55 protein-coding genes and 1 pseudogene (1 of these 56 running past the window's edge) are annotated in these 56,813 nt (G+C 63.7%); 23 read left to right on the top strand and 33 right to left on the bottom strand.

Annotation, left to right across the window (positions count from 1 at the left end; genetic code table 11):
• The 6 genes from NMG80_RS31250 to NMG80_RS31225 form a co-directional block, all read left to right on the top strand.
• A protein-coding gene (locus tag NMG80_RS31250; RefSeq protein ID WP_254021690.1) for an alpha-2-macroglobulin family protein crosses the window boundary here: on the top strand, positions 1-3,891 show its 3' portion. Its footprint begins 1,590 nt before the window's first position; only the last 3,891 of its 5,481 coding nucleotides appear in the window; its start codon lies off the left edge, out of view; the stop codon is at positions 3,889-3,891.
• Between the two features lie 241 nt (positions 3,892-4,132).
• Positions 4,133-6,238 (top strand): penicillin-binding protein 1C, encoded by a 2,106-nt coding sequence (pbpC, locus tag NMG80_RS31245; RefSeq protein WP_254021689.1) that lies wholly within the window; start codon positions 4,133-4,135, stop codon positions 6,236-6,238.
• A gap of 351 nt (positions 6,239-6,589) precedes the next feature.
• Positions 6,590-7,618 carry a sulfate ABC transporter substrate-binding protein gene (locus NMG80_RS31240; protein WP_254021688.1) on the top strand — a complete coding sequence of 343 codons (1,029 nt, stop codon included), beginning with the start codon at positions 6,590-6,592 and terminating at the stop codon, positions 7,616-7,618.
• A gap of 32 nt (positions 7,619-7,650) precedes the next feature.
• Positions 7,651-8,502 (top strand): sulfate ABC transporter permease subunit CysT, encoded by an 852-nt coding sequence (cysT, locus tag NMG80_RS31235; RefSeq protein ID WP_254021687.1) that lies wholly within the window; start codon positions 7,651-7,653, stop codon positions 8,500-8,502.
• On the top strand, positions 8,495-9,379 hold the full coding sequence (cysW, locus tag NMG80_RS31230; protein ID WP_254021686.1) for a sulfate ABC transporter permease subunit CysW: 885 nt from the start codon (positions 8,495-8,497) through the stop codon (positions 9,377-9,379). The genes cysT and cysW overlap by 8 nt, the downstream gene beginning before the upstream one ends.
• 68 nt (positions 9,380-9,447) lie before the next feature.
• A complete protein-coding gene (locus NMG80_RS31225; protein WP_254021685.1) occupies positions 9,448-10,488 on the top strand; it encodes a sulfate/molybdate ABC transporter ATP-binding protein in 1,041 nt (346 codons plus the stop codon).
• Positions 10,489-10,502: 14 nt separating this feature from the next.
• Here NMG80_RS31225 and NMG80_RS31220 read toward each other — a convergent pair.
• Positions 10,503-10,613 (bottom strand): annotated as a pseudogene (locus tag NMG80_RS31220) (type II toxin-antitoxin system VapC family toxin); the annotation flags it as partial.
• Positions 10,614-10,676: 63 nt separating this feature from the next.
• Positions 10,677-10,949, bottom strand: coding sequence for an antitoxin (locus NMG80_RS31215; RefSeq protein WP_254021966.1), 273 nt, complete (start codon positions 10,947-10,949; stop codon positions 10,677-10,679).
• Positions 10,950-11,192: 243 nt separating this feature from the next.
• On the opposite strand from NMG80_RS31215, the gene NMG80_RS31210 reads away from it, so the two are divergent.
• Both NMG80_RS31210 and NMG80_RS31205 read left to right on the top strand, forming a co-directional pair.
• Positions 11,193-12,179 carry a sulfate ABC transporter substrate-binding protein gene (locus tag NMG80_RS31210; protein WP_254021684.1) on the top strand — a complete coding sequence of 329 codons (987 nt, stop codon included), beginning with the start codon at positions 11,193-11,195 and terminating at the stop codon, positions 12,177-12,179.
• A gap of 252 nt (positions 12,180-12,431) precedes the next feature.
• Entirely contained in the window at positions 12,432-12,881 is a 450-nt protein-coding gene (locus NMG80_RS31205; RefSeq protein ID WP_029351604.1) for an RrF2 family transcriptional regulator, read from the top strand.
• Positions 12,882-12,919: 38 nt separating this feature from the next.
• On the opposite strand, the gene NMG80_RS31200 is transcribed toward NMG80_RS31205, so the two are convergent.
• The 10 genes from NMG80_RS31200 to NMG80_RS31155 form a co-directional block, all read right to left on the bottom strand.
• Positions 12,920-13,447, bottom strand: coding sequence for a gluconokinase (locus NMG80_RS31200; protein ID WP_254021683.1), 528 nt, complete (start codon positions 13,445-13,447; stop codon positions 12,920-12,922).
• Between the two features lie 29 nt (positions 13,448-13,476).
• Positions 13,477-14,463, bottom strand: a complete 987-nt coding sequence (locus tag NMG80_RS31195; protein WP_254021682.1) for an ABC transporter permease — start codon at positions 14,461-14,463, stop codon at positions 13,477-13,479.
• The gene (locus NMG80_RS31190) at positions 14,460-15,440 is read right to left on the bottom strand and encodes an ABC transporter permease (RefSeq protein WP_192363664.1); all 981 of its coding nucleotides are present in this window, start codon (positions 15,438-15,440) and stop codon (positions 14,460-14,462) included. The genes NMG80_RS31195 and NMG80_RS31190 overlap by 4 nt, the downstream gene beginning before the upstream one ends.
• On the bottom strand, positions 15,437-17,005 hold the full coding sequence (locus NMG80_RS31185) for a sugar ABC transporter ATP-binding protein (RefSeq protein ID WP_254021681.1): 1,569 nt from the start codon (positions 17,003-17,005) through the stop codon (positions 15,437-15,439). The genes NMG80_RS31190 and NMG80_RS31185 overlap by 4 nt, the downstream gene beginning before the upstream one ends.
• A 69-nt stretch (positions 17,006-17,074) precedes the next feature.
• Positions 17,075-18,199, bottom strand: a complete 1,125-nt coding sequence (locus tag NMG80_RS31180; RefSeq protein WP_254021680.1) for a sugar ABC transporter substrate-binding protein — start codon at positions 18,197-18,199, stop codon at positions 17,075-17,077.
• Between the two features lie 295 nt (positions 18,200-18,494).
• Positions 18,495-19,523: an HTH-type transcriptional regulator GntR gene (gntR, locus tag NMG80_RS31175; protein ID WP_254021679.1), complete on the bottom strand. Its 1,029-nt coding sequence runs from the start codon at positions 19,521-19,523 to the stop codon at positions 18,495-18,497.
• Between the two features lie 243 nt (positions 19,524-19,766).
• Positions 19,767-19,988 carry a hypothetical protein gene (locus tag NMG80_RS31170; RefSeq protein ID WP_254021678.1) on the bottom strand — a complete coding sequence of 74 codons (222 nt, stop codon included), beginning with the start codon at positions 19,986-19,988 and terminating at the stop codon, positions 19,767-19,769.
• 125 nt (positions 19,989-20,113) lie between these two features.
• Positions 20,114-20,524, bottom strand: a complete 411-nt coding sequence (locus NMG80_RS31165) for an SRPBCC family protein (protein ID WP_254021677.1) — start codon at positions 20,522-20,524, stop codon at positions 20,114-20,116.
• Positions 20,521-20,844, bottom strand: a complete 324-nt coding sequence (locus NMG80_RS31160; protein ID WP_254021676.1) for an ArsR/SmtB family transcription factor — start codon at positions 20,842-20,844, stop codon at positions 20,521-20,523. The genes NMG80_RS31165 and NMG80_RS31160 overlap by 4 nt, the downstream gene beginning before the upstream one ends.
• Before the next feature lie 149 nt (positions 20,845-20,993).
• On the bottom strand, positions 20,994-22,166 hold the full coding sequence (locus NMG80_RS31155; RefSeq protein ID WP_254021965.1) for an MFS transporter: 1,173 nt from the start codon (positions 22,164-22,166) through the stop codon (positions 20,994-20,996).
• Positions 22,167-22,405: 239 nt separating this feature from the next.
• Between NMG80_RS31155 and NMG80_RS31150 the strand changes: the two genes are divergently transcribed.
• A complete protein-coding gene (locus tag NMG80_RS31150) occupies positions 22,406-22,693 on the top strand; it encodes a DUF3175 domain-containing protein (protein ID WP_254021675.1) in 288 nt (95 codons plus the stop codon).
• Between the two features lie 456 nt (positions 22,694-23,149).
• Here NMG80_RS31150 and NMG80_RS31145 read toward each other — a convergent pair whose 3' ends face one another.
• The 3 genes from NMG80_RS31145 to NMG80_RS31135 form a co-directional block, all read right to left on the bottom strand.
• Positions 23,150-23,401: a hypothetical protein gene (locus NMG80_RS31145; RefSeq protein WP_254021674.1), complete on the bottom strand. Its 252-nt coding sequence runs from the start codon at positions 23,399-23,401 to the stop codon at positions 23,150-23,152.
• Positions 23,402-23,459: 58 nt separating this feature from the next.
• A complete protein-coding gene (locus NMG80_RS31140) occupies positions 23,460-24,236 on the bottom strand; it encodes a FadR/GntR family transcriptional regulator (RefSeq protein WP_254021673.1) in 777 nt (258 codons plus the stop codon).
• A 102-nt stretch (positions 24,237-24,338) separates the two neighbouring features.
• Positions 24,339-25,235, bottom strand: a complete 897-nt coding sequence (locus NMG80_RS31135; RefSeq protein WP_254021672.1) for an NAD-dependent epimerase/dehydratase family protein — start codon at positions 25,233-25,235, stop codon at positions 24,339-24,341.
• Positions 25,236-25,390: 155 nt separating this feature from the next.
• Between NMG80_RS31135 and NMG80_RS31130 the strand changes: the two genes are divergently transcribed.
• Positions 25,391-26,329 carry an NAD(P)-dependent oxidoreductase gene (locus NMG80_RS31130; RefSeq protein ID WP_254021671.1) on the top strand — a complete coding sequence of 313 codons (939 nt, stop codon included), beginning with the start codon at positions 25,391-25,393 and terminating at the stop codon, positions 26,327-26,329.
• Positions 26,330-26,590: 261 nt separating this feature from the next.
• On the opposite strand, the gene NMG80_RS31125 is transcribed toward NMG80_RS31130, so the two are convergent.
• Together NMG80_RS31125 and NMG80_RS31120 are read right to left on the bottom strand one after the other, a co-directional pair.
• On the bottom strand, positions 26,591-27,406 hold the full coding sequence (locus NMG80_RS31125; RefSeq protein ID WP_254021670.1) for a FadR/GntR family transcriptional regulator: 816 nt from the start codon (positions 27,404-27,406) through the stop codon (positions 26,591-26,593).
• 135 nt (positions 27,407-27,541) lie between these two features.
• Entirely contained in the window at positions 27,542-28,531 is a 990-nt protein-coding gene (locus NMG80_RS31120) for a sugar-binding protein (protein ID WP_254021669.1), read from the bottom strand.
• 427 nt (positions 28,532-28,958) lie between these two features.
• On the opposite strand from NMG80_RS31120, the gene NMG80_RS31115 reads away from it, so the two are divergent.
• The 11 genes from NMG80_RS31115 to NMG80_RS31065 all read left to right on the top strand — a co-directional run bounded on the left by NMG80_RS31115 (position 28,959) and on the right by NMG80_RS31065 (position 39,141).
• Positions 28,959-29,699 carry an ATP-binding cassette domain-containing protein gene (locus NMG80_RS31115; protein WP_254021668.1) on the top strand — a complete coding sequence of 247 codons (741 nt, stop codon included), beginning with the start codon at positions 28,959-28,961 and terminating at the stop codon, positions 29,697-29,699.
• 40 nt (positions 29,700-29,739) lie between these two features.
• Positions 29,740-30,738: an ABC transporter permease gene (locus NMG80_RS31110; RefSeq protein WP_077382937.1), complete on the top strand. Its 999-nt coding sequence runs from the start codon at positions 29,740-29,742 to the stop codon at positions 30,736-30,738.
• Between the two features lie 175 nt (positions 30,739-30,913).
• Positions 30,914-31,741, top strand: coding sequence for an AraC family transcriptional regulator (locus NMG80_RS31105; RefSeq protein ID WP_128247717.1), 828 nt, complete (start codon positions 30,914-30,916; stop codon positions 31,739-31,741).
• 156 nt (positions 31,742-31,897) lie between these two features.
• On the top strand, positions 31,898-32,341 hold the full coding sequence (locus tag NMG80_RS31100; protein ID WP_254021667.1) for an SRPBCC family protein: 444 nt from the start codon (positions 31,898-31,900) through the stop codon (positions 32,339-32,341).
• Positions 32,342-32,372: 31 nt separating this feature from the next.
• Positions 32,373-33,164 (top strand): FAD binding domain-containing protein, encoded by a 792-nt coding sequence (locus NMG80_RS31095; protein WP_254021666.1) that lies wholly within the window; start codon positions 32,373-32,375, stop codon positions 33,162-33,164.
• 48 nt (positions 33,165-33,212) lie between these two features.
• Positions 33,213-33,695, top strand: a complete 483-nt coding sequence (locus NMG80_RS31090) for a (2Fe-2S)-binding protein (protein WP_254021665.1) — start codon at positions 33,213-33,215, stop codon at positions 33,693-33,695.
• A 14-nt stretch (positions 33,696-33,709) separates the two neighbouring features.
• Positions 33,710-35,077 carry a xanthine dehydrogenase family protein molybdopterin-binding subunit gene (locus NMG80_RS31085; protein WP_254021664.1) on the top strand — a complete coding sequence of 456 codons (1,368 nt, stop codon included), beginning with the start codon at positions 33,710-33,712 and terminating at the stop codon, positions 35,075-35,077.
• 1 nt (position 35,078) lies between these two features.
• Positions 35,079-36,083: a xanthine dehydrogenase family protein molybdopterin-binding subunit gene (locus NMG80_RS31080; RefSeq protein WP_254021663.1), complete on the top strand. Its 1,005-nt coding sequence runs from the start codon at positions 35,079-35,081 to the stop codon at positions 36,081-36,083.
• Positions 36,084-36,092: 9 nt separating this feature from the next.
• Complete coding sequence (locus NMG80_RS31075) at positions 36,093-36,989, top strand: AAA family ATPase (RefSeq protein ID WP_254021662.1); 897 nt, start codon at positions 36,093-36,095, stop codon at positions 36,987-36,989.
• Entirely contained in the window at positions 36,986-38,254 is a 1,269-nt protein-coding gene (locus NMG80_RS31070; protein ID WP_436798730.1) for a vWA domain-containing protein, read from the top strand. Before NMG80_RS31075 ends, NMG80_RS31070 begins: the two co-directional genes overlap by 4 nt.
• Positions 38,254-39,141, top strand: coding sequence for an amidohydrolase family protein (locus NMG80_RS31065; protein WP_254021964.1), 888 nt, complete (start codon positions 38,254-38,256; stop codon positions 39,139-39,141). The genes NMG80_RS31070 and NMG80_RS31065 overlap by 1 nt, the downstream gene beginning before the upstream one ends.
• Before the next feature lie 228 nt (positions 39,142-39,369).
• Here the strand turns inward: NMG80_RS31065 and NMG80_RS31060 are convergent, their stop codons facing one another.
• The 9 genes from NMG80_RS31060 to NMG80_RS31020 form a co-directional block, all read right to left on the bottom strand.
• A complete protein-coding gene (locus NMG80_RS31060) occupies positions 39,370-40,170 on the bottom strand; it encodes a 3-methyl-2-oxobutanoate hydroxymethyltransferase (RefSeq protein ID WP_254021660.1) in 801 nt (266 codons plus the stop codon).
• A gap of 118 nt (positions 40,171-40,288) precedes the next feature.
• Positions 40,289-40,600: a MocE family 2Fe-2S type ferredoxin gene (locus tag NMG80_RS31055; protein WP_254021659.1), complete on the bottom strand. Its 312-nt coding sequence runs from the start codon at positions 40,598-40,600 to the stop codon at positions 40,289-40,291.
• A 44-nt stretch (positions 40,601-40,644) separates the two neighbouring features.
• Positions 40,645-41,733, bottom strand: a complete 1,089-nt coding sequence (locus NMG80_RS31050) for a fatty acid desaturase family protein (protein WP_254021658.1) — start codon at positions 41,731-41,733, stop codon at positions 40,645-40,647.
• 88 nt (positions 41,734-41,821) lie between these two features.
• Positions 41,822-43,003, bottom strand: coding sequence for an aldose 1-epimerase family protein (locus tag NMG80_RS31045; RefSeq protein WP_254021657.1), 1,182 nt, complete (start codon positions 43,001-43,003; stop codon positions 41,822-41,824).
• A 27-nt stretch (positions 43,004-43,030) separates the two neighbouring features.
• Positions 43,031-43,813 (bottom strand): ATP-binding cassette domain-containing protein, encoded by a 783-nt coding sequence (locus NMG80_RS31040; protein ID WP_254021963.1) that lies wholly within the window; start codon positions 43,811-43,813, stop codon positions 43,031-43,033.
• Positions 43,810-44,829 (bottom strand): ABC transporter permease, encoded by a 1,020-nt coding sequence (locus tag NMG80_RS31035; protein ID WP_436798729.1) that lies wholly within the window; start codon positions 44,827-44,829, stop codon positions 43,810-43,812. The genes NMG80_RS31040 and NMG80_RS31035 overlap by 4 nt, the downstream gene beginning before the upstream one ends.
• 46 nt (positions 44,830-44,875) lie before the next feature.
• A complete protein-coding gene (locus NMG80_RS31030) occupies positions 44,876-45,817 on the bottom strand; it encodes a sugar ABC transporter substrate-binding protein (RefSeq protein ID WP_254021655.1) in 942 nt (313 codons plus the stop codon).
• Between the two features lie 36 nt (positions 45,818-45,853).
• Positions 45,854-46,768, bottom strand: a complete 915-nt coding sequence (locus NMG80_RS31025; protein WP_254021654.1) for a sugar phosphate isomerase/epimerase family protein — start codon at positions 46,766-46,768, stop codon at positions 45,854-45,856.
• A gap of 26 nt (positions 46,769-46,794) precedes the next feature.
• A complete protein-coding gene (locus NMG80_RS31020) occupies positions 46,795-47,907 on the bottom strand; it encodes a Gfo/Idh/MocA family protein (protein WP_254021653.1) in 1,113 nt (370 codons plus the stop codon).
• 450 nt (positions 47,908-48,357) lie between these two features.
• On the opposite strand from NMG80_RS31020, the gene NMG80_RS31015 reads away from it, so the two are divergent.
• Positions 48,358-49,389: a LacI family DNA-binding transcriptional regulator gene (locus NMG80_RS31015; RefSeq protein WP_254021652.1), complete on the top strand. Its 1,032-nt coding sequence runs from the start codon at positions 48,358-48,360 to the stop codon at positions 49,387-49,389.
• A gap of 41 nt (positions 49,390-49,430) precedes the next feature.
• On the opposite strand, the gene NMG80_RS31010 is transcribed toward NMG80_RS31015, so the two are convergent.
• The 7 genes from NMG80_RS31010 to NMG80_RS30980 are packed head-to-tail and all read right to left on the bottom strand — an operon-like array spanning position 49,431 to position 56,103.
• The gene (locus NMG80_RS31010) at positions 49,431-50,507 is read right to left on the bottom strand and encodes an ABC transporter ATP-binding protein (protein WP_254021651.1); all 1,077 of its coding nucleotides are present in this window, start codon (positions 50,505-50,507) and stop codon (positions 49,431-49,433) included.
• Positions 50,507-51,295: an ABC transporter permease gene (locus NMG80_RS31005; protein ID WP_254021650.1), complete on the bottom strand. Its 789-nt coding sequence runs from the start codon at positions 51,293-51,295 to the stop codon at positions 50,507-50,509. The genes NMG80_RS31010 and NMG80_RS31005 overlap by 1 nt, the downstream gene beginning before the upstream one ends.
• Complete coding sequence (locus NMG80_RS31000; RefSeq protein WP_254021649.1) at positions 51,295-52,164, bottom strand: ABC transporter permease; 870 nt, start codon at positions 52,162-52,164, stop codon at positions 51,295-51,297. Before NMG80_RS31000 ends, NMG80_RS31005 begins: the two co-directional genes overlap by 1 nt.
• 41 nt (positions 52,165-52,205) lie before the next feature.
• On the bottom strand, positions 52,206-53,267 hold the full coding sequence (locus tag NMG80_RS30995; RefSeq protein WP_254021648.1) for an ABC transporter substrate-binding protein: 1,062 nt from the start codon (positions 53,265-53,267) through the stop codon (positions 52,206-52,208).
• Between the two features lie 47 nt (positions 53,268-53,314).
• A complete protein-coding gene (locus NMG80_RS30990; RefSeq protein WP_254021962.1) occupies positions 53,315-54,292 on the bottom strand; it encodes a PfkB family carbohydrate kinase in 978 nt (325 codons plus the stop codon).
• A gap of 17 nt (positions 54,293-54,309) precedes the next feature.
• Entirely contained in the window at positions 54,310-55,374 is a 1,065-nt protein-coding gene (locus NMG80_RS30985; protein WP_254021647.1) for an ADP-ribosylglycohydrolase family protein, read from the bottom strand.
• Positions 55,375-55,377: 3 nt separating this feature from the next.
• On the bottom strand, positions 55,378-56,103 hold the full coding sequence (locus tag NMG80_RS30980) for a GntR family transcriptional regulator (protein WP_254021646.1): 726 nt from the start codon (positions 56,101-56,103) through the stop codon (positions 55,378-55,380).
• A gap of 239 nt (positions 56,104-56,342) precedes the next feature.
• Between NMG80_RS30980 and NMG80_RS30975 the strand changes: the two genes are divergently transcribed.
• A complete protein-coding gene (locus tag NMG80_RS30975) occupies positions 56,343-56,681 on the top strand; it encodes a hypothetical protein (RefSeq protein ID WP_254021645.1) in 339 nt (112 codons plus the stop codon).
• Positions 56,682-56,813: the final 132 nt, after the last annotated feature.

The following is a 56,813-nucleotide window of genomic DNA, read 5'->3' as shown; positions in this document are numbered from 1 at the left end:
AACGAGATCCTCGGCACCGCAACCACGGACGCGGAAGGCCGCGCCGTCTTCAACCCCGGACTGACGCGCGGCGACGGCGGCATGGTGCCGGCCGTACTGACAGCCAAGCAGGATGACAGCGACTTCGTCTTCCTCGACATGGGCCGCGCCGGCTTCGATCTTTCCGATCGCGGCGTCACCGGACGTCCGGCGCCAGGCGCGCTCGACGTCTATGCCTGGACCGAACGCGGCATCTACCGCGCCGGCGAGGACGTCCATGTCGCAGCACTTGCCCGCGATGGCGCCGCCAAGGCGGTCGAGAACCTGCCGCTGACCTTCATCTTCACCCGTCCCGACGGCGTCGAGAACCGCCGCATCGTCAGCGACGGCGCATCGGCCGGCGGCCATGCCGTCGACCTGCCGCTCGAACCCAACGCCATGCGCGGCACTTGGACGGTGGCGATCCACACCGACCCCAAGCAGGCGGCGGTCGCCAGCCAGATGTTCCTGGTCGAAGATTTCGTGCCGGATCGCATCGAGTTCGACCTGTCCTCCGACAAGCAGGAGATCGCGCAAGGCGAGACCGCCAACGTCACCGTCGACGGCCGCTTCCTTTATGGCGCGCCGGCCGCCGGGCTAGCGCTCGAAGGCGAGCTGACGCTGTCGACCACCCGCGACTGGGATCGCTTCAAGGGCTATTCCTTCGGCCTCGCCGACGAGCAGTCGGCGGAACCGTCGGTCACCCCGTTCACCGGCCTGCCGGTGGTCGGCGAGGACGGCAAGGCTACCTTCCCGGTTTCTGTCGACCAGTTGCCCTCGACCACCAAGCTGGTCGACGCCAAGGTTACGGTCAGGATGCGCGAGACCGGCGGCCGCGCCGTCGAGCGCTCGCTCAACATCGGCGTCCGGCCGCAGGGCCACATGATCGGCATCCGCCCGGATTTCGACGGCGACGAGGTGCCGCAAGGCGGCACGGCGAAGTTCAGCCTGATTGCCGTCGACACCGACGGCAAGCGCGAGGCGCTGCAGGGCGCTCAATGGTCGCTGGTCAAGGTCGAACGCAATTACCAATGGTACCGCTCGAGCAATTCCTGGAATTATGAGCCGGTCACTTTCACCAAGTCGGTGGCCAACGGCCAGGTCGACCTGACCGCTAACGGCGAGGCCACCGTGTCACTGCCGGTCGACTGGGGCCGCTATCGGCTCGAGATCGAGACCTCGGACCCGGAAGGCCCGGCGACCAGCTACGAATTCGACGCCGGCTGGTATGTCAGCTCCACCACCACCGAAACGCCCGATGGCCTCGAGATCGCCCTCGACAAGGACAATTACGCGGCGGGCGAAGTGGCCAAGCTCAAAGTATCGCCGCATTTTGCCGGCGAGCTGCTCGTCACCATCGGCGCCGACAAGCTCTTGAAGACCGTCACCGCCAGCGTGCCGGCCGGCGGCACCACCATCGACATCCCGGTCGGCGACGACTGGGGCGCCGGTGCCTATGTCACGGCAACGCTGTTCAGGCCGGGCGATGCGCAGGAAACCCGCATGCCGGCGCGCGCCATCGGCGTCAAATGGCTGAAGGTCGATCCGGGCTCCAAGAAGCTCGCCGTCAGCTTGACGCCGCCGGACAAGACCATGCCGCGCCAGCAGCTGTCGATCCCGGTTTCGGTGGCCGGCGTCCAGCCGGGCGCCAACGCCTATGTCATGGTAGCGGCCGTCGATGTCGGCATCCTCAACCTGACCAACTACAAGGCGCCGGATCCGGAGACCTGGTTCTTCGGCCAGCGCATGCTCGGCCTTGAAGTACGCGACCTCTACGGCCGCCTGATCGACGGCTCGCTGGGCACGACCGGCAAGCTGCGCAGCGGCGGCGACGGCGCCAACATCCAGTCGCAAGGCAGCCCGCCGACCGAAAAGCTGGTCGCCTTCTTCTCCGGTCCGGTCCAGCTCGACGCCGACGGCAAGGCGCGGATCGACTTCGACATCCCGCAGTTCAACGGCACCGTGCGCGTCATGGCCGTCGCCTGGACCAAGGACGGGGTCGGCCATGCCCAGTCCGACGTGATCGTGCGCGATCCGGTGGTGATCACCGCCGGCCTGCCGCGCTTCCTGGCGCCCGGCGATTCGGCCGTCATGCGGCTTGACGTCACCGACGCCGACGGTCCGGAGGGCGATTATGCGCTGTCGATAGATACCACCGGCGACCTTTCGACCGGCAATGCCGCCCTGCCCGAAAAGCTGACGCTGGCCAAGGGCAAGCGGCAAACGCTGACCGTGCCGCTGATCGCTGAGACGCCGGGCAACGCCTCGATCACCATCAAGCTCGCCCATGCCGACGGCACCGCCGTCGAGCAGACGCTCTATGTTCCGGTGCGCCCGGCGCAATTGCCGGTGACCACCCGCATGGTGGTCGACCTCAAGGGCAATGGCGGCTCGCTGCGCGTCGACAAGGAGCTGCTGGCGGCAAGCCTGCTCGACGGCGCTTCGGTCAGCGTCGGCGTTTCACAGGCGGCGGCCTTCGACGTGCCGTCGCTGCTGATGACGCTCGACCGCTACCCCTATGGCTGCGCCGAGCAAACCACCAGCCGCGCCATGCCGCTGCTCTATGTCAACGAGATGGCGTCGGGCATCGGCATGGCCAGCGACGCCGACCTGCACGGCCGCATCCAGGACGCCATCTACAAGGTGCTGAGCTATCAGGCCTCGGCCGGCAGCTTCGGCCTGTGGGGCCCGGGCTCAGGCGACCTGTGGCTCGACGCCTATGTCACCGACTTCCTGACCCGGGCGCGCGAGCAGAAATACGACGTGCCGGCCCTGGCGATGAACCAGGCGCTGAGCAATCTGCAAAACGCGATCGGCTATGACCAGGACGTCAAGGATCGCGGCAGCGAGATCGCCTATGCGCTCTATGTTCTGGCCCGCAACAAGAAGGCCTCGATCGGCGATCTGCGCTACTACGCCGACACCCAGCTCGAAGCCTTTACCAGCCCGATGGCCGTCGCCCAATTGGCGGCGGGCCTGGCGCTCTATGGCGACACGCAGCGCTCGGAAGCCACCTTCCAGGCCGCCCTGCAACTGGCCAATTCGACCTCCGCATACGACTACTACAGATCCGATTATGGCTCGCCGCTGCGTGACGGCGCGGCGATGCTGGCGCTTGCCGCCGAATCCAAGCCAGTGCCGGCGATCGTGCTGGCGCTGATCAAGCGGGTGACGCAGGAACGCGCCGCCGTCAGATGGACCAGCACGCAGGACGAGTCCTGGATGCTGCTGGCGACGCGTGCGCTGAAGGCCGGCAATGATGCGATCGCGCTGACCATCAATGGCGCGCCGCATGCCGGCGCCTATTCGGACCAGACCGCCGGCAGCGACATTGCCGACAGCCCGCTGACCGTCGCCAACACCGGCAGCAAGCCGCTGCAGGCGGTCGTCACCACGGTGGCCTCGCCGATCCAGCCGCTGCCGGCCGGCGGCGACGGCTTCACCATCGGTCGCACCTACTACAAGCTCGACGGCACCGAAGCCAATGTCACGCAGGCGACCCAGAACGAACGCTATGTCGTCGTGCTCAATATCTACGAGCAGAACAGATGGCCGTCGCGGCTGCTGATCACCGATCTGCTGCCTGCCGGCTTCGAGATCGACAATCCGGGCCTGGTTTCCAGCGCCCAGTTGTCGAATTTTTCCTGGCTGGCCCAGACCGACGCCGCCCATCTCGAATTCCGCGACGACCGTTTCGTCGCCGCCTTCAATCCGAACGATGGCGACGGCGACCGCAACATCACGCTCGCCTATGTCGTGCGTGCGGTGACGCCGGGCACCTATGCCCACCCGGCGGCAACCGTCGAGGACATGTACCGGCCGCAATATTCGGCCCGCACCGCCACCGGCATGATGGAGGTCAAAGCGCCGTAAGGCAAAGGATGGCGAACAGGAACATGGCGATGGCGCTGCCCCTCATTGCCCTGCCCGTCCTCCGCAGCAGCTGCGCTGCAGCTGCGGAGGGTGGACCGGACATTTCTCCCCGTATAGTGACGGGGAGAAAGAGGCCTGCGCCGAAGTTTTCGCCAATCTCGAACGCTGCAGAAACGCCGCCGTGGGCCATGACAGCCCCCTTCTCCCCGTCACCATACGGGGAGAACGTGCCGGCAGGCGGATGAGGGGCGGCACCGTGCTTTCCCGACAAATTTTGCGCCGTTCGGCCACCGCCGCCGCCTCCCTCGCCGGCTTCGCAGCAATCGCCGCTGCCACCCTCTGGCAGCTCGACCGCGCCTTTCCGCCGCCGCTGCCGGCGGCGCTGACGGTATCGACAGAAGTGCAGGACCGCGACGGCCAGCTGTTGCGGGCCTTCGCCACGCCGGACGGCTATTGGCGGCTCGTCACCCGCCTTGACCAGGTCGACAGACAGTTCGTCGACATGCTGGTGACTTACGAGGACAAGCGCTTTTGGGACCATCAAGGCGTCGATGTGCTGGCGCTGGCCCGCGCCGCCGGCCAGTTCGTGACCAATGGCCGTATCGTCTCCGGCGGCTCGACGCTGTCGATGCAGCTCGCCCGGCTGACCGAACCGCGCGACAGCCGCAGCCTCGGCTCCAAGCTCAAGCAGCTGCTGCGCTCCCTGCAGATCGAGCGGCGGCTCACCAAGCGCGAGATCCTCGAACGCTATTTGACGCTGGCGCCCTATGGCGGCAATCTCGAAGGCGTGCGCGCCGCCTCGCTGGCCTATTTCGGCAAGGAGCCGAAGCAGCTGACCGTCTCGGAGGCGGCCCTGCTCGTCGCGCTGCCGCAACTGCCGGAAAAGCGCCGGCCCGACCGCAACCTTTCAATCGCCCACGCCGCCCGCGACCGGGTGCTGACGCGCATGGTCTCGTCAGGCCTGCTCGGCGAGCGCGAGGCCGCACGTGCCGCGCTCGACGATGTTCCCGCCATCCGCCGCCCGCTGCCGGCACTTGCCGCCCACGCCGCTTATGCAGTGCTGCCAAGGGCCGTCGCGGGCCAGAAGCTGCGACTGACGATCCGCAAGAGCGTCCAGGAAGGGCTGGAACGGGTGGCCAGGGATGCCGCCGCCAGGCTCGGCCCTCGCCTGTCCGTCGCCATGGTGCTGGCCGACGCCCGCACCGGCGGCATCCTCGGCGAAGTCGGCTCTGCCGACTATTTCGACGCCAGCCGCTCGGGCTGGATCGACATGACCAGGGTTGTCCGCTCGCCCGGTTCGACGCTGAAGCCGTTTATCTACGGGCTCGCCTTCGAGCAGGGATTGGTGGCGCAGGAGACGCTGATCGACGACAGGCCAACGGATTTCTCCGGCTATCGGCCGAAGAATTTCGACATGGGCTATCAGGGCGACGTCAGCATTAGGCAAGCGCTGCAGCTGTCGCTCAACGTGCCGGCGATCAGTGTTCTCGACGCGGTCGGGCCGGCGCGGCTGCTCGCGCGCTTCCGGCAGGCCGGCGTCACGCCGATCCTGCCCGTTAACAAGGCGCCGGGTCTCGCCATCGGCCTTGGCGGCGTCGGCGTGACGCTGCGCGACCTCGTCCAGCTCTATGCCGGGCTCGCCAATGGCGGCAAGGCACACACGCTGCATGACGGCACCGAGCCGGCGAATGCCGAGCGCTCGACCGCTACCGTCCTCGACGATCAGGCGAACTGGCAGATCACCGACATATTGTCGGGCGTCAAGCCGCCCGAGGGCGCCGCCCAGCGCGGCATCGCCTACAAGACCGGCACCTCCTACGGCTACCGCGATGCCTGGTCGGTCGGCTTCGACGGGCGCTACGTACTGGGCGTCTGGGTCGGCCGTCCCGATGCCGGCGCGGTGCCCGGCCTGTCCGGCTATGTCTCGGCCGCACCGATCCTGTTCGAGGGCTTTGTCCGCTCCGGCCTGGTTGCCGTGCCGCTGCCAAGCCAGCCGGCCGGCGTCGCCAGACCCAGGCGCGACGATCTGCCGGTGACATTGGCGCGCTTCGGTTCTGGCGCCGACGGGCTGGTCCAGGCAACGCCGACCGAGCCCGCGCCGACGATCATCTTTCCGCCCGACGGCGCTCACGTCGATCTCGGCGCCACCGCCGCCGGCGCCACGCCACTGGTGCTGAAGCTGCAAGGCGGCCGCGCCCCGTTCCGCTGGCTGGCCAACGGCAAGCCGCTGGTCGGCATCGACCGGCGGCGCACCGCGACCTGGCAGCCGGACGGCGCCGGCTATTCGACCCTGACCGTGATCGACGCGGCCGGGCGTGCGGCCAGCGTGAAAGTGTTCGTTGAATAGAATGCGCCAAGCGATTCACGGAATTGGCTTCCACGAGGTCGGCGGGTAGCAGGATACTTGCCCATGCCTGTTCCGAGGCACCGAAGCGCGTCTTCCGCAAGGGCGCCGTCTCCTTGCCACTCTTTCGCCAGCCACCGCTCGCACCACATCCAGCCATTGCCGAGGAGCGACCTGCCTCTAGATAGATCGCTTCATGTGCTCGGATTCCGCATAGCGGCGTTGCGAGGAAAGAATTTTTTCGTGAGGCCGAAAGCCGGCGAAAAATTGCTTCAAAAGGGCGAAAAAAGCAACTTTGAATGCATCTAATTTCTACTAATTCGGTAGATTGAGGTGATCTCAACGGAGGCAGAAATGACCAATCCTCATTTCAGGAAACTGCTCGGCGCACTGGTCGCCACATCTGTCCAGTTCGGCACGCTCGGTTTCGCGTTTGCCGATACCACCATCCTCAACGTGTCGTATGACCCGACGCGTGAACTTTACAAGCAATTCGACGAGGCTTTTGCCGCCCACTGGAAGGCCGAGACCGGTGAGACGGTAACCGTCCAGCAGTCACATGGCGGGTCGGGCGCGCAGGCCCGCGCCGTGATCGACGGCCTCGACGCCGACGTGGTGACGCTGGCGCTCGAAGGCGACATCAACGCCATCGTCGAGAAATCGAAGAAGATCAATCCCGACTGGCGGACCAAATTCGAGAACAATTCGGCGCCCTACACCTCGACCATCGTCTTCCTCGTCCGCAAGGGCAATCCGAAAGGCATCAAGGACTGGGGCGATCTGGTCAAGGACGACGTCCAGGTGATCACGCCGAACCCCAAGACTTCGGGCGGCGCACGCTGGAACTATCTCGCCGCCTGGGCCTATGCCAACGCCAAGGATGGCGGCGACGACGCCAAGACGAAGGAATTCGTCGGCAATCTCTACGCGCATGTTCCAGTGCTCGATACCGGTGCGCGCGGTGCGACCGTGACCTTCGCGCAAAAAGGCTTGGGCGATGTGCTGCTGGCCTGGGAGAACGAGGCCTATCTGGCGCTCGACGAATTCGGCGCCGACAATTTCGATATCGTCTACCCGCCGACCTCGATCCTGGCTGAGCCGCCGGTCGCCGTGGTCGATGCCAATGTCGATGCCAAGGGCACGCGAAAAGTCGCCGAAGCCTATCTGAGCTACCTCTACTCCAAGGAAGGCCAGACGCTGATCGCCAAGAACCACTATCGCCCGTCGAAGCCGGATTTGGTACCGGCGGAGGACCTCGCCAAACTGCCGGAGATCAAGCTGATCACCATCGACGATCCGCTTTTTGGCGGTTGGAAGAAAGCACAGCCTTACCATTTCGGCGACGGTGGTATATTCGACCAGATCTACAAGCCGGCCCAGTAGACCCAGTTAGCTAGACTCTAGATCAGGACGATATGACCACAGCACCCGCCAAGGCGGGGTGGCGGTTCAGACAGCCGAGCGTCATTCCGGGTTTCGGATTGACGCTCGGCTTCTCGCTTGCCTACCTCACGCTCATCATTCTCATTCCCCTGTCGGGGCTGATCTGGCGATCGGCCGCGCTCGGCTGGGCCGATTTCTGGGCGATCGCCACCGACCGCCGCACCGTCAATGCGCTTGAAATCAGCTTCGGCACGGCCTTTATTGCCGCTTCCGTCAATGTCGTCTTCGGCACGATCGTCGCCTGGGTGCTGGTGCGCTACAACTTTCCTGGCCGCCGCATCGTGGATGCCATGGTCGACCTGCCCTTCGCACTGCCGACGGCGGTGGCCGGCATCGCGCTGACCACGCTCTACGCGCCGAATGGCTGGCTCGGCAGCCTGCTGGCGCCGCTCGGCATCAAGGTCGCCTACACGCCGCTCGGCATCGTTATAGCGCTGATCTTCATCGGCCTGCCCTTCGTCGTGCGCACTGTCCAGCCGATCATGGAGGAGATCGACAAGGAGGTGGAGGAAGTGGCCGCGACGCTCGGCGCCAATCGCTTCCAGACCATCGCCCGGGTTCTGCTTCCGGGCCTGGCGCCCGCGATCGTCACGGGTTTCGCGTTGGCTTTCGCACGCGGTGTCGGCGAGTACGGCTCCGTCATTTTCATCGCCGGCAATCTGCCCTACAAATCCGAGATCGCGCCGCTTCTGATCGTCATCCGGCTGGAGGAATATAATTATGCGGCAGCGACCGCGATCGCGGCAATCATGCTCGCTTTGTCGTTCGTGATGCTGCTGGTCATCAATCTGGTGCAGACGTGGAGCCGCAAGCGCTATGGCTGATCCGGAGATCAAATCCTACGCACCGCACCACGAAAGCCAGTCGGCGGCAGTGACCGAAAGCCGCCCGGCGAAAGCCGTGCTGATGATCGTGACCTTTGCCTTCCTCGGCATTTTCCTGCTCTTGCCGCTGATCGTCGTCTTCAACGAAGCCTTCGCAAAGGGCCTCAGCGCTTACACCGAGGCGCTGACCAACCCAGACACGCGCTCGGCGATCCATCTGACACTGCTGGTGGCGGCGATCTCGGTGCCACTCAACGTCGTCTTCGGCATCTCCGCCGCTTGGGCCATCGCCAAGTTCGAGTTCAAGGGCAAGGCCTTCCTTACCACGCTCATCGACCTGCCGTTTTCGGTCTCGCCGGTCATTTCCGGCCTGGTCTATGTGCTGTTGTTCGGCGCGCAGGGCCTGTTCGGTGCCTGGCTGAAGGCGCATGGCATCGTCATCCTGTTTGCCGTGCCGGGCATCGTGCTCGCTACCATCTTCGTCACCTTCCCCTTCGTCGCCCGCGAACTGATCCCCTTGATGCAGGAACAGGGCAATGGTGACGAGGAGGCAGCGCTGTCGCTCGGCGCCAATGGCTGGCAGGCTTTCTGGTACGTAACGCTGCCCAACGTCAAATGGGGGCTGCTCTACGGCGTGCTGCTGTGCAATGCCCGCGCCATGGGCGAGTTCGGCGCGGTCTCCGTCGTGTCGGGCCACATACGCGGACTGACCAACACCATGCCGCTGCATGTCGAAATCCTCTATAACGAGTACAATGCCGCAGCCGCCTTCGCCGTCGCTTCACTGCTTGCGGGCCTGGCGCTCGTCACGCTGGTCTTGAAAACACTTCTCGAGATGCGCTACGGCGCCGAGCTCGCCGCGACGCGCGGACACTAATGCATGTCGCCCAAAAGTGCGCAGCGGTTTTGGGATAACTACATGCATCGACAAAAAAGGGACGGTTGATGGAAGTTCGCGTTGCCAACGTGCGCAAGGAGTTTGAGCGGTTTCCGGCCCTCCACGACGTTTCGCTCGACATCAAGTCCGGCGAACTGATCGCGCTGCTCGGGCCTTCCGGCTCCGGCAAGACGACGCTGCTCAGGCTGATCGCCGGGCTGGAGCGGCCGACGAAAGGAAGGATCTTCTTTGGCGAGGAGGATGCGTCGCAAAAATCGATCCAGGAGCGCAATGTCGGCTTCGTTTTCCAGCATTATGCGCTGTTTCGCCATATGACGGTCGCCGACAATATCGGCTTCGGCTTAAAAGTTCGGCACGGGCCGTCACGGCCGTCGGCGCAGGAAATCCGCCGCCGGGCTTCAGAGCTTCTCGACCTCGTCCAGCTTTCCGGCTTGGAAAAGCGCTATCCGGCGCAGCTTTCGGGCGGCCAGCGCCAGCGCGTGGCGCTTGCCCGCGCGATGGCGATCGAACCGGCCGTGCTTTTGCTCGACGAGCCGTTCGGCGCGCTCGACGCCCAGGTCCGCCGCGAATTGCGCCGCTGGCTGCGCGACATCCACGACGCCACCGGCCACACCACGGTCTTTGTCACCCATGACCAGGAAGAAGCGCTCGAGCTTGCCGACCGCGTCGTGGTGATGAGCCAGGGCAGCATCGAGCAGGTCGGCACCGCCGACGAAATCTACGACACGCCGAACTCGCCCTTCGTCTACGGCTTCATCGGTGAATCGAGCGCGCTTCCCGTCAAGGTCGAGGACGGCCAGGTCTGGATCGCCGACCGCCCGATCGGGCTGTCCGCGCCGCAGGCACCGCGAGGCGAAGCAACGCTGTTCTTCCGCCCGCACGATGTCGACCTGGTGGACGAATGCAATGGCTGCATCGCCGGCACGGTCGCCGCCAGCCGCCGCGTCGCCGGCACCAGACGGGTCGAGCTCGAAATCGGCGGCGATCGCCAGCGGGTCGAGATCGAGCTGCCGGTCGACCATCCGGCGGCGCAAAAAAGCCGCGTGGCGTTCAGGCCGCGACGCTGGAAGCTTTTTCCGGCTGCTTGATCCTCTATCGGGCGCTACGCCAGCCAGTTCTCGACCTTCAGGCCTTTGATCCGGTTGGCGCTCACCAGGGTCGTGCCCAGTGCGTAGGCGTGGGCAGCAATAAAAAGGCCGTTTTGGCCAATGGTGGCCCTGCCCCGCCGGGTTTCGGACCATGTCGCTGATAATGTCGGTGTCCAGCGTGAACCGTATTAAAATAATTTCTCGGATTTGACAGGCATATCGTCGATCTTGGGGATGTCTTCCTCGGGACCGAGCGGCGGCTCTTGCGCCCATTGCGCGAGCAGCGCCGACAGGCCAGGTTTGCGGACCGGCTCGATGACCAAGCGATCGCCTTCACGGCTGATCAAGACCTTTTCGCCTGGAAGATCGAACTCGACAGGAATGCGCACCGCTTGGCTGCAATTGTTGCGGAACAGCTTCGCCTCTTTTGGTGGCGTTTTGGAATGGCGGTGCTGGGGCACGGCAATGGCTCCTTTGTATATGCAATGTAGATGCCAAACAGAGTCGCGATACAATCGTCTTGCCAACGGATAGGGACCGCTGCCCAGGTGTCCCTAAAGACTCTGCGTGAAAGAAAATCCTAACGACGGCCCGGAATGGGAACATTTTTCTAGCGGTGACGTGGCGAAGCTGTCCTACGTGTCTCGTCGCCCATCATGCCTTGCCGCTATGCTTCGGCAATAAGTGCATTGGAGTTCTGTTTCATGAAGCGATTTTTGCTTGGCGTCGCCACATTGGCCGGCCTGTTCCTCGCATCCTCCCAAGCGTGGTCGGCCGACAAATTGCTGAACGCGTCCTATGATGTCGGCCGCGAATTGTTTGCGCAGATAAACAAGGCCTTCGTCGCCGAGCATCCCGGCGTGACCGTCGACCAGTCGCATGCCGGGACGTCGGCGCAGGCGCGTGCCATCGCCGAAGGCCTCGGCGCCGATGTCGTCACCTTCAACCAGGTCCTCGATATCGATTTCCTGGTTTCGAAGGGTCTTGTCTCCGCCGACTGGCAAAAGGACTTCCCCGCCAACGCCTCGCCTTTCTATTCGCTGCCGTCTTTCCTGGTGCGCGCCGGCAATCCAAAGAACATCAAGGATTGGAACGATCTCGTGCGCGACGACGTCCAGGTGATCTTCCCCAACCCGAAAACGTCGGGCAATGCGCGCTACACCTATCTCGCGGCCACCGCCTACGCCAAGGAGGCCTTCAAGGGCGACGACGCCAAGGTGAAGGAATTCGTCACCAAGCTGTTCAACAACGTGCCGATCTTCGACTCAGGCGGGCGCGCCGCCACCACCACCTTCGTGCAGCGTGAGATCGGCGACGTGCTGATCACCTTCGAGTCGGAAACGCGCGGCGTCCGCAGGGAGTATGGCGATGACAAGTTCGAGCAGGTGACGCCTTCGGTCAGCCTGCTGGCGGAGTTTCCGGTGGCGATCGTCGACACGGTCGCCGACGAGCATGGCACGCGTGACCTCGCCAAGACCTATCTCGACTTCCTCTACACGCCGCAGGGCCAGGACATCGCCGCCCGCAACGGCCTGCGAGCCCGCGACGCGGCGGTCGCCGCCAAATACAAGGCCGAGTTCCCCGATGTCCGGCTGCTGACGGTGGAGGATGTCTTCGGCGGCTGGGACAAGATCCAGGCCGAGCATTTCGCAGCCGGCGGTCTGCTCGACCAGACCTATGGCAGCCGCTGAAGCAAGCGATCTTCGAACTGGATAAGAAGGCCGGCTTTTGCCGGCTTTCTTCGTTTTTACGCTCCGGACAGGTGATTTCCCGCACGTTCCCAGCGCGCCGTCCAAAACGTCACGAAGAATCAACGTGTTTGTGCCTACTGTACCATCGGACGGCTTGTTTCGCGAAACTGCATCGCGCGACCAAAACGTCATGATTTGCACACAAACAACCGCCAGATGCGGGCGGTTGGGGTTTCATGAACTGAATCGGGCATGCTTACCAAAAAAGGCAAATACGGCCTCAAGGCCCTCGTGCATCTGTCAGGCTTGCCGGTCGGCCAGCTGGCGTTCGTCAACGACATTGCGGTCGCCAACAACATCCCGAAGAAATTCCTGGATGCCATTCTGGGCGAATTGCGCAATGCCGGCTTCGTCCAGAGCCGCAAGGGCAAGGAAGGCGGCTATCGCCTCGCCCGCCCGGCCTCGGAGATCAAGATCGGCCATGTCGTGCGCGTCCTCGACGGGCCGCTGGCGCCGATCCCTTGCGCCAGCCGCACCCAATATCAGCGCTGCGAGGACTGCGACGAGGCGACATGCCAGGTCCGGAACATGATGCTGGAGGTGCGCCAGGCGATCGCCGAGGTGCTGGACAATCGCAGCCTCGCCGCCATGCGCGACGCCGACAATGACGATTTTCCAGTCGAGCTGACGTCGCAGATCTGATCAGGCGCCGCTGAGGCGGATCCGCGCCAGCCATCCGCTCATGAATTCGCCTCAAACAGGCCCAAGACGTCGGCGACAATGTCGGCGATCGGGCGCGTTGCATCGAGCGTCAATGCATTCTCGTCGGCTGCCGGCGCTTCGAGCGTGGCGAACTGGCTGTCGACCAGGCTTGCCGGCATGAAATGGCCCCGGCGGGAGCCGACACGCTGCTTTGCGGTCGCGGGATCGATTTCCAGATAGAGGAAAACGATGTCCTGGCAAAAACCGCGCAGACGCTCGCGGTAGCTGCGCTTCAGCGCCGAGCAGGCGGCGACGACGGCTTGCCCATCGCCGACCGATCCGGCAATGCGCCGGCCGATCGCGTCGAGCCAGCCTTCGCGCAATGCGTCGGTCAGCGGCTCACCGCTTGCCATGCGTGCGACGTTTTCCGGTGGATGCAACCTGTCGCCCTCGACGAAGACAGCGCCCAATTCCGCCGCCAGCGCTTCGCCGACAGCCGACTTGCCACAGCCGGCGACGCCCATCACCACGAGGGCCGGTGCGGGCCGAATGCGATCGCTCTGCATTTTTGCTATCTTTTCGTCCACGATGCGGATTAGCGGCTGGCCGGCGCGCGGCCGTAAAGCAGGAGCATGGCGACGATGACGACGCCATAGATGATCTGCCGCCCCGCCTCCGGCATCTGCATGACGGAAAGAATGGATTGCAAAAGTGTGATCAGGATAACGCCCGCGACCGTGCCGAGATAGGAGCCGCGGCCGCCGAGAATCGAGGTGCCGCCAAGCACCACCGCAGCGATCGACGGCAGGAGATAGGCGTCGCCCATCGACTGGGCCGCCTTGGAGGCATAGCCGGCCAGAAGCACGCCGCCAAAGGCGGAGAGCCCGCCGGAAACGGCGAAGGCGATCAGCACCACGCGCCGCGTGTCGATGCCGGAGAGGTAGGCGGCGCGCTCGCGGTTGCCGATGCCGTAGACCGTGCGGCCGAAGCCGGTGCGGGTCAGCACGAAAACCATCGCAGCACCGATCAGCGCCCAGATGACGACCGCATTGGGCACGCCCGGAATGGCAATGCCGGTCGCCAGAAAGCGCATCGCCCGGGTCGCCGAATCCTGCGGCGAGAAGCCGCCTGTATAGACCACCATCAGCCCTTGGGCGACGGCATTGGTGGCGAGCGTGATGATCATCGAGGGAATGCGCAGATAAGCAACGCCGATGCCGTTGACGATGCCGATCGCGACACCGCACAAAATGCCGAACGGAATCGCCAGCGCCACGCCGAGCGGGCCGTAGGCGGCGGCCGCACAGGCCATCATCGCGCCCGCCGCCACCGACCATGGCACCGACAGGTCGATCTGGCCGAGCAGGATGACCAGCATCATGCCGGTGGCGATGACGCCGAGAAACGAGGCCACTTTGAGCTGCTGCAGCAGATATTCCGGCGACAGGAAGCTGCGCGAATAGAGGCTGCCGACAAACAGCAGCAGCACGATGCAGGCAAAGGCGGTCAGCACCGCCGGATCGGCGCGGCGAATGAATTTCGGCATGCGGCCGGCGATGCCGCCGATGGTCGTTTCGCTCACAGGAACCACTCCAGCCGGTTGCGAACCCTGAACAGGGCGAAGGCGCCGAGGCTGACGGCGATCAGCAGGATGACGCCCTGGAACAGCGGCTGCCAGAGCGGATCGAAATCGAAGACGAAGAGCAGGTCGCCGATGGTGCGGAAGGCGAGCGCGCCGAAGATCGCGCCGATGGCGCTGCCCTTGCCGCCGAACAGCGAGACGCCGCCAAGCACCACGGCAGCGATCGAGAACAGCGTATAGGCATTGCCGCTGGCATAGGCCGCCTCGCCGGTATAGGTGAAGAAGGTCAGGAACAGCCCGCCGATCGCGGCCAGCAGGCCGGCCAGCGCATAGGCGGCGAACTTGCCGCGGCGGATCGGCACGCCGGACATGTAGGCCGCCATTTCCGACGATCCCGCAGCATAGGCCGCACGGCCGAGCACCGACCGGCTGAACGGCACCCAGACGACGAGCACGACGGCCAGCAGCGCCACCAGGCTCGCCGGCACCACGCCGAACAGCCGCCCGGTCAGGGCGTCGGCCAGATCCTCGTTGACCGAGCCGCCCGGGAACGGCCGAAGCAGCAGGGCGATGCCGAAATATACCGCGCCGGTGGCGATGGTGGTGACGATCGGCTGCAGCCTTCCGTAGATGACGATGGCGCCGTTGATCGCCCCGCACAGCAGCCCGGTGCCGAGCACCGCGACGACGCCGAACGCGGTTTCGATGCCGGTGCCGATGACCAGCCATGAGGCCAGGCAATTGGTCAGCAGAAAGATCATGCCGACGGAAAGGTCGATACCGGCGGTGATCACCACCAGCGTCTGCGCCATGGCGACGAAGGCGAGCAGCACACCCTTGTTCGAGGCCGTCTGCACGACGTTGGCGGTAAAGCCGGCCGGATGGTTCGAGGTGTAGATCGTAAACATCACGATGAAGATGCCGAACGCCAGCAGCGTTCCGCGTTGTTCGGCAAGCCAGTAGCGCCAGTCTTTCACGCGTCCGCTCCTCGGGCTGGCGTCTTCGCCATGCCTCTGGCAGGCGTCTCTTCGCCATGGATGTTGAGCGCGCTGGCGATCAGCGCCCGCTCGGTGATCTCGGCGCCGACGAGTTCGCGCTTGACCGCTCCGTCATAGAGCACCAGCACCCGGTCGCAGCAGCCGATCAACTCGTCATAGTCGGTCGAGTAAAACAGTATCGCCGCGCCTTGGTCGGCAAGCTTGCGCATTAGCTGATACAGTTCCTGTTTGGTGCCGACATCGATACCCCGCGTGGGGTCGTTGAGCAGGATGATGCGCGGCTGCCGCATCAGCCATTTGGCGATGACGACCTTCTGCTGGTTGCCGCCGGACAGCGCGCCGACCGGAATATCGAGACCTGCCGTTTTGATCGCCAGCAGAGCTACCATGTCGTCGATCAGCCGCTGCTCGGCGGCACGGTCGATGATGCCGGCCCTGGACAGCCGGTCGAGTGTTGCGAAGGAGAGGTTTTCGCGCACCGTCATCGGCAGCATCAGGCCTTCCGTCTTGCGGTCTTCCGGGATCAGGGCCATGCCGATCCGGTCACCGCGCGCCTTGGCCGGGCTGGCGATCGCCACCGGTTTGCCGTCGATCAATATCTGGCCGCTGAGGCCGCGCAGCACGCCGAAGAAGGCGAGCAGCAATTCGCGCTGGCCCTGGCCATCGAGACCGCCGAGGCCGACGACCTCGCCTGCGCCGACCGACAGCGAGATATTGTCCAGCCGGTCGGTCCAGGAAAGCTTGCGCGCCTCCAGCACGAGCGCGGCGGTGGCCGGCGCGCGCACCGGCTTCGGCGGGAAAATATGGCTGTATTCGCGGCCGATCATCAGCTCGACGACTTCATTGTCGCTCTTCGATCCAGCAGCATAACTGGCGACATTGCGGCCGTTGCGGAACACCGTGCACTGGTCGGCAAGCTCGGCGATCTCGTTCATTCGATGCGAGATGTAGAGCAGCGCCAGCCCTTCCGAGCGTAGCCGCTTCAAGACGCCGAAAATCTTGGCGACGTCGGCCGCGGTCAGCGCCGAGGTCGCCTCGTCGAGGATCAGGATGCGCGGCTTCCTGGCGAGTGCTTTGGCGATCTCGACCATCTGCCTTCTTGAAAGAGGAAGGTCTTTGACCAGCGCCAGCGGGTGGATATCGGCAGCGCCCGCGCGAGCCAGGGCTTCTTCCGCGATGCGTCGCTGCGCCTTACGGTCGATCATGCCGAAGCGTTTGGGCGGATCGGAAATGACGATGTTGTCGGAAACGCTGAGTTCGGGGACGAGCGACAGTTCCTGGAAAATGCAGACGATGCCGGCCTGGTTGGCCGCTGCCGGCGACGCGAAAGTCACCTCGCTTCCGTCCAGCATCATGCGGCCTTCGTCAGGCGCGACGACGCCGGCCATGACCTTGATCAGCGTCGATTTACCGGCGCCGTTCTCGCCGAGGATGGCGTGAATGCTGCCTGGTGTGACCGAAAGCTCGGCCTTTTCCAGCGCCCGCACACCGCCATAGCGCTTGGATATGCCCTCCATGCGGAAGAGCGGAACCGCACCGTCCATCGGCCCCTCCCAAGGCGCTTGTTCTTCGGGACCGGCGCCGTGGGATATCCCGCGGCGCCGTCAATCAGTCTATTGGTTTTCCTTGCTCTGGCCCATGATTTCCTGCGCGGTGAAATTGATGCCGCAGGTCGGGAAAGAGTTGCCGACGAAGAAATTGTCGGACTGGTCGGGGAAATAGTCCTCGCCTTCCTTAAAGTTCGGATCCTCGACGATTGCCAGCGGCAGTTTCACCGCTTGCGGGACGACTTGGCCCTCCAGCGCGGCAATCGCCGTCTTGATGGCGACCGCCACCTGGGCGGGACCGGTTCCGGCCGACGAGCACTTCAGCCCCTCTGCGGCAAACTTGGCGCAGAATTTGCGGAAGCCATTTTCCGTTTCGCCGCCGAATGGCACGAACGGATGCTTGGCGTCGATCATCGCCTGGACGATGCCGGTGTCGCCGCCCTGCCCGGTGACGCCATCGAAGGGACCGTTGGTGGCGATCGCGTCGGCCGTAGCCTTTTGCGCCACGCCATCGTCCCATTTGCCAACGACTTCGGTGACCTCCCACTTCTTGCCGGAAGCATCGAGGGTCTCATGAATGCCGTTGTGGCGGTCGGTGTCGACCGACGTACCGGCGACGCCACGCACTTCGAGGATCTTGCCGCCATTGGGAATATGCTTGATCAGCCAGTTGGCCCACAACTCGCCAAGGCCTTTCTGGTCGACATTGACGTTGATGGCGTCCTTGGTGTCGAGAATGTTGTCGAAGGCGACCAGCACGACCCCGGCTTGCTTGGCGCGTTTGATGACCGGCCCGAAAGCCGTTGGATTCTGCGCGTTGACGACGATCGCGTCATAACCGGAATCGATGAAGTTGTTGATCGCCGAAATCTGCGCCGGCACGTCTTCGCCGGTCGAAACGACCTTGAATTCTTTCAGTTTGGCTGCGACATCCGGCTGCGCCGCATAGGCCTTCGCCGTCTGCACCATCTGGATGCGCCAAGTGTTGGCGATATAGCCATTGGCGAGCGCGACGCGGTACGGGCCTTCCTTTTTGGGGAATTTGAAGAACTGCGTGTCGACGGCCCATGGCGCGAAGCATTCCGGCTCGGCGGATGGGCCTGCGACGATTTCTGGCTCGGCGAGCGCCGACGAACTCAGCATGACGAATGCAGTGGCGGCAACGATGCCACCAACAAGTGACTTGAACATCGATATTCCTCCCAGTTGCAGTTTTTGATTGTTCACGCGTCTCGCGCGTCCGGCCCGGCACCTCCCGCCTTGCCCGTCGCGCTTTATCAGGTGGCCGAATGCCGACCCGATCTCCTCCCTTGCCGCTCGGCAACCACAGTAAAAACTATCATATTATACATAATAAACAAGCATTAGCTGTCGATTATATATAATAAACAAACTAGCCCCATTGCCGTGAGTCTTTGCCAGAGATGGATGGTAGCGCTACCATGACGTTGTGTAAAGCGTCATTTCACTGCGTCTCGAAGGCAGGTCAGCGGGCCGTGCTCTCGCGGCGCTTGAGTTCGAAGCCGAGATCGACGACCGGCTCTTGCGGCCGCTTGCCTGCAATCGCCGCGAGCGCCATGGCGACTGACAGCCGGCCGATCTCATAGCGAGGCGTCCGGACGCTAGTGACAGAGGGGAAAGCCACTTCCATCATGTCGAGATCGTTGAAGCCTGTGATGCCGATCGTCTTCGGCACGGCGATCGAGGCGCGGTGGCACTCGAACAGAGCGCCGAGCGCGATGTCGTCATTGTTGCAGAAAGCCCCGTCCAGCGTCGGCATCTTAGCCAGCGCGTCGCGAAACAATCCGCGCCCGAGCGTCACGCTGGACGGCACTGGCGTGGTGGTAACAAGCCGCGCGTCGAACAGGCCAGCTGCCTCCATCGCCGCGCGATAACCGGCCAGACGCCGCTGCGAGCGCGGGTCCATGCGCGCGCCGATGAAGCCGATGCGGCGATAGCCCGCTTCGATCATGTGCTCAGTCGCCGCCTTGCCGCCGTCGAAATGCGAGAAGCCGACCATCATGTCGACCGGATCGGGCCCGGTTTCCATGACCTGCACCACTGGGCAGCCGGCCGTCTCGAGCAGTCTTCGCGAAATTGGCGTCTGGTCGATGCCCGCCACGATCAGCGCCGCCGGGCGCTGCGGGCCGAACACCTGCAGCAGCCGCTCCTCCTCGAGGCCGGAATAATGGGTGTTGCCGAGCTGGATACGGTAGGAGCTGTCCGACAGACTGTCATAAATGCCGCGCAGCACTTCGGCAAAGACGCTGTTGGTGAGCGACGGCACCAGCACGCCAAAGACCTCGGCACGCGCCGATGCCAACGCTCGCGCATTCGGGTCGGGCAGATAGCCGAGCTCATCGACAGCCGCCTGGATCTGGCGGCGCAGATCCTCCGAAACGCGCCCCGGCTCGCGCAAGGCGCGGGAGACGGTGATGGCGCCGACGCCGGCCTTGCGCGCGACATCGGCGATCGTCGGACGGCCGCCGCCACGGCGCGAGCGCGGTTTGGTCATAGCCTTGTCCCGCACGCGGCGCCTTCGCCGAAGCGCGGCCACGAAATGCTGTTCAGCGTCTTTGCCACTTCGCCATGCCACCCAGAGATTATAGCTGCCGCGCACCCCGACTGGCGTCGCGCAGCCTTAGCCCATTGTCAAGCGAACGGGCCAGGACAGCTATCCCGAACTCGGCTAGCGCCACAGTTTGAATTTCGGCTTTGGGTGGTGAGCGGCGTCTTGTAGTCCACCGTGCTCAGGCTTCTACGCCGTGCGTCCTCCGCTGCGCCACCTCATGGCATAGGGCAACGCGAACAAGTAGAGACCGCTGAGCATGAGCAAGGCGAGCGGGATCAGCGGCATGAGGTATACCCAGTAGGCGGGCGCGACACCTACGCCCAAAGTGATGAAGATGGCGACGACGACCGCCGTAAAAATGATCGACAGCCAGCGGTGGAATTGCCGGATCCAAATGTTCCAGTTCATTGGGGACCTCCTCTGAAGACGAGCCGCACGACCCGCTTGGCGGCGGCCTTTTTGCTACCTTGTTTCGTTGATGGACGACTGTTGGCATTGCGTTTCGCCCGCAGATGCCTATGGCATCGGCACGCCTATTCTATCCGCGCCAGGACCTGCTCCAGGTTCGCAAAGAACCGCTGCCACCCGTATTTGGCACCCTGATAATACTGCTGCTGATCCGGCCGGAAGCCCAACTGCTCCATGCGCAGATGGGTCCCTGTGCTCGTAGGGGTGAGCGTCCACGTGACGACACTTTTGAGATCCTTGGTATCCCACGTGTAAGACAGCGTCTTGTTGGGCTCGACTGCCTGGACCTGACAGTCGACCGTCCCCCAATCCGCGCTCAGATTGAAACGGTGCCCCTCGTCTGGCTTGAAATCGTTCTTCATCAGCCACTCCTCGATCAGGTGTGATTGGGTGAGAGCGCGCCAGATCTTTTCCGGCGGAAAAGCGACCTCCCGTTCGACAACGACGGCGCGCGTTTCGGTCTCAGTATTGGTCATTGGTCCATCCTTTTGAGCAGATCTTCGAGATTGTCGAACCGGCTTTGCCAGAACCCAGCCATTTGGTTTGTCCAGTCGATCAGCGGCGCCAAGGCGCCGAGCTCCGCGCTGTAGTGCGTGTTGCGGCCTTCGTGGCGGTCGCGCACCAACCCGGCCTGTTTCAGCACCCCCAGATGTTTTGACACGGCCGGTTGCGAGACCCCGGCCCGAGCGGTCAGAGCCGCGACGGTTTGGTCGCCGTCGCGACACAGCCGCTCGAAGATGGCCCGTCGCGTCGGATCGGCAAGCGTTTTAAAGATTATCTCGTGGGGCTGTGGCATCGCAATCGATAACTCGCTGGCTATTTATAAACCAATAACCACCGAGATATGTGTAAGTCAAGCAGGAGCGTGGACCGAACTCCGCGTCACGGGGGCTACCCCTGTCTCTTCCGTCGCTCTGGCCAGCGGCAGGCCAGCGGGGTCAGTGCTCAGGCCATCGCCGCGGCGCTGCGCCGTGCCTTCCACAGCAGCAGCACCATGGCCGCCATATTCAGCAGATTCCAGGCAATGCCGTTGAGGAACGCCGCAGCGTAGGAGCCGGTCAGATCGTAGATCCAGCCCGACATCCAGCCGCCGATCGCCATGCCGAAGATGGTTGCCATCATGACGATGCCGACTCGCTGGCCGGCCCCTTTGGCGGGCATGTATTCGCGCACGATGATGGCATAGCAAGGCACGATGCCGCCCTGTGACAGGCCGAAGACCAGCGAGACGACGTAAAGCGACGCGAGCCCGTCGAACGGGATGTAGAACAACAGCGACAGGGCTTGCAGCACCGAGCCGATCAGCAGGGTTTTCACACCGCCGATGCGATCGGCAATGAAGCCGGACGCCAGCCGGCTGACAACGCCCGCCGCCAGCATGATCGACAGCATGTCGGCGCCTCGCGCCACGCCGTAGCCGAGGTCCATGCAATACGCGACGATATGGACCTGCGGCATCGACATCGCCACGCAGCAGCCAAGGCCGGCGACGACGAGCAGCACCTGCAGCGCTGCCGGTGACAGTGAGATCGGCTGGACCGGCCGGCTGCCGGGTGAGCCGGGAGCGGCGGCACGTGGTGCGCGACGCCTGAGCAGCAGGATCAGCGGCACCATGGTCGCGAGGCAGACGACGCCGATCGCGGCATAGGTGAAACGCCAGCCTTCGGCCTTCATGACAAAGGGCATCGCCAACGGCCAGATCGCCCCGGCGAGATAGTTGCCGGCGGCGGCAGCCGTCACCGCGACGCCGCGGCGGCGGCTGAACCAGTGCGAGATGTCGGCGATCAGCGGCCCGAAAATCGCCGACGTGCCGACGCCGATCAAAAGTCCCTGGACAAGAGTGAACTGCAGGATCGAAGTGGTCAGCGACGCCAGCAGGAAACCGGTACCGAGCGCCACCGAGGCAATGATCGCCGGGATCCAGTAGCCCATGCGGTCGATGGCGCGGCCGACCAGCACATTGCCGGCGGCGAAACCGACCATGGTCGCGGTATAGGGCATCGACGCGGCCGCGCGATCGACGCCGAATTCCGCCTGCACGGCGGGCAGCACCACGACCACCGCCCACATGCCGACGCCGCCGATCGTCGCCAGCAGCACCGAAGTGCCGAGCCGCATCCAGGCATAGGCGCTATCGATGCCGGGGCTGCTTGCCTGGCTGGAGACGGTTGTGGTCAAGGCGTTTTCTGTCCGCGGTTCTGCGCAAGTCGACCGGTTTGACACCACTATCGGCACATTGGCGGCGCCGTGCAGCGCCACATCGCGCAAATCCGTGGCTCCAGAAACTTGAGCTGCAGTGGAACGGTGGCCGCCGTCCCGGAGTTTTTCATCAAACTTATCGATAGAAGGAGTTTGTCATGACCGCGAAAAGGAAATGGTCGGGCGAGGTCACCGAGCATAGTGATGCGCTGGACCTCGAGGAGCATATATTCGAATCCGACGACCCCAAGAAGATCGCGGCCTCGTTGAAGCGATCAGCCGAGTACAGCGAGCGGCGCAAGGCCGAGCCGTTCCAGTCCGCCATGTCGATGCTGAATTTCTACATCAACCGCGCCGGCACGAACCTGCCGGCCAAGCAGAAGAAAGTGCTGGAGGATGCCAAGGACGAACTGCGCGCCGCGTTTGGGCGCCCGAGAGAACACTGAGCAAGGAGCGAAGCTACGCGGCGCAGACCCTGGAATCCATTCCGTTACATCAGCCGAGGAATGCTGAGGCTCAGAATAAAAGCGCTCTGTAGCGATCCTTCGCGCCCCCCTCTGTCCTGCCGGACATCTCCCCCACGTGGGGGAGATCGGCAGCTTCGCGGACCGCGTCCATTTTGCAAGGTTGGTGGTTGGCGAAATCAGTGATGAAGGCAAATCTCCCTCCTTGTGGGGGAGATGCCGAGTCTTGGCAAAGAGGGCAGGACAGAGGGGGGCGCTGTCCCTCCACGATCAAAGGTTCTGCATCGCAGCGCTCGAGGAAACGGCATGGACCCCGCCGGGTCGCTTCGCTCCTTGCTCCGCCCCAGGATGACGAAGGCATGGGGGCCTACGGCAGCCAAATCCAAAAAGAGGCCCGGCAGCAATTGGCCGGGCCTCGGTGGGTGTCCAGGCTAAAATTCAGTCGCAAATCCAGATCTTCTTCCAGAAAATGCCATGCTTGGTGAAAATCTTCTTCTTGGTCCAGCAGCTATAGCCGGGATAATCATAGACGGGATAGTAGTCGTAGAAGCCGAAACGCTTGTGCCAACGGTGGCCATGACGATGGCCGCGATGGCCGATCTTGACGACAAAATCGCCGGCAGCTTGGCTCTGCTGCCCAATGTTGCCGAAGGCCGCCAATGGTGCGAACGGCGAGATTGCGAACGGCAAAATTGCGAACGGCGGAGTAAGACCGAGATGAAGCGCTGCAGTGGTCCGGCGCGATTTATCAGCGTGATTTGATGACGCTGTCTGTATTGGCCAACAGCTTGCGCACCGCGTTGCGTGCCGCATCCGGCCGCTGCAGGCGGATGTTCTTTTCGATCGCCTCGTGCAGCTTCTGCGCGTGCTGCAAATCGTCCAGTTCCCGCGTCGTATAGGCGAACAGATGATCGAACGCCGATTCGATCAGCACGCCGAGCGGCACCAGGAGGTCGTTGCCGGAGGCGCGCAGGATCGCCAGATGAAAACGCGTGTCGGCGCGTGTGCGCTCCTGCAGCGTCGTCGCCGCGCCCATCTCCCGGCAGGCCCGGCTGATTTCGGCCATCTGCTCGTCTGTGCGCCGCATGGCGGCAAAGGCGGTCGCTTCCGGCTCGATGATGTGGCGGAACTCTTGCACGGTTCTGAGGAACACTTCGCGATCGGGCGCCGTCGCGTACCAGGCCAGCACGTCGCGGTCGAGCAGGTTCCAGCGCTCTTTCGGCTCGACCCAGCTGCCGATCTTTGGACGCGACGCCAAAAGGCTCTTAGCCATCAGCATTTTTATCGCTTCGCGCACCGCCGAGCGGCTGACGTCGAAAGTCTCCGACCATTTGGCCTCGTTGGGCAGGATGGTTCCCGGCGGATAGTCGCCGCGCACGATCCTGAGACCGATTTCGTTGGCTAGCGACGCATGCACGCTCGCCCCAGGCATACGTGCCGTATCGGCACGGCGAACGACAGCCGGGCGCTCGGCGGACGCCGCCTTGGCCGGTGTTTTTCCCTTATTCGGCTTGCCGTCCCGCATGCGTTCACAAAGTCCGGATTCCGAAAGCTGTCAAGCACCGGAAAAGCCTCGGGCTGCAAAGCCTGCTTCTGTGCACAGATCAGCCAGGATACAGCGACCCCTTCATGTCGTTTTGACGTATTTCCGCCAGCTGTGTTCCGGGCGGAACCCGAGCATATCCCGCGCCTTGCGGTTCGAGAGCAGCGTCTCGTATTCGCCGAGCTCAACCTTGACCGGCACGCCGGGATAAAACCGCTTCAAGAGTTCAGCCGTAGGCAGGTCGGAGGAGGTGTCGTCATTGGCGGCGTTGAACACCTGATAGCCGAGCCCGTCCTTCTCGATGGCGCGCAGCGTGATCTGGCCGAGGTCGCGCCCGTCGATATAGCTCCAGGCGATCCGCTTGCGGAAACCCGGGTCGGCGAACCATTTCGGGAACAGCGAATATTCATGCGGCTCGATGACGTTGCCGATGCGCAAGGCGTAGATGTCGATGCCGCTGCGCAGCGCGAAGGCGCGCGCCGTCTTCTCATTGACGATCTTCGACAGCGCATAGCTGTCCATTGGATCGACGTCGTAGTCCTCGTCGAGCGGGAAATATGTCGGGTCGCGCGGCTCGTTGGCGAAGACCAGCCCATAGGTGGTCTCGCTGGAGGCGATCACCACCTTGCGGATGCCGAGCTTCACCGCCGCCTCGATGACATTGTAGGTGCCGAGCGCGTTGATGCGGAACACCTCGTTGTCGGGCGTGATCATGATGCGCGGGATCGCCGCGAAATGCACCACGGCGTCGACCGGCTGCGTGCGCAGCGACGGGTCGAATTCATGCAGGCCCATATAGCTCGACAGCGCATTGAACACCTGCCCGCTATCGGTGATGTCGGTGATCAAGGTGCGCACCTTGGGGTTGTCGAGCGGCTTGGTGTCGATGTTGAGCACCTGGCAGCCCTGCTCGACCAGATACTGCACGACATGACGCCCGGCCTTGCCGCTGCCGCCGGTGAACATGATCCGTTTCGTCATTTTGCTCTCCACATTTTCTGGAATTCATGTGTATTGTCAGACAATATGGCATTCCGCAATCGCCTGCCAACCGCCTGCGGCAAAAACCCGCCTCAACAATTCGGCTGCCAAAGTGCAGCGCCGTCATCGATATCAGCAACACAGGACGACACGTCATGAATACGACTTCCGCGAGCGAAAAGATCGGCTTCATCGGACTTGGCTTGATGGGTCACGGAATCGCGAAAAACATCGTAGACAAGGGCTACTTCCTGACGTTTCTCGGCCGCAAGAACCGCGCGCCGGCGCAAGACCTGCTCGGCCGCGGTGCGAAGGAAGCCGCGACTTCGCGTGAGGTGGCAGTGGCATCCGATATCGTCTTCATCTGCGTCACCGGCTCGCGCGAGGTCGAGGCTATCATCCGCGGGCCGGGCGGCCTCAAGGAAGGCTTGAAGAAGGGTTCGGTGGTCGTTGATTGCTCGACCTCCGACCCGACCTCGACGGTGGCGCTTGCCGCCGAACTCAAGGCGCTCGGCGTCGACTATGTCGATGCCCCGCTCAGCCGCACCCCGAAGGAGGCTTGGGAAGGCACGCTCGACGCCATGGTCGGTGCATCCGACGCGGCCTTTGCCCGGCTGAAGCCGGTGCTCAACACCTGGGCCGGACGTATCGTCCATATCGGCGACACCGGCGACGGCCACCGTATGAAGCTGCTCAACAATTTCATCTCGCTGGGCTATGCGGCAATCTATTCCGAGGCGCTGGCGCTGGCTGAGAAGGTCGGCATCTCGCCGCCGCGTTTCGACAGCGTCATCCGCAACGGCCGCATGGATTGCGGCTTCTACCAGACTTTTATGCGCTGGACGCTGGAAGGCGACCGCGACGCGCACAAATTCACCATCGCCAACGCCTTCAAGGACCTCACCTATCTCGAATCGATGGCCGGTGCCGCCGGCATCGCCAACCCGCTGGGCAATGCCACCAAGAACGCCTTCGCCGGCGCATTCGCCGCTGGGCCCGCCGATCAATATGTGCCGATGCTGGCCACGCATATTGGCAAGGTCAACGGCGTCGATTTGACGCCGACGAAGGATGGGAAGAAACAGACGATTTGAGAGCTTGGGCAATACGCTCGGCGCACTATTTTTCGATCAAGGTCGGCGCTGCCCCTCATCGCCTTGCCGGGCACTTCTTCCCCGTATAGTGACGGGGAGAAGGACGCTTTCGCTGGTGATTTCGCCAACTACCTGCGTTGCAAGCAACTACCTGCGTTGCAAGAAGGTGTGCCAAGATCGCGGCCAGCCCCTTCTCCCCGTCACTATACGGGGAGAAGGTGGCAGCCGGATGAGGGGCGGCGCCGACTTTGCGGTGGCAAATCACCGTCGCGACCGCCCGATAACCTCGTCGGTGTTGGCGAGCAGCCTGTGCACGGCATTCCTTGCAGCCGCCGGGCGCCTGAGACGGATATTCTTTTCGATCGCCTCATGCAGCGCCTGCGCCCGAGGCTGGTCGCTGGTTTCGCGCGTGACGAAAACGAAGAGATGATCGAGCGCCGATTCGATCAGCACGCCGAGCGGCACCAGCAGGTCGTTGCCCGACGCCCGCAGGATGGCCAGGTGAAAACGCGTATCGGCGCGGGTGCGCTCCGGCAGCGTCGCCGCCTCGCCCATCTCCCGGCAGGCCAGGCTGATTTCGGCCATCTGCTCGTCTGTGCGCCGGATCGCGGCAAAGGCGCTGGCTTCCGGCTCGATGATGTGACGGAATTCCTGGACGGTGCGCAGGAACATTTCGCGATCGGGCGCCGTCGCGTACCAGGCGAGCACGTCACGGTCGAGCAGGTTCCAGCGCTCTTTCGGCTCGACCCAGCTGCCGATCTTGGGGCGTGAGGCCAGCAGGCTCTTGGCCATCAGCATCTTGATCGCTTCGCGAACCGCCGAGCGGCTGACGTCGAAAGTCTCGGACCATTTGGCCTCGTTGGGCAGGATGGTTCCCGGCGGATAGTCGCCGCGCACGATCCTGAGCCCGATCTCGTTGGCCAGCGACGCATGCACGCTCGATCCGGGGATCAGCGCCGCGTCGGCACGGCGGGCGCCGGACGGACGGGCAGCCTGTGCCTTGACCTTGCCCCGTTCCTTGACCGTGGCCCGTGGCTTGACCGTGCTAAGTGGCTTTCTTGATCTTGCGTCCGACATCTATGATCTCCGGCACAGGCGGAACTCAAGGCGCGGCAAAGCAGGAGCGGTTCGCCCCAGCAATCTCACCTCGTAGGTTTTCGTGAACCGGGGTGACGGGGCGCCCGTCGATCGGGCGCCCCGAAAACTGCGATCCTACTTCTGGATGCAGGTGTCGGCCGTATCCTTGGTGCACTCGTCGAGACCGGTGAAGACCGGATCGGCGACGGGCTTGCCTTCGATCAGGTCGATCATCACCGAGGGCGCCTTGTAGCCCATCTCGAACGGCCGCTGGCCGACCAGCGCGGTCACCAGGCCTTCCTTGGCGATGGCCACTTCCTCACCGATCGTATCGGCAGCGCCGATGACGAACTCGTTCTTGGCGATCTTGTCGGCCATCGGCTTGAACAGGTCGCGATAGGGCTGCGGTGCGCCGAACAGCGGCCAGCCGCCCATGATGCCGAAGGCGTCGAGATCGGGATTGGCGGCGAGGATATCGGTCATCGCCTGCACGCCCTTTGCACCGTCGTCATTGGTGAACACCGGGCAGCCGGCGACCTCGGTCCAGCCGCCCTCGCCGGCGAGCGCCGGGAGATCCTTCTGACCTGTAAGCGCGTCGCGCATGCCCTGGGCGCGGCGCAGGATGTTGTCGGCCGCCGGATTGCCTTGGATGGTGCAGATCTTGCCACCCTCCGGCTTGGCCTTCTTGATGTACTCACCGATCTTGTAGCCCATCAGGTAGTTGTCGGTGCCGAGATAGGTCTTGCGCAGCGCCGCATCTTCCTTGCTGAGATCGGCGTCGAGCGTCATGATCGGGATCGACGGATTGGCGCTTTTGATCGTCTGCGCGATCAGCGGCGCGTTGGACGGCGAAATGGCCATCGCCACCGTGTCCGGCTTGCTCAGCATGTCCTGGACGATCTGAGCTTCGCCCGCCTCGTCCGAGGTCGACGCCGGACCGGTGTAGAAGCATTCATATTCCGAGTTGGCGTTTTCCGAGTTCCATTTCTGGCAACCCTGGTTGATAGCCTCGAAGAACGGATTATCGAGCCCCTTAACCACGATGACGAGCTGTTTCTTGGCCATGGCCGGCCCGGCGCCCAATGCCAACATCGCGACGGCAGCGAGCAATAGTGATTTCCTCATTTCAGTCCTCCCTTGAAACAGACGGACACGGCGTGCCCGCCACACAGACCAGCCCGGATGCGCGATGACAGAGGTTCGTTTCGCGAGCGCTCGTGTCGCCAAGCCGGGCCGATAAGCATTTCCAGATGCGGCCGCAGACCAGCGCGAATACGGACGCTGCCAGTTCCTCGACCGATAAACCTCCGCCGATTCCGCCCGGCGCACCGTAACAGGAGATCGGCATAATCTCCTCCGACGCTTAGCTAATATCGGCTTGCGACCAACGTCAATTGCTATTTGTCCTACAAAACGGATTTTTCGAAAGAAGCCGCTGTTGACGGCAAGGGGGCATGTGCGTAAATGGGCGAAAGCGCTGTTCTCGGGAGGAGCTGGGAAGAGCGAGGCCGCGGCAGAACTGCAGCCGGAAGCACGGGGAGGAAGCAGTCTGGTGTCGGTTCTCGAACTCGCCAACATCTCGAAACATTTCGGCGCCATCCAGGCGGTCAACGACGTTTCGCTGACGATCGAGGCCGGACAGGTGGTCGGCCTGATGGGCGACAACGGCGCCGGCAAGTCGACGCTGGTCAAGATGATCGCCGGCAACTTCCGCCCGAGCCATGGCACGATGCAGATGGACGGCAAGGAGCTGATCCTGCACAAGCCGGTGGAGGCGCGCCAGCACGGCATCGAGATCGTCCATCAGGATCTGGCGTTGTGCAACAATCTGACGGCCGCCGCCAATGTCTATCTCGGCCGCGAGTTGCGCCGCGGCGTCGGGCCGTTTCGCATCCTCGACTACGCCGCGATGTACAAGCGCGCCGGCCAGATTTTTGCCGTGCTGAAATCCGAAACCCGCCCGCGCGATCTGGTCAAGCAGATGTCGGGCGGCCAGCGCCAGGCGGTGGCGATCGCCCGCACCATGCTTTCGCAGGCCAAGATCGTGCTGATGGACGAGCCGACGGCGGCGATCTCGGTCCGGCAGGTCGCCGAGGTGCTGAACCTGATCCGCCATCTGCGCGACCAGGGCATTGCAGTCGTGCTGATCAGCCACCGTATGCCCGACGTATTTGACGTTGCCGACCGCGTCATCGTCATGCGACGCGGCCGCAAGGTCGCCGACAAGACGATCGCGTCGAGTTCGCCCGAGGAAGTCACCGGGCTCATCACCGGCGCCATCGAACAGGTTTGATACCAGCTGGTTTCACCACGCAAGCAGATAAAGGTCGACGATGGCAGTAACTCTTGACCAGACGATCGCGCAGAAACAGCACACTTTGCTGACCAGGGTGTTTGCCAGCCAGACCTTCTGGGTGGTGATCGCGGTCATCCTCGCCTGCCTGTTCCTGTCCGTCGCCACGGATTCATTCGCCACGACGAAGAACCTCTACAACATCACCCGCAACATCACCTTCGTTGCCATCGTCGCGCTCGGCATGACCTTCGTCATCATCACCGGCGGCATCGACCTGTCGGTCGGCTCGGTGCTTTGCCTGTGTTCGATGGTGCTCGCCGTGACCATGCATGCCGGCTACGGCATCGAGATCGGCATTGCCGCTGCGATCGCGACGGCGCTGATCATCGGCGCCTTCAACGGGATCCTGATCGCCTATCTCGGTTTTCCGCCCTTCGTGGTGACGCTCGGCATGCTATCGATCGCGCGCAGCCTGGCCATGGTTGCCTCCAACAACACCGTCGTCTTCCAGTTCGGGCCCGACCACGACAAGCTTCTGGCGCTGGGCGGCGGCGCCTTTGTGTTCGGCATCGCCAATCCGGTGCTCTACATGATCGTGCTGGCGCTGATCACCGGCTTCGTACTGCGCTGGACGAAATTCGGCCGGCACATCTTCGCCATCGGCGGCAACGAGCATGCGGCGACGCTGACCGGCGTTCCGGTGCGCCAGATCAAGGTCGCGGTCTACATGATCTCGGCGCTCGCAGCGGGTCTTGCCGGCATTATCCAGACCGGCTGGCTGGGCGCCGTCACCACCAATCTCGGCAACGGCATGGAGCTTCAGGTCATCGCCGCCACCGTCATCGGGGGCGCCAACCTGGCCGGCGGCATGGGCACGGCCTTTGGCGCCGTCGTCGGCGCGGCGCTGATCGAAGTGATCCGCAACAGCCTTGGCCTGCTCGGCATCAACGCCTTCTGGCAGGGGGTGTTCATCGGCGGCGCCATTCTGATGGCGGTCCTGTTCGACCGGCTCCGCAATTTCAGGCGCAACGAATAGGCCGCAGGTCACGCGCGCTATTCGTTCGCTTCCTATCGCTCAGTCTGAAAAATCGGCCGGCACGGTTCATGACGGGCGCCAAGCGTATGCCTGCGCCTTGACGCAGGCCCGGACTGCGCCGCACTATCCCGATTGCAGGCGAAGGGAGGCCAGTCGCCTGCGGGAGGATGTACCCATGACGGAAGCGATCAGGCTCTACTGGGGCCGGTTCGGACATGTTTCTGTCCTGAACGTCGCCAGCGACTTCGTCACCCATGCCCATGTCGAGGCGCATATCATCATCTGGCTGGAAGGCACGGCCGGCGAGATGACCATCGGCCGCGAGACGGTGCGGCTTGGACCCGGCACCGCCGCCGGCATCAATTCCTTCCAGCCGCACAGCCACGCTTTGTCCCGCGACGGCCGGCCCGGCCTGTTCCTCGCCTTCTACATCGATCCGGACTGGGCGCGCCGGCGCCGTGACCTGCCGTCGACCGCGCCGCTATTTTCAGCACCGGCCATCACGCTGGAGCCGTGGCTGCACAAGGCGGCAGCCAATCTTCTCGACCATCTCAGCGACAATGAGAGCATCGACGACATCGCCAATTACGAGATCGAGCGCTTCATCGACAGCGTGCTCGACGCCGCCGACGCCTCGGCGCCACAAGTGGCGCGGGCCCGCGTCCACACCGTGCAGGACTTCCGTGTCCGCAAGGCGATCCAGTTGATGAAGGCCAATGTCTGCGAACGCATCTGCTTCGACGAGGTGGCGCGCAGCGTCGGCCTGTCGCGGCCGCATTTCTTCGCGCTGTTCAAGGAGCAGACCAATCTGACGCCCAATGTCTACTGGAACACGCTGCGCATGGAGGAAGCGGTACGGCAGCTGCAGTGGTCGCAGGAACCGCTGATCTCGGTCGCCTGCAATCTCGGCTTCACCACGCAGGGCAATTTCTCGCGCTTCTTCCGCGATCATGTCGGCGTTCCGCCGACACTCTATCGCGAGGCGGCGCGGGCCATCTCCTGAGCCATATTCAGACTGCCCGCTTTTTAAGACTGCCCATTTTTTTCAGACTGCCAGCTTTTTTCAGACTTATTGATAGGCGTTCAAGACGCATTGATAAGTGCTGCCGGGCCCGCCGCCCTACCCTCGCGACACAGATACTTGCAAGGGAACGATCATATGGCGAAAGTCACCGTCTCCAGCGTCATCGACGCACCGGTCGAAAAGGTCTGGGCGCGCATACGCGACTTCAACGGGCTGCCGAGTTGGCACCCGCGCATGGTCGAGAGCCATATCGAGGACGGCAAGGACGCCGGAGCGATCGGCTGCGTGCGCAATTTCCAGCTCGCCAGCGGCGCCCGCATCCGCGAGAAGCTGCTCGACTTCGCCGACGACAATTTCCTCGTCAGCTACTCCATCCTGGAGACGCCGCAACCGCTCACCAACCACAAGGCGACGCTGCAGTTGCGCCGGGTGACCGATGGCGAGCGCACCTATGCCGAATGGACCGCAAGCTTCGACGCGGCCCCCGAGGAAGCTGACAAACTGGCCGAAGGCATGGGCGCCAACGTCTTCCAGGGCGGTTTCAACGCTTTGAAAAGTCATTTCGCTGGCCAAGGTTGAACCGAATTGGGCTGAGGAAGGGGAGCGTTCCATGGCGCTTGCACTGCAGACTTTCTCGACGGTCAAGGACGCCAATGCGGCGCTGAAAGCCGCCGGCACCCGCTATCTCGGCGGCGGCACGCTGGTCGTGCGCGGCGCCAATGAAGGCGATGTCTCGGTCTCCAGCCTCATCAGGTCGACCGAGCCGGCGCTGTCGGCCATCACCGTTTCCGGCGACAACGTTCGCATCGGCGCCTCGTTGACCATGGCGGCGATCGCCGGCCATCCGAATCTCGTGGCACTTGCCCGTGCCGCGCGCGCCGTTGGCGGCCCGGCGATCCGTAACATGGCGACGGTCGGCGGCAATCTCTTCGCCCCGGCGCCCTATGGCGATTTCACCGTCGCGCTGCTGGCGCTGGACGCAATTGTCAGCACCGAGGGCGGCGAGAAGCCGATCGAAACCTTCCTGGCAAAACGCCAAAGCAACCACGCCATTGTTACCGAAGTTGGATTTACGCTTCCGGCGGAAGGCCTTCGCTTCCTGAAAGTGTCGAGGGTCAAGCCGAAGGGCGTCTCGGTGCTGAGCATCGCCGCCGTGCTGGAACAGGCGCCGGACGGAACCGTGTCATCGGCGCACATCGCGCTTGGCTGCATGGCCGACCGGCCGATGCGCGCCAAGGCGGCGGAGGAGGCGCTGCTCGGCAGAAAACTCACCAGCGACGGCATCGCGCCGGCGCTGGCCGTCGCGAGCGACGGCACCTCGCCCGTCACCGATCCGATCGCCAGTGCCTGGTATCGCAACGAAGTCCTGCCGGTTCATCTCGGCCGGCTTTTGCTCGCCTGAAAGCCAATGGCGCACATGTCCGCCTGGCTGCGGCGCAAGGAGTAAAAGATGGCAAAGATCCCGGTTCAGTTCACGCTCAACGGCGCGGAGAAGGCCGAATTCATCGACAGCGGCACGACGTTGCTTCATGCACTGCGCGACAAGATCGGCGACACCTCGCCGAAGGGCGGCTGCCATCAGGGCACATGCGGCGCCTGCTCGGTCATCATCGACGGCGAGCTGCGGCTGTCCTGCCTGACGCTGGCCGAAACCTGCAACGGTGCGGCGATCACCACGACATCGGGGCTTTCGCAAGGCGGCGTGCTGCATCCTTTGCAGCGCGCCTTCCTCGACGCCTTCGCCACGCAATGTGGCTTCTGCACGCCGGGCATGATCATGGCCGCCAAGGTGCTGCTCGATCACACGCCGGATCCCAGCCGTGACGAGGTGGTCGAGGCGCTGTCGGGCAATATCTGCCGCTGCACCGGCTACGAGCCGATCATCCAGGCGGTGCTGACCGCCGCGCGGTCCAATTCGCAGAATGCGGCCTGAGGGAGTCAAAAAAAATGGAACTCCGCAAGAGCTACTTCGCCGACCAGCGCAAGGACGATCTGCACGAGATCGGCCAGCCCCGGCCGCGCTCCGATTCGCCCGGTCATGTAACCGGCAAGACCGCCTATTTCGCCGACCGCAATTTTCCAGGCATGCTGCATCTGAAGATGGTGCGCAGCCCGTATCATCACGCCCGCATCCGCAGCATCGACACTTCAGAGGCGCAGATGCACCCGGGCGTGGTGAAAATCCTGACCGCCAAGGATGTGCCGCACAATGTCTACACCATCCTGATCCTGATCCAGATCGGCCCGGAGGACGAGACGGTGCTGGCCGACGGCAAGGTGCGCTGGAAAGGCGAAGCCGTGGTGGCGGTGCTGGCCGAGACCGAGCGTGCCGCCCAGGAAGCGACGGCCAAGGTCAAGGTCGACTACGAGGTGCTGCCGGCCGTCTTCGACATGGAAGAAGCGCTGAAGCCCGGCGCGCCTGTTGTCAACGAATATCACGGCCGGAATTATTACCTCTATGACAGCGGCGAATGCCGCAAGGTGCGCTTCGGCGATGTCGAGGCCGGTTTCGCCGGCGCCGATCACGTGCTCGAACAGACCTATCAATCGTCGCCGATCGAGCACGCGCCGACCGAGACGACCGGCTGCATCGTCGCGCCGGAGGGCAACGATCGCTTCACCTGCTACACCAACACGCAAGCGATGTTCTTCACCCTCGACAACGCCTCGATCATCCTGCAGATGCCCGGCAACAGACTGCATTTCGTCGGCGGCACCGTCGGCGGCGGCTTTGGCGGCAAGGTCGACGTCATCGTCGAGCCGATCGCCATCCTCGGCGCCAAGCTAACCGGGCGGCCGGTCTCCTTCATCTATAGCCGCGAGGAGGAGATGCAGATTTCCTCGCCGCGCGCCGCCGAAAAGGTCGTCATCAAGGACGGCGCCATGAAGGATGGCCGCATCGTCGCCAGAAAAGTCACCGGCTACACCGATGCCGGCGCCTATTCGCGCCATTCGCCCTATGGCGCGCAGAAGGGCGCCGGCCACTATCCCGGCCCTTACACCATCCCGAATGTCTGGATCGACACCTACTGCGTCTACACCAACCGGACCCCCTCCTCCGCCATGCGCGGCTTCGGCGTCACCATCGGCGATTTCGCGCTTGAGGTGCAGATGGACAAGCTCGCCCGGCTGATCGGCATGGACCCGCTCGAATTCCGCTTCATCAACGCCTACCGCGACGGCGACATGAAGGCGCACCGCCAGCCGACCGAGGGCGCGGCTCTGATCGAGTGCATGCAGGAAGCCTCGCGCGCCGCCAACTGGCCGGTGGCGGAGAAGTTCATGGCGATGTCGTCCTACGCGAAGGGAGCTTGAAATGGCGATCAAGCGCGGACGCGGCGTCGCCGCAATCAACTATCCGACCGGCATGAATCTCGGTGGCGACCCAACGCAGGCGCTGGTCCATTCGACGCCGACCGGCAATTTCATGGTGACGCTGTCGAGTGTCGATCTCGGCCAGGGCATGAAGCAGATCATGGCGCAGATCTGCGCCGAGACGATCGGCGTGCCGACCGACCGCGTCGTTGTCGACACCGCCGACACCGACACCGGCCCGCACTGCATGGGCACCTTCGCCTCGCGCGGCACCCACCGCGCCGGCAACGCCGTCATCCAGGCGGCCAGGGAAGCCCGCCAGGTGATGCTGGAAGTGGCGGCCGAGGAACTGGAAGTGAACGCCTCGGACCTCGAGACCGACGGCCAGGGCAACATCCTAGTCAAGGGTGCGCCGCAAAGATCGATCTCGATCTTCGATGTCGCGCTGTCGGCGCATTTCAAGCGCGGCCGCTCGATTTCCGGCCGCGGCATGTTTTTGATCCCGCGCTCATATCCTGAGAAAGAAACCGGCGCGATGAAACCGTCGACCTGCTATGCGCATGCCTGCACTGTGGCCGAGGTCGAGGTCGATGACGAGACCGGCGAGATCACCGTGCTGACTGTCAAGAACGTCTTTGAGATCGGCCGCGCGCTGAACCCGAAAATGGTCGAGCAGCAGCTCGTCGGCGGCTCGTGGATGGGCATCAGCCACGCGCTCTACGAGACGACAGAACCCTATTACCCCGACCGCGATCATGGCGGCACCGACTTCAACCAATATCTGATGCCGGGACCAGGCGATCTTGCGCAAACCGAGATCATCGTGCTGGAACGGCCATCGGCCGACGGGCCGTACGGCGCCAAGGGGCCAGGCGAAATGTGCGCCAACCCGCAAATCCCGGCGATCGCCAACGCGGTCTTCGACGCCGTCGGCGTTCGCATCGACACGCTGCCGATCACACCGGAACGCATCCTGCGGGCGCTGAAGGCGCAAGCCTCGAACTGAGTGCTGGAAATGCCCACGAGAAGCGCCCGGACTAGAAGCGCCGAGACTGTCGCTACCTCGCCGGAGGCGGTGGCATCGCGCCTCGCCGCCTCGCGCTATCTGGCCGATGAAAGCCTGGCCACCGCCATTTTCCTGGCGATCCGGCTGGGCAAGCCGCTGCTGCTCGAAGGCGCGCCGGGCGTCGGCAAGACCGAGGCGGCCAAGGCGATAGCCGAACTGCTCGGGCGCGATCTGGTGCGGCTGCAATGCTACGAAGGCATCGACGCCGCACACGCGCTCTACGAATGGAACTATCAGCGCCAGTTGCTCGCCATTCGTCATGCCGGCGAGCATGAGGTCGACATCTATGACGACCGTTTTTTGATCGCACGGCCGCTGCTGCAGGTGCTGAAGGCGCCGGAAAAGCGCGTGCTGCTGGTCGACGAGATCGACCGTTCCGACCATGAGTTCGAAGCGCTGCTCCTGGAATTCCTTTCCGATTTCCAGATCAGCATTCCCGAGCGTGGCACCATCCGCGCGACGGCGCAGCCGATCGTCATCCTGACCTCGAACCGCACCCGCGAACTGGCGGAGGCGTTGCGGCGGCGCTGCGTCTATCACTGGATCACCTATCCCGACGCCGAGCGCGAGGCCGCCATCATCATGCTGCGCGCCGGTGACGTCGCTAACGCCACGGCGCGCGCCGTGGCTACCGCCGTGCGCGACATCCGCGCCCGCCCGCTGGCCAAGCCGCCGGGCATCGCCGAAGCGGTCGAATGGGCGAACGCCGCGACGATCCTCGAAAAGGGCGGCAGCCCGTGGCCGGAAGCGTTCCGCCGCGCCATCGGCGTGCTGATCAAGGACGAGGAGGACCTGTCCTACATCGCCCCCGAGCTTGGCCGGATCGTCGAGGAGGCATTGGCGTGACACGCGACTTCAACGACCCCTTCTTCCCGTTTACGGGGAGAAGGTGCCCCGAAGGGGCGGATGAGGGGCAGCGCCAACCGCGAATGTCGGCGCCGCCCCTCACCTGCCTGCCGGCATCCTCTCCCCGTGAACGGGGAGAGGAGAGCTTGCCCCGCGCCGCAGCCCCCTTGCTCAGCTTCGGCCGGCTGCTGCGCCGCTACGGCTTTCCAGTCGCGCCCGAGCAGGTGTCCGGCTTCATGCAGGCGGTGACGCTGCTCGGGCCCCGCTCGATGGCCGACATCCACGAGGCCGCCCTTGCCACCCTGGCGCCGCCGCCCGACCGCCGCGACGAATTCGAGGCGCATTTCCAAAGCCATTTCTACGGCAGCACCACGGCCGTCATCGAAGGCGAGGCCGACGAGGAAACCCGCATCAAGGATGACGGCGGCGCCAGCGACGAGGAGAGCGAGGTGGCGCGCCAGGAGGAAGGCGGCGCGCTATCGTCCGGCGCCGAACAGTTGAGCGCCCGCGACTTCCAGCGCGACGGCGACGGGCTTGCCGCTTTCTGCCGCAAGCTCGCTACCGCCTTGCCCGCCCGCCGCTCCTTCCGCACCGTGCGCACGCACGCGCGCGGCAAACTCGATCTGCGCCGCTCGCTGCGCGAAATCGTCAGTGCCGACGGCGATATACCGTCGCCGATGCTGCGCCGCCGGCAGATCGTGCCGCGCAAGCTTTTGTTGCTGATCGACGTGTCCGGCTCGATGAAGCTCTACACATCGGACTATCTCAAACTGGCGCAGGCAGCGGTGCAAGGCGCGGACCGGGCTGAAATTTTCACTTTCGGCACGCGGCTGACCCGCATCACCCCTGCGCTGCGCATTCGCGACCGCGACCAGGCGCTGACCCGCGTGGCAGCATTGGTCGACGACTGGGACGGCGGCACCCGCATGGGACCGACGCTGCTCGCTTTCCTGTCGGTGCCGCGCTTTTCCGCATTCGCGCGCGGGGCGGCGGTCGTCATCCTGTCCGATGCGCTGGAGCGCGGCGACCATGCCGAGCTTGAAATGGCAATGCGCCGGCTGAGCGCCAGGGCCTTCCGGCTGTCGCTGGCGACGCCGCTGGCCGGCGATCCGCGTTTCCAGCCGGCGACGGCAGCACTTTGCGCCATCCTGCCGGTGCTGGATGATCTGGTCGACGGCTCATCGATCGCCGGTCTCAGCGATTTTATCCTGTCGCTCGCCCGCCCCGCTGCGGCGGCCGCAGCAATCTGGAAAAGGGTTTCATGATGCAAAAGGCGATAGACGCGCATTTCCACATCTGGCGACAGCAGGACCAGCCCTGGCTGCGCGGGCCGATGGTGCCGCGCATCTTCGGCCCTTACGAGCCGATCCGCCGCGACTACCCGATCGAGGAATTCCTCGCCGACCAGCAAGGCTCTGGCGTCGAGAAGGCGGTCTATGTCCAGACCAATTGGGCCAAGGAGGATTTCGAGAAAGAAGTCGCCTTCCTGCAGAAGACGGCTAACGAAACCGGCTGGCCGCATGCGGTCGTCGGCTATGCCGAAATGACGGTGGATGATATCAGGCCCCAGATCGACCGGCTCAAAAAATACCCCCTGCTGCGCGGCGTGCGCATGCAATTGCACTGGCACGAAACGCCGGCCTTCCGCTTTGCCACGTACGCCGATCAGGTCGTCGACCCGAAGGTGCGGGCCAATGTGGCGCGGCTGAAGGACTATGGTCTGTCCTTCGACCTGCAGCTTTTCCCGACCCAGATGAAGGACGGGCTGACGCTTGTCGGCGAAAATCCTGAAACCAATTTCATCCTCACCCATGCCGGCATGCTGACCGACATGTCGGAGGAAACTACGCAAGCCTGGAAGGCCGGCTTGCGCACGCTTTCAGCAGCGCCAAACCTCTACGCCAAGCTGTCCGGCCTCGGCACCTTCGTCCACCGCAACGACCCGGCGCTGATCGCCTACATCGTCGACAACGCAATCGAGATCCTCGGCAGCGACCGTCTGATGTTCGGCTCCAACTTCCCGATCGAGAAGCTGTGGACCAGCCACGCCGAACTGATCAAGGCGCACCGGCAGGCAGTAGCCAAGCATGGTGTGGCCGCCGAGGCGGACATCTTTTGGAACACGGCGGAGAAGGTATATCGGCCGGTGTAGCAAGCAGCGCCCTCTCCTTCTCCCCTTGTTGTGGGAGAAGGTGGCCTCGCGAAACGAGGTCGGATGAGGGGTGCTGGAAGGATCGCTACCTCGAAGCGTAAGCACCTAAATTCCTCAATTTTTTCTCGCCGCGTTTCTTCCAACACCCCTCATCCGTCTCGGCGCTACGCGCCGATCCACCTTCTCCCACAAGGGGAGAAGGTCACAGCAGGTCCTGGCCGGCGCGTCTCATCCGGCGTCGATCTTCTCCATAAACTGACCGAGCTGGTCCGGGTCCATATGCACGACATGCTTGTCTTCCGGATAAGCCAGGCTGTTCACGTCGGCGACATATTCGGAAAAGGCGGCGATGCGTTCGGCCTGCAGGCGGTCATATTCGGCGGCGAAATTGCGATAGACCTTGGAATGGCGCGGCATGTGCCCACGGTTCTGGCCAAGAATGTCGTCGGCGAACAGATATTGCGCGTCGCAGCCGGTGCCGGCCCCCATCGACAGCATGATCAGCGAGGTTCGCTCCGAAATCGCCTTGGCCACCTCGACCGGCACCACTTCGATCTCGGCGCCGATCGCGCCGGCCGCTTCGTACTGCTTGACTGCCTCGAAAATCTGCATGGCGCTGTCGGCGGTTTTCCCGACAGCCTTGAAGCCGCCGGTCCAGGTGGCGCGCGACGGGATCAGGCCGACATGGCCGATCACCGGGATATTGTCATCGGCCAGCCGTTTGACAGTGGCAAAGCCGGCGCTGCAATAAACCGCGTCGGCGCTCGCCTTGTAGAGCCGGAACGCCCAGCGCACGAAATCGTCGGCTGTGCCGATCTCGTAGAAATTGTCGCCCGGCATGGTGAACAGGCTGGGTGCGGCATCGCGGTATTGTGGATTGAGAACCAGTTCCGGCGGCACCGAAACGATGTCGACCCCGGCTCTTTCGGCTGCCTCGGCCTCGTCCATCGTCAGCACCCGCAGCATGGTCAATTGCCGCTTGCCCTTCATGGCGCGCAGGTCTGCCACGGTCGGTCTTTTCCGGCTCATCGATTCTGGTCCCCTATGTTGCATTACGGAAGGCTGGTCAGGCTTCAATTTTGCATGATTTTTTCCGAACCGAAGGTCAGCGGAGCAGAAACCGGTTCCCACTTTTCGGGGTCATGCTTTAGATCTGGACCATCACCTTGCCAGCTTCGACCTTCACCGGATAGGTCTGCAGATTGACGCAGACCGGAGCCCCCTTGGCCTGGCCGGTCTTGTAATTGAAGCGGCCATTGTGCTTGGGGCATTCGATGATGTCGTCCATGACAAGCCCATCGGCCAGATGCGCCTTTTCATGTGTGCAAAAGCCGTCTGTGGCGAAGAATTCATCGTCAGGCGAACGGTAGATTGCGAAGCTGCGGCCGCCATGATCGAAGCGGATGACATCCTCTTCGTCGACATCGTCCACGGCGCACGCCTCGACCCAATCGGCCATCTCTATTTTCTCCCCGAAATTTCGCCTTGCTGTGCTGCGCAGTGCTATTCAGCTGCTGCCGACATGTTCACTTCGTGGAACTCGCCACGATAAGGCCGCGCCGTCGGCGGCAGCTCGCGCTTGAGGAAATAATCCTCATATTTGAGCTGCCGGAGCAGGACCGGCCAGACCTCGCGATAGGCATGCCATATAGACGGGTTAGGCTCCGGCAAATCGTGCTTGATCAATTCGTGCAGTTTTGGCAGCGCATGATAGGGCACCATCGGGAACATGTGATGCTCGACGTGGTAGTTCATGTTCCAGTAGATGAAGCGGCTGATCGGATTCATGTATACGGTGCGCGTGTTGAGCCGGTGGTCGACCACATTGTCGGCCAGGCCGATGTGCTGCAGCAGGCCGGTCAGCACCATGTGCCAGGTGCCGTAGAGGCGCGGCACCCCGATGAGCACCAGCGGCACCCACGACCGCATAGTGAGGGCGAGCGCAATCGTCGCGATGTAGATGGCGACATGCCAGCGCGCGGCGATGACGGCCTTGTGCTGTTCCATCTCGGGAACGTAGCTTTTCTCGTGGGGCGTGAGCTTGCCGAATGCCTGGCACACCAGCGCCGGAAGCGAATAGCGAAAATCAAGGATACCGGTGAAAGCGAGTGCCGCGCGCAAAAGGTCCGGGGGGCGCATCACGGCGATCTCGGCATCGCGTCCGACGATGATGGTGTCGGTGTGGTGGCGGGCATGGCTCCAGCGCCAGGTCACCGGATTGCGCATCAGCATGAAGCTGGCGATCTGGTAGACCACATCATTCATCCAGCGCGTGCGGAAGGCGGTGCCATGGCCGCATTCGTGCCAGCGCGAGTCGCTGGAGGAGCCGTAGAGCACGCCATAGACGAAGAAGAAAGGCACGCACCACCAGGTGCCCCAGAAATAAATGCCGCCGGCAGCGGAACCCAGGATGGCGGCGATCCAGATCATCGTGTCGCGGATCGCAGGGCCATCCGAGCGTTGCATCAACTCCTTGATCGCCTTGCGCGGGACGTCGGTGTGATACCATTCGGCCGAGGCCAGTCCCATCTCGATCGCCCTGCGTGTGCTTTCGCCGACCAGGCTGTAGTCGCGCTTCATTGTGCCAGCCATTGTGACCTCCAGAAACTGATGGGCCGCGAGCCCTCCCCGCTCCGACCGCATCCAGCCTCCCAACTGGTGCTTCGCATCGTCATCGCCATCATGACCTGCCCTCGAGAACCGGAAAATTGCCTGACGGCCGCGGATAATCCTGCTGCGGCTGCCTGGCGATCGCCGCGATCCGACTTTCGGCAGCAGCAATATCGCCGGCGCCATCAAGAACCCGGAATAGCGCATTGTAGGAGCGGCTTTCGCCATGCTCCAGCCAGATCATCTCGCCGCGTTCGCGCGCCGCCAGATTGCCGAGCACGTGATGAGTCGACGGCTCGATGCCGAGCGCATAATGCCCAGCCTGGAAATTCTGCCATTGGTAGGCGCAAGGCAACTGGTTCTTGCGCGTGACGACTTCCAGACCGAGGCCAAGATGGTCGTTGACCACCGCCACCGGCACGTCGCCGTTGGCGTCGGCGCCGAGTTCGTGCTGCCAGACCTGTTCCGTGAAGCCCAGTTGCGGTGCCGGCGCCGTGCGGTAGCCGACCTTCTGCGCCTCATAGCGCTCGCCGGCATGGCCCGCCCAGACGACGTCGCGGATCGGCGCCAGATAGCGCGAGCCTTCGTCGAGCACCGGATGGCTGACATTGATGTGATAAAAGTACATATGCGGCGTGCGGCTGAAGCCGTGATTGACGACACGGTCTGACAGCCGGATCTCGTTGCCGCCGACATCGGCCTCGATCCGCCGCAACAGATGCAGATCCTCGCCGAACACCGTCGACTGCTGGACGATGCCTTCGGCCCACAGCACGCAGCGGTCGCCGTCCCAGGTTTCGCCATAGCCGGTCAGGCGCGCCGGGATGGTGCTGACGCGGCCATGCAGCGAATGACGCACCGTCTTCTTCGGCGGATAATTGTAGCTGTCGGCCGGCACCTCGTTCATGAACAGGATATGGTCGAGGCCGCAGGTCAGCAGCAGGCCGGAAAACGACCGCGCCCAGGCCAGCCCCTCCTCGCCTTCGTATTCGTGCAGGCCGGGATGACGAAAGCCGCTCGGCGAATGCCAGCCGATCGCCTGGCCCTTGAAATCGCAGTCGGCGATATCGAGCGCCCGGTCGACCAGCGCGGTGAAGCGCAGGCCGGAGCCGGTGCGGAATTCGAGCATGCGGATGCCGCGCTCAACGCCGTCGCCAAGCGTCATCAGCCGCACGCCGGCGAATTGCGACAGCATGCCGGAGCGCTCCGAAACCTGCCGGCGCGACAGCGTCTTGCCGTAAAGCTCTACCATGTGACGGCCATCACTTCGTTCCCGACTTCATTTTGCCCGAGCCTCTCGCAGCAGGGCCGACATGTCGGCGCCGGTGATAATGCTTTCCACAGTCAAGAGGTCGGTGTCGGCGACCGTCTGCTCGGCGACGATCTCGCCGCGGCGCATGACGATGATGCGATCGGCGACCTGGAAGACGTGGTGGATGTTGTGGGTGATTAACAGCACCGAATGGCCGGCATCACGCACCTCCTTGACGAAGCGCAGCACGCCATGTGTTTCCTCGACGCCGAGATTGTTGGTTGGCTCGTCGAGGATGATGACCTTGGCGGCGAACTGCATGGCGCGCGAAATGGCGATCGACTGGCGCTCGCCACCCGAAAGCGTGCTGACCAGCGCATCGGCGTCGAGTTTTTTCGAAATGCCGACGCGCTTCAAAAGCGCCGAAGCGGCATCGCGCAATTTGGCGAGGTCGAGCGGCGCGAACACGCCCAGCCATTTCAGATTGACCGGCTCGCGACCGAGAAACAGATTGCGCGCGATGCTCAGGTCCGGCGCCAGCGAGGTATCCTGGTGAATGGTCTCGATGCCGAGATCCATCGCGTCGCGGGTCGAGCGGATCGAGACTTTTTGGCCGCGCACATAGATGTCGCCGCGGTCGACCGGAAAGACGCCGGAGATCGCCTTGATCAGCGTCGATTTTCCGGCGCCGTTGTCGCCGAGCAAGGCCACCACTTCGCCCTCGTTGAGCGTGAAGGAGGCGCTCTTCAGCGCGCGGACGCTGCCGAAGGACTTTTGCAGATTGTGCAGCCGGAGCACTTCCATGGTCAGCTCCTGGCGGCGTTCTTCTGCAGCAAAGCGTGCAGGATGAGCATGGCGAGGATGATGACGCCGACGAAGATGTTGTAGGCGAGGCCGGGCACGCCGATCAGCACGATGCCGTTGCGGATGCTGCGCAGCATCAGCGCGCCGACGATGGTGCCCAGGATGGTGCCGCGCCCGCCGGTCAGCGCCGTGCCGCCGACCACCACCATGGCGATCACTTCGAGCTCGTATCCGGTGCCGGCCACCGGCGAGGCGGCCGAGATGCGGAAGGCGCTGATCATGCCGGCCAGACCCGCCAGCACCGAGGTCAGGATGAACAGCCAGATCTTGACCGCATCGGCCGGCACGCCGCGCGCCACAGCAGCGTTGCGGTTCGAACCGATGGCGCTGATCCAGTTGCCGAGCTTGGCGTAGTGCAGCACGTAGATCGCCAGCAGCGACAGGCCGATGAACCACCACAGCGAGGTATAGAAACGGAACGTTCCGATATTGAAGCTGCCGGCCAGCAGTGTCACGAAAAAGCCTGGCTGGTCCCAGGATTTCAGCGGAAAGCCTTGCGTGATGTATAGCGCCGCCCCCCGCACGACGAGCAGCATCGACAGCGTCACCAGGAAGGAGGAGATACCGATCTTGGTGACGATCAGCCCGTTGACCGCACCGATCGCTATGCAGAGCAGCAGGCCGGCAAGCAGCGCGATGCCGATGTCAAACCCGCCGTTCTGCACCAGCAGCATGACCACGACCGGCGCCAGCCCGAACACGGCCCCGACCGAAAGGTCGAATTCGCCCGCCGTCAAAAGCAGCGTCATGCCGAGTGCGATGATGCCGAGCTCGGGCAGGAAGGCCATCATGTTGGAGATGTTGAGCGGCGACAGGAAGTTGGCGTCGGCGATGGCGAACACCGCCAGCAGCACCATGAGGATGACGAGCGAGGAGAATTGCGGCGAGCGGATCAGGCTCGACCTGCGTTTCACAACAGGCATTTCCTCTTCTGCGGCAATTGTCATGACGGATCGGACCATACTTCAAGGCGGCGCCCGCCGCCTGCCCGGCGGGCGTCAGTTTCCATCACTTGTTGTAGAGTTTCAGGATCGGTTCGACGCTCGAGGCGTCGTAGAGGCTGAACGTGTGGATGTCGTAGCCGATCGGCTCACCCGAGGCGGCGAGCCCGAGCAATGCAACCGGCATGAAGCCTTGCGCCGACGGGAACTGCCAGGCCGCCGCGTTGACGAAGCCGGCCTTGACGGCTTCGGCGGTTTCCCTGGAATTGCCCCAGCCGACGACCGGGATCTTGCCGGCCGGCACGCCGGCGCCGTCGAACACCCGCTTGATGCTGGCCGCCACGGAATCGCCGAGCGCGATGATCGCCGGCGGATTGTTGGCGACCATGTAGTCGGTCATCTTGGCGATGATGCCGGCCGGATCGGTGCCGCAATCGACCACATCATATTTGATGCCGAGCGGATCGAAGACGCTGGCGATGCCTTCGGTCTCGAGCTGCTGATAGCTGGCGCCCGGCACCTCGACCGGCAGGAACACCTTGTCGCCCTGCTTCACCATCTTGTGGTCGACCAGATATTTCGCCCAGATGACGCCGGCTTCCCTGAGGTCGGCGCCGATATAGGCCTGCCGGCCGGTCGCCGGATCGTCGGTGTTGAAGAACACGATCGGGATGCCAGCCGCCTTGGCTGCCTTGACCTCCTCGGTCCATAGGCCGGGCTGCGCCGAGGTGGTGGCGATGCCGTCCGGCTTGGCGGCAAGTGCCGAGTTGAAGGCCTCTTTCTGCGCCGCCATGTCGCCGCCGGTGAACGAGATCTTGCAGGTCACCTTGAGCTGGTCGCAGGCCTTGGTCGCGCCGGCATTCCAGTCGATCCAGAAGGCGTCCGACGGCCCGCCATGCGACAGCAGGTAGAAAATCTTCTGAGCATCCTGCGCCAGCGCCGGTGCAGCCAGTGCAACACCGGCGAACACGGTCGCCGCAGCCGCGATTTTCGATATGAATCTCAACATTTCTCTTCCTCCCTTTTTCGTGGCCGAACTGTGCCGTCACAGTCCGTTGGCGCGGAATTTCTCGTCGAGGAATTTCTTGGCGCGCGGCACGTCGTCCTCCGAGAGATGCTCGATGATGACCGGGATGTTCGGGTGCTTTTCGGACAGCCGCTTTAGATAGAGATCGTAGTTCAGCGAACCGAGGCCGGGCGCCGGCAGCTCGATTTCGCCGACGCCGCGGAAGGTGTGGCTTTCCAGCGCGTCCTCGTCGCCGATATCGGCGTGCTTCTCCGACTTGTCGCCGCCCGAGCGCTTGACGTCCTTGGCGTGGGCTATTTTGATCTTGTCGGTCAGCGTGTCGAATACCTGGTTCAGGATCTGGTCCATCCTGTCGATGTTATGGGTCTCGAAATAATTGGTCGGATCCATCAACAGGCCGAGGCCGGGATGGTCGACCTGCGCGAACATCTTCACCGTCTCCTCGACCGAGCCGACGACATTGTTGACATAGGTTTCGAGCAGGAAGACCGCGCCGTGGTCGTAGGCGGTCTGGGCAAGGTCCGCGATGACCTTGCGGCATTTCTCAAAACCTTCCTCGGTCTTGTTCTTGGGATGATGCACCCAGTCGGACTCGGTGTTGTAGGTGCCGGTTTCCGAGATCACGTAAGGCGAGCCGAATTCGCGCGCATTGCGGATGATCTCCTTGAGATAGCCGACACGCTTCTCGCGCTCGGCCATGTCCGGATGGACGATGTTGGTGTAGCCCGACACGCAGCACACCGGCAGGTTGTGGTCGCGGAATGTGTCGCGAACCGTCCTGGCCTTTTCCTTGGTGATCTGCCCGGCGGACAGGTTGATATCCCTGAAATGCAGGTCGAGCTGCACCGTGTTGAAATCGAGCGCGCGGATCTTCTGCGCGGTTTCCTTGAGGCCGTACGGGAAATAGCCCGTGAAGATACCTGCCTGCATCATGATGTGAAGTCCTCCCTGTAAGCGATTCAGTTGATTGAGTTTGTCGATATTTCGGAGAGCTTGACCGTGCGACCCTCATCGATCGAGCGATAGCCGGCTTCGATCAGCGCCATGGTCTTGACGTTGTCGGCGACGGAAAGTGCCGGCGGCTCGCCCGTCTTGACCGCATGCTGGAGTTGCTCCATCACGCCAATGAAAGCATGCGGGAACCACATCGTGCTCCAGCTGGGAGTGATCCATTCGCCGCCGGTGGTCTCGATTGAAGCATAGGTCAGCGTCGAGGCAGAACCCGTCGGCCAGCCGATCGTGCCCTTGGCAACGCCCTTGGTGCCGTCGACGCGCCAGTTGATGTGCTGGTCGTCCTTGTAGCCGTCCTGGCGCGGGCCGGACCAGACATCCTCCAGCGACACGGCGAGCACTCCGGACGGAAATCGCAGCGTCGAAACGGTGATGCCGTCGGAATGCTCGAAACGTGTGCGCGGATCCTTACGCGTCAGCGTCGTAATCTCATCGGGATCGCCGAACAGGAAGCGCAGCACGTCGAGATGGTGGACGCTCATATTGGCGAGCGTCAGCCGGTCATAGTCTTCGAGGAAGGTCTGCCAGTGCGGGATGGCGTGCATGTCGATCTGGGCGAAGACGACGTCGCCGAGCGCGCCGCTGTCGATGATCTGCTTCAGCACCCGCATCGACTGGTCGTAGCGCATGTTTTGGTTGACCGAGAGGATCTTGCCGGCCTTGGCTGCCTCGTCGCGCAGCTTGACCGCTTCATCGAGCGACAGCGCCAGCGGCTTCTGCGCCAGGATCGCCTTGATATGCTGCTGCTTCAGCGCATGGCGGATCAGTGCCGGCTGCTGGTCCGGCGGAAACGCAAGGTCGATGAACTCGACGTTTTTGTCCTCGATAAGCTGTTCCGGCGTGTCGCGGACGGTCGGGATCTGCCAGCGCCTGGCGACCTTCTCGGCGCTGGCCTTGGTCCTAGAGGCGATCGCCACCACGGGAAAACCAGCTTCCTTATAGGCGGCAAGGTGACATTCGGCCATGATCATGCCGGCGCCAACGCAGCCGATCCTGTATTCCCTGGTGCGGACTTTAATGTCCGGCTCGAAGCCGTTTCTTGGCCCGCCTGCGCTCGCCATGCCTTCCTCCCGAAGTTCGTTTTTTAAAACCGCTGTCATCGTGCCAGCGCTCCCCCGCTTTGCCCGAAATAATGCACCCTGCCCGGCTCGCAGGATATCGCCACCATCGCGTCCGGCCCTCATGATGGATATTGACGGCACCTGGCGAAGGCTGTCAACATCATAAATAATCAAAACGCGTCATTACATCGCAAATGAGGCAGGGATGCAGTTCAGCGAGGTCAGCCCACGGGACCTAGTGCTTGAATTTGAGGGAACCGAGCCCCGCGCCGATCCTTTTCGGCTCGGCTCGACAATTTGGTGTAGCGCGCCGGCTTGCGCATCGGCTAAGGCCGGATACATCATTTCCCATCAGAATCGCGGATGACAATGAAATGGTCGTCCGCCATTCGATCCGTTAATCCGCGATTTTGATGCGCCTGTAGCGCACCAGCAATGAGGTGATCGACTGTGCGGTCCACCCTGATAGACATAGCCCGGGAAGCCGGCGTTTCAGCAGCGACGGTCGATCGTGTGCTCAACAACCGCGCCGGGGTCAGGGCGCGCACCCGCGAAGTCGTGCTGGAAACGGCGCGGCGGCTTGGCTACATCGCTGAAAATTCGAACAGCCCGACCACGCGCAACGCGCTCTCCGGTGATGTGATACGGCTCGACTTCGCCCTGCCTGCCGGCACCAATTCCTTCATCAAGATGCTGCACCGGCACATCGAGGCGCAGGCGCAGTCAAGACCGGACCTCGATGTGCGCGTCGCCACGATCGAAGGCTTCAATCCCGACCGGCTTGCCCGCCTGTTGCAGGAATTGCGCGGCCAGACGCAAGGCGTCGGCGTCATCGCGCTCGATCACCCGACGGTCCGCGAGGCGATCCGCTCGCTGTCGGCCAGCGGCGTCAAGGTCGTCACCATCGCGTCCGACATCCTGCATGTGCCGAGGGTCGCCTATATCGGCATCGACAACCGCGCCGCCGGCCGGCTCGCCGGCTATCTGCTCAACCGCTTCATGGGCACAGAGCGTCCGGGCAAGGTCGCGCTGTTCGCCGGCTCGCTCTCCTATCGCGGCCATGAGGAACGTGAGATGGGCTTCCGCCACATCCTGACGGAAGACTCGCCCAATCTGCAGATCGTCGAGATGCGTGAGATGCTTGACGACCGGGAAAAGGCCTATTCGGAGGCCTCCGCCCTGCTGGACCGGCACCCGGACCTGGCCGCGATCTACAATGTCGGCGCCGGCAACACCGGCATCGCCCGCGCGCTCAAGGAGCGAGGGCGGGCGCTGTCGACCGTGTTTCTCGGCCACGAAGTGACGGAAGGCACCAAGGACCTTTTGCTCGACGGCACGCTCGACGCGGTCATCGACCAGAACCCGCGCGTCGAGGCCCGCGAAGCGCTCAACACCTTGAGCCACGCGATCAGGGGCTTGCCTTACGAGTTGCACCAGCCGAGGCTGCAGGTGATTTTTAGGGAGAGCATCCCGGAGATCTGAACGGCGGCTCAGGGATATCAGAGGCCGCGCCAGCTTTCGACTTAGTCCATATCCTGACTGGCCGCGATCAGCACCGTGCTCTCCGGCGACCAGCGCAGCACCACTTTTTGCCCCTCCGCCAATTTTTCAACGCCTGTGTTCTGCACGATGACTTTGATGGTTTGCCCGTCGCGATCGACGAAATAGGTACTGTTGTTGCCGGCGAAGATGCGCTTGGAAATCTGGCCCCGGAGCATATTTGCGTTCGGATCAGACGTCCCTGAATCGGTCCCAATGCGGATGCGTTCGGGCCGCACCGCGCAGCTGGCCTTGGCGCCGGCGGCAAGCGTCGCGCCGGCGCCGGCGGCGATCGCCGTGCCGTCGGCCAAGCGGATGCCGGTGCCGGTGGTCTCGCCGCGCAAGATGTTGGCGTCGCCGAGGAAGGTGGCGGCGAACTCGCTCTTCGGCTTGTCGTAGATCTCCTCCGGCGGGCCTTCCTGCACCAGCCGACCGTCGCGCAGGATGCCGATGCGGTCGCTCATCGTCAGCGCTTCTTCCTGGTCGTGGGTGACGAAGATGGTGGTGATGCCGATCTCGCGCTGGATGCGTTTCAGCTCGATCTGCATGTCGACGCGCAGCGCCTTGTCGAGCGCGCCGAGCGGCTCGTCGAGCAAAAGCACACGCGGCTTGGTGACGATGGCGCGCGCTAGCGCGACGCGCTGGCGCTGGCCGCCGGACAGCTGGTGCGGGCGGCGGGCGCCGAGCTTGCCGAGCTGAACCAGGTCGAGCGCACGCTGCACCTCGCTTGCAATAGTTGCCTTGGCCTCGCCACGCACCGACAGGCCGAAGGCGACATTGTCGGCGACGCTCATATTGGGAAACAGCGCATAGTTCTGGAACACCATGCCGATACGCCGCTTCTCGACCGGCACCCGCTCGACGCTCTCGCCGCCGATCGCAATGCGACCGGAGTCGGGGAAATCGAAGCCGGCGATCTGGCGCAAGAGCGTGGTCTTGCCGCTGCCCGACGGCCCGAGCAGCGCATAAAAGCCACCGTCGGCGAAATCGATCGAGACGTCGTCCAGTGCCTTGTGCGCGCCAAAACTGCGCGACAAATTCGCTACCTGCACGCCGGCCATTATTTTTCTCCGCCGAATTTGAAGGACCGTGCCGTGAGCAGCATCAGCGCCATCGAGACGACGATGATGATCGTCGAGACGGCATTGATCTCCGGCGTAAAACCCTTGCGGATCGCGGCATAGATCTCAACCGGCAGCGTCGTCTGGCCCGGCGTCGACAGAAAGTAGGAGACCACGAACTGGTCGAACGACACGGCAAAGGCGAACAGCCCGCCGGCGATGACGCCCGGCATGATCCAGGGCAGCGTCACGCGCGAAGTCACCTGCCACTGGTTGGCGCCCAGCGATCGCGCCGCCTCCTCCAGCTCCGGCGCAAAGGTCTGCAGCCGGGCCGAGACGACGACGATGACATAGGGCAGCGCCAGCGCGACATGGCCGAGCAGGATTGCAAACAGGCCACGCCCGATGCCGACGCCGAAAAAGAAGATCAGCATCGCCGTGCCGGTGATCAGCCACGGAATGGCGATCGGTGGAAACAGCAGCGCCTGCAAAGCTTTCTTGCCGCGAAACTCATGGCGGTAGAGCGCCAGCGAAGCCGCCGAGCCGAGCACCGTGGAGATTACGGTGGTGATGATGGCGATCTCGATGCTGTTCCAGGTGGCCGAGATCAGCTGGTCGTTCAGCCACAACGAGGCGTACCACTCAGTCGTCCATTCGAACGGCAACTGGTAGAAGGGCGAGACGTTGAACGACATCAGCGCCATGATGATGATCGGGAGGTAGAGGAAGGCGAGCAGCAGCCAGATGTAGAGGCGCCCACACCATTCCAGGATACGCGTCGTCGCCATCACGCAACCCTCTTCAGCACCGGCGACGCCAATGCCAGGATGACCAGCACGACGGCCAGCAGGATAAAGGACAAGGCAGCGCCAAGCGGCCAGTTGAACACGGCGACGAACTGGTCCTCGATGACCGTGCCGTAAAAAGTGCCGGTGCGGCCGCCGAGGATACGCGGTTCCATGAACGAGCCGACCACGGGAACGAAGATCAGCGCCGCTCCCGCGACCAGCCCCGGCATCGACAGCGGAATGATCACCCTTTTCAGCATCTGCAGCCGCGAGGCGCCGAGTGAGCGCCCAGCCTCGATCAGCGAATCGTCGATCGCCTGCAGCGTCAGGTAACAGGTCAGCACCATGTAGGGCACATAGGAGTGCACCAGGCCGATGATGACGGCCGGATAGGAATACATCAGGTCGATGTTGATCTTGAACGGCAGCACAGCGTTGAGCGCGGTGTCGAGAATGCCGCCTTCGCGCAGCACCATCGCCCAGGAGAAGATGCGCACCAGGCCGTTCGACCAGAACGGCAGGATGACGAGCAGGAAGATCGCCTCGCGGCTGCGCCCCCTAAACACCTTGGCCAGCACATAGGCCGCGGGATAGCCGATGACGACGCACCACAGCGTCACCTCGAGCCCGAGCCTGAGCGAGGCCAGCAGCAGCGTCCAGTAGAGGCCTTGCGAGAAGAAGGTGGCGTAGTTGTCCAGCGTGAACGACCACGCCCTCCCCGACAGCGGCAGCTCGGTCATGAAGGAGAAAAAAACCATGGCCGACAGCGGCAGGAAGATCGCCACCGTCAGCCAGAGATAGGCGGGCAGGAGCAGGGGCAAAGCCGATCGCAATCCGCTCCTCGAACCGGTCACGACCTGTCCTGCCATATGCTCCTCCCCGAAAGTCGGCCGTTACTTCACCCAGGCCACTACTTCACATTGACCTTCAGCTCCTGCCACAGCGCCAGATAGGCCTCGCGCTGCGCGTCGGTGATCGGCGCCTGGAACTGGATGCGCTTGGCGACGTCAGGGTCGCCCATCACCTTGCGGTTGAAGGCATCTTCGGGAAGGGCGGCGACCGCCTTGGTGTTTGCCGACACCGGCGCGCCGACCTTGGTGACCCATTCGACATAGAATTTCGGGTCGATCATGTAGTTGATGAATGCCTCGGCGCCGGCGACGTTCTTGGCGCCGGCCGGAATGGAGAAGGCGTCGAGCCAGGCGACGGCGCCTTCCCTTGGGATGACCAGCGACACCGGCAGCTTGAAATGCGTCTTGGCGCGGTCGGCCGAGCCGCTCCAATAAGTGCCGATGTCGATCTGGTTGGAGGCAACCATCTGGTTCCAGTCGTTTTCCGAGCTCCAGAACGTCTTGATCTGCGGCATCAGCGAGGTCAGCTTCGACTTGACCGCCTCCATATCCTTGATTTCGTTGATGTTCTGGCCGGTGGCGATGGCGCCGAACTGGACCCCCTCGACCGCATCGTCGCGAATGGTGACGCGGCCCTTATGCGCTTCGTTCCACATCTCGGCGATGCTGGTCGGCGGCGTCTCAAAGGATTTTTCGTTGATGGCGAGCGCGGTCAAGCCCCACACCCATGGCACGCCATAGACCTTGCCATCGCGGGCGAGCATCGGCGAGCCTGCCTTGTCCGGGCTGATGTCGGCATAGTTGGGAATTTTCGAGACATCGATCGGCTGGATCAGCTTTTCCGCCATCGCTTGGTCGTTGAAGGCGGCGTTGATCATGACGACATCGTAGAGGGCGGGATTGGTCCTCAGCTTGGTCAGCATTTCCTGTTCGGAATTGAAGAAGTCGTTGACGACCTTGTTGCCGGTCGCCTTCTCGAAGGCGGCGATGGCCCAGGGCTCGTCGGCGCCGTAGCCCTTCCAGTTGAGCACATGCACCTCGTCGGCCCTGGCGGCCAGCGTAAGTGCCGAAGCGAAGACGGCGGTTGCCGTCAGAAAAGCAGTCAGTTTGGGCATGCGCATGTTCGTTCCTCTCATTGTTTGCCCGGTTGGCGGGCTTGTTGCGTCATTTAGGCTGTCATAAATGGGCCTTTTTGCTTCCGGCCATGCACGGGTCGATCGTCATGGCTGAGGAATGTCTGGATCTCCTGCTCGGTCGGCGCCGACGACCCGCCATGGCGGGTGACCGAGAGCGCTGCCGCCGCATTGGCGTAGCCCGCCGCTTCGAGGGGCGGCACGCCGCGCGACAGCGCGCTGACGAAGGCGCCAATATGGGTGTCGCCGGCGCCGTTGGTATCGACGGCGGTGACGTTGAAACCGGGCACGGCCTGCGCGGTGCCGTCAGCCAGCCGCACGAAGCAGCCTTTTGCCCCGGCGCGGATGACGACCCCCTCGGCGCTCGGGCAGTGGCTGGCCAGCAGCCGGGCAGCAATGGCCTCGACATCGCCCCCGCCGGCGATCTCGGCCGCTTCGACGGTGTTGCAGCTCAGCCAGCTCGTGCGCACCAGCACCCGGTCGAGAATGGCGCGCGGAATCTCCGAGATGACAGGCGTCGGATCGAAGACCAGGGGAATCTCCGCCGGCAGCGCCTCGATCCAGTCGGCCAGCGCGTCGCGGCTGCCGACATAGCTCAGCGTGTAGCCGGAGGCGAACACCCAATCGCCCGGCGCAACCCGGACGGGCGCCATCATGCCGAGGCTGAGCACACTCTCGGCGCCAGGCCATGACACGAAGGTGCGCTCGGCGTCGCCGCTGATCATGGCGACGCAATTGCCGCTGTCCATCAGCGGCGATGGCGGGGTCAGCGTTGCGATGCCTTCGGCGGCAAAAGCGGCGCGCAGGAAGTCGCCATTCGGCCCACTGCCGAGCTGGCCGCCGAAGACGACCTTCATGCCGGTGCGGCTGGCCGCGACCATCATGTTGAAGCCGCCGCCGGCGACCTGGGCATGGCTCGACGCGGTCTTTTCGGCGCCGGGCGCCGGCAAGGCGTCGATGTGGTAGACATAGTCGACCACCGCGCTGCCGATATGGACGAGACGCCCGCTCATGTCAGGCTGAGCTCCGCTCATGCCGCCGCATCCTTGGCTGAACCGCGTTTCGCCATCCGCGCCGCGACCAGGTCGGCGGCGAGCGCGCGCACCTGCTCCATGTCGAGGCCCTTGAGCCGGGCGACGTGTTCCCTTGGCAATCGGGAAAAGCCGGTGCAGGCGCCTGCCATGCCGGCGGCAATAGCGCCGATCGTGTCGGTGTCGCCGCCGAGATTGGCACTGATGACGGCCGCCTGCCAGGGATCGCCGCCGGCGATTTCCAGCACCGCGAAGGCCGCCGGAACCGATTCCTGGCTGGCGACGCCGGTGCCGACCAGGTCGACGATCAGCCGGATGCCGTCAGTGACAGCCTTGCCGCGGACGAGGCCCCTCGCCCAGTCGATCCGCGCGGCGATATCGCCGCCGGTGACCCAGTGTCCGAGTGCCGCCCCTTGCCTTGCCGCCACAACCGCACGGTCCGAGGCGGCTCGCCAGTCGCCGCCGGCAACACCGCAGCTGACGGCGGCAGCGACGGCTGCGGCCGATGCAATGGCGATCGAGGTGTTGTGCGTGGCGCGGCAGGTTTCCGCCACCTTGGCGACCAGCACGTTGAGCGGCTCCAGCGGCATCATGATGCCGACCGGCGCGATGCGCATCGCCGCGCCATTGGTGTCGCCGCTGCGACCCGCCTCCTCGGCCGGCACGCCGTCATTGATGGCGTCGATGGCGCGCTTGGTCGAAGGTCCGAGCAGATCGTAGCTGCCGCGCGCCTTGACCTCGCGCTCCCAGTCGAGCAGCGCCTTGACCCAGCGCGTGTGGTCGAAGCCGTCGCCTGAAGCAACCAGGATGCGGCCGAGCAGCAGCGCCTGTTCGGTGTCGTCGGTGACAGTGCCGGCGGCCAGGCCCTTCGACACCGGATGGTCGGCGGCGGGCGCGACGAACTCCTCGACAGGACCGTAGAGCTCGGCGATGCGGGCCGGCGACAAAAGCTGCGTCGGCATGCCGAGCGCATCGCCCAGCGCGGCGCCGACAAGCGCACCCATCGCCCGGTCGATCGCCTCGCCCGTGTCCATGCTGCCAGTCTCGATGCTGCCAGCGTCCATGCTTCAGAACTCCAGGTGCAGGGCGAAATGCGCCGGATTGAGCAGGCTGGTGACAAATTCGATGGCGCGGCCATCGGCAGCCCGCGTCAGGCGCCGTGTGCGCAGGAACGGCGTGCCGGGCGCGCAGTCGAGAATGGCCGCGTCCTCGGCGCTCAGCATCTCGATATCGACCCACTCCTCGCCGTGATCGGGGACAAGCCCGGCCCCGCGCAGCGTCTGGTGCAGCGAGCCCTCGCGTAGGCCGCGCAGCGGCACGTCCTCCAGTTCGGGCGACAGCGGCAGGCGGCTGCGCTCGATCGAGATGGCGTGGCCGTCATCGGCGTTGCTGCGCACCCGGTCGACGGCGATGAAGAACGGGCTTTCGACGCCAAGCCTGGCGGCGAGCTCGGCATCCTGCATGACTTCGAGCCTGAGCGTGCGCGTGTCGGCATTGGCGCCGGCATTGGCCAGCGCCCGCGACCAGCCGACGGCGTCGTCGACCGGCATGCCGTCGAAGGTGACGAACGAGCCGATGCCGACCTTGGTGGTGATCAGCCCGCGGCTCGACAGTTCCTCAAGCCCCTTGCGGATGGTGTTGCGGCTGACGGAGAAGCGCTGGACAAGCTCGTTCTCGCTCTGCAGGCGGTCGCCGAAGCCGAGCACGCCGGAGCGGATCTCGTGCTCGAGGACGGTGGCGATCCGTTCGGGCTTGCCGGTTCCGGGAGACGACGGGGTCGTGCGACGCGCCATGGAATACCTGTTCAGTAAACCTGTATAGTCCTGTTCAATACCGCGATAGCGCAGGTCATGTCAACGGCTCGCGGCCGGCACGCTTTAGAGCTCCCGGGCCGGCCAAAGAGATTGCCCTGCTGATCACGACGGTTCGTCGCAGGCTGGATTTTTGTGGGAACCTTCACCACCCCCGACCGGTTTTTTCTGTAGTCGCGATGCGGCGACAACCGAAAAATGGAGACAAATGGAGGCAAATCATGCTTACCAAATTACTCGCAGCGTCCGTGCTCGCCGCCGGCCTGGCCACCTCTGCGATGGCCCAGAATGCCAGCGACCCGGGCGTTGACCCAAACGCTAACATGGGTACCGGCAGCGACAGAAGCGTCGTCATCGACCCGGCCCCGACCGATCCGAACCTGGCTGACCCGGGTACTGTGGATACCGGGATTACCGGTAGCATTGCGGGCCCTGACGGCTTGAATTCCAATGCCGACCGGAACTGCCCACCAAGCCCGCAGGGCGCGATGCCTGATGCAACGCACAAGGCCCCCGGCACGGCTTCACCGACGGTCAACGACAATCACTGCGGCAAGTAGCCGAGATCGATTTCGGGACTAGCGCTTTCGGCCGCGGCACGAACAGAGCTTCGTGCCGCGGCCGAGCGCTATGTGCCGAAGCGCTAAAACCACTACTTCGGTCGAGTAGGGGCGATGGTCACCCATCGCCCC

It is taken from the genome of Mesorhizobium escarrei (assembly GCF_935825525.1).
In the GTDB taxonomy this organism is placed as follows: domain Bacteria; phylum Pseudomonadota; class Alphaproteobacteria; order Rhizobiales; family Rhizobiaceae; genus Mesorhizobium; species Mesorhizobium escarrei.
The sequence above is the reverse complement of the archived record's forward strand: the minus strand, read 5'-3'. Positions and strand labels throughout refer to the sequence as shown.

Coding starts and splice junctions, on each gene's coding strand:
- NMG80_RS31110 (WP_077382937.1), top strand. CDS start 29,740: ATGGCAGTAACTCTTGACCAGACGATCGCGCAGAAACAGCACACTTTG.
- NMG80_RS30975 (WP_254021645.1), top strand. CDS start 56,343: ATGCTTACCAAATTACTCGCAGCGTCCGTGCTCGCCGCCGGCCTGGCC.
- NMG80_RS31025 (WP_254021654.1), bottom strand. CDS start 46,768: ATGATGCAGGCAGGTATCTTCACGGGCTATTTCCCGTACGGCCTCAAG.
- NMG80_RS31020 (WP_254021653.1), bottom strand. CDS start 47,907: ATGGCGAGCGCAGGCGGGCCAAGAAACGGCTTCGAGCCGGACATTAAA.
- NMG80_RS31100 (WP_254021667.1), top strand. CDS start 31,898: ATGGCGAAAGTCACCGTCTCCAGCGTCATCGACGCACCGGTCGAAAAG.
- NMG80_RS30985 (WP_254021647.1), bottom strand. CDS start 55,374: ATGGACGCTGGCAGCATCGAGACTGGCAGCATGGACACGGGCGAGGCG.
- NMG80_RS31185 (WP_254021681.1), bottom strand. CDS start 17,005: ATGGACGGTGCGGTTCCGCTCTTCCGCATGGAGGGCATATCCAAGCGC.
- NMG80_RS31085 (WP_254021664.1), top strand. CDS start 33,710: ATGGAACTCCGCAAGAGCTACTTCGCCGACCAGCGCAAGGACGATCTG.
- NMG80_RS31045 (WP_254021657.1), bottom strand. CDS start 43,003: ATGGTAGAGCTTTACGGCAAGACGCTGTCGCGCCGGCAGGTTTCGGAG.
- NMG80_RS31180 (WP_254021680.1), bottom strand. CDS start 18,199: ATGTTCAAGTCACTTGTTGGTGGCATCGTTGCCGCCACTGCATTCGTC.
- NMG80_RS31140 (WP_254021673.1), bottom strand. CDS start 24,236: ATGCGGGACGGCAAGCCGAATAAGGGAAAAACACCGGCCAAGGCGGCG.
- NMG80_RS31090 (WP_254021665.1), top strand. CDS start 33,213: ATGGCAAAGATCCCGGTTCAGTTCACGCTCAACGGCGCGGAGAAGGCC.
- NMG80_RS31130 (WP_254021671.1), top strand. CDS start 25,391: ATGAATACGACTTCCGCGAGCGAAAAGATCGGCTTCATCGGACTTGGC.
- NMG80_RS31050 (WP_254021658.1), bottom strand. CDS start 41,733: ATGGCTGGCACAATGAAGCGCGACTACAGCCTGGTCGGCGAAAGCACA.
- NMG80_RS31010 (WP_254021651.1), bottom strand. CDS start 50,507: ATGGCCGGCGTGCAGGTAGCGAATTTGTCGCGCAGTTTTGGCGCGCAC.
- NMG80_RS31150 (WP_254021675.1), top strand. CDS start 22,406: ATGACCGCGAAAAGGAAATGGTCGGGCGAGGTCACCGAGCATAGTGAT.
- NMG80_RS31170 (WP_254021678.1), bottom strand. CDS start 19,988: ATGAACTGGAACATTTGGATCCGGCAATTCCACCGCTGGCTGTCGATC.
- NMG80_RS30990 (WP_254021962.1), bottom strand. CDS start 54,292: ATGAGCGGGCGTCTCGTCCATATCGGCAGCGCGGTGGTCGACTATGTC.
- NMG80_RS31200 (WP_254021683.1), bottom strand. CDS start 13,447: ATGCAGAGCGATCGCATTCGGCCCGCACCGGCCCTCGTGGTGATGGGC.
- NMG80_RS31225 (WP_254021685.1), top strand. CDS start 9,448: ATGGAAGTTCGCGTTGCCAACGTGCGCAAGGAGTTTGAGCGGTTTCCG.
- NMG80_RS30980 (WP_254021646.1), bottom strand. CDS start 56,103: ATGGCGCGTCGCACGACCCCGTCGTCTCCCGGAACCGGCAAGCCCGAA.
- NMG80_RS31005 (WP_254021650.1), bottom strand. CDS start 51,295: ATGGCGACGACGCGTATCCTGGAATGGTGTGGGCGCCTCTACATCTGG.
- NMG80_RS31155 (WP_254021965.1), bottom strand. CDS start 22,166: ATGCGGCTCGGCACTTCGGTGCTGCTGGCGACGATCGGCGGCGTCGGC.
- NMG80_RS31210 (WP_254021684.1), top strand. CDS start 11,193: ATGAAGCGATTTTTGCTTGGCGTCGCCACATTGGCCGGCCTGTTCCTC.
- NMG80_RS31065 (WP_254021964.1), top strand. CDS start 38,254: ATGCAAAAGGCGATAGACGCGCATTTCCACATCTGGCGACAGCAGGAC.
- NMG80_RS31030 (WP_254021655.1), bottom strand. CDS start 45,817: ATGTTGAGATTCATATCGAAAATCGCGGCTGCGGCGACCGTGTTCGCC.
- NMG80_RS30995 (WP_254021648.1), bottom strand. CDS start 53,267: ATGCGCATGCCCAAACTGACTGCTTTTCTGACGGCAACCGCCGTCTTC.
- NMG80_RS31035 (WP_436798729.1), bottom strand. CDS start 44,829: ATGGTCCGATCCGTCATGACAATTGCCGCAGAAGAGGAAATGCCTGTT.
- NMG80_RS31000 (WP_254021649.1), bottom strand. CDS start 52,164: ATGGCAGGACAGGTCGTGACCGGTTCGAGGAGCGGATTGCGATCGGCT.
- NMG80_RS31240 (WP_254021688.1), top strand. CDS start 6,590: ATGACCAATCCTCATTTCAGGAAACTGCTCGGCGCACTGGTCGCCACA.
- NMG80_RS31105 (WP_128247717.1), top strand. CDS start 30,914: ATGACGGAAGCGATCAGGCTCTACTGGGGCCGGTTCGGACATGTTTCT.
- NMG80_RS31135 (WP_254021672.1), bottom strand. CDS start 25,235: ATGACGAAACGGATCATGTTCACCGGCGGCAGCGGCAAGGCCGGGCGT.
- pbpC (WP_254021689.1), top strand. CDS start 4,133: ATGAGGGGCGGCACCGTGCTTTCCCGACAAATTTTGCGCCGTTCGGCC.
- NMG80_RS31080 (WP_254021663.1), top strand. CDS start 35,079: ATGGCGATCAAGCGCGGACGCGGCGTCGCCGCAATCAACTATCCGACC.
- NMG80_RS31095 (WP_254021666.1), top strand. CDS start 32,373: ATGGCGCTTGCACTGCAGACTTTCTCGACGGTCAAGGACGCCAATGCG.
- NMG80_RS31055 (WP_254021659.1), bottom strand. CDS start 40,600: ATGGCCGATTGGGTCGAGGCGTGCGCCGTGGACGATGTCGACGAAGAG.
- NMG80_RS31125 (WP_254021670.1), bottom strand. CDS start 27,406: ATGTCGGACGCAAGATCAAGAAAGCCACTTAGCACGGTCAAGCCACGG.
- cysW (WP_254021686.1), top strand. CDS start 8,495: ATGGCTGATCCGGAGATCAAATCCTACGCACCGCACCACGAAAGCCAG.
- cysT (WP_254021687.1), top strand. CDS start 7,651: ATGACCACAGCACCCGCCAAGGCGGGGTGGCGGTTCAGACAGCCGAGC.
- NMG80_RS31075 (WP_254021662.1), top strand. CDS start 36,093: ATGCCCACGAGAAGCGCCCGGACTAGAAGCGCCGAGACTGTCGCTACC.
- gntR (WP_254021679.1), bottom strand. CDS start 19,523: ATGACCAAACCGCGCTCGCGCCGTGGCGGCGGCCGTCCGACGATCGCC.
- NMG80_RS31060 (WP_254021660.1), bottom strand. CDS start 40,170: ATGAGCCGGAAAAGACCGACCGTGGCAGACCTGCGCGCCATGAAGGGC.
- NMG80_RS31120 (WP_254021669.1), bottom strand. CDS start 28,531: ATGAGGAAATCACTATTGCTCGCTGCCGTCGCGATGTTGGCATTGGGC.
- NMG80_RS31165 (WP_254021677.1), bottom strand. CDS start 20,524: ATGACCAATACTGAGACCGAAACGCGCGCCGTCGTTGTCGAACGGGAG.
- NMG80_RS31160 (WP_254021676.1), bottom strand. CDS start 20,844: ATGCCACAGCCCCACGAGATAATCTTTAAAACGCTTGCCGATCCGACG.
- NMG80_RS31205 (WP_029351604.1), top strand. CDS start 12,432: ATGCTTACCAAAAAAGGCAAATACGGCCTCAAGGCCCTCGTGCATCTG.